This window comes from Nocardiopsis sp. iso_25, assembly GCF_056173305.1.
On the sequence record NZ_CM149667.1, the window covers coordinates 3,481,236 to 3,538,906 of the forward strand.

The window sequence follows — 57,671 nt, forward strand, 5'->3', positions numbered from 1 at the left end:
ATGCGCAAGTACCCGAACACGATTCTCTTCCTCCTGGCGTTCATCCTGTTCAACGATGGTGTGCAGGCGGCCATCCGCTACGCGGCCCCCTTCGCCACCCAGGATCTGGGGCTGGACCAGAACGTCCTCATCGTCACCATCCTCATCATCCAGTTCGTGGCCTTCGGGGGCGCCTTCCTGACCGGCCGGGTCGCCCGGGTGCTGGGCAGCAAGAACACCGTGCTGGCCACGCTCGCGGTGTGGAGCTCGCTCGTGGCGGCGGCATACTTCCTCCCGGTCGGGAACGTGCCGCTGTTCGTGGCCATGGGCGTGGGAATCGGCCTGGTGCTGGGCGGCACCCAGTCGCTGGCCCGGTCTCTGTACTCGCAGCTCATCCCCCGTGGGCGCGAGGCGGAATACTTCAGCCTGTACCAGATCTCGGACAAGGGATCGAGCTTCCTGGGATCGCTGACCGTAACCGTGGCCGTCTCGCTCACCGGCGGCTACCGGATGGCGATCCTGTCGCTGATCGTGTTCTTCGTCATCGGCGGTCTGCTGCTGTGGCGCACGCGCATGCGCGAGGGAATCCTGGCGGTGGGCAACGAGGTGCCGCGCAACCTGTAGATCGTTGGGCCGCTGGAGTGCGGGGCCGTAGGGCGGCTGGGCTGCGGGACTGCGGGGCCGTAGGGCGGCTGGGCTGCGGGGCCGGAGGGTCGCTGACGGGCGGACGTGTTCCGAGTCGGTGGTCATAGGTGCTGAGGGGTCGTGGATGTTGTTTCCTGCGGGCGGCTACGTTTTCCACAGGTGGGGATTGGGGCTGGTCGTGGGTGGTGCGGTGATGATTTCCTGGAAATAGGGGGGATCCCACCCAGGGGGCGTTTTGGCATGCCCTGAAACGCTCTTCGTTCAATAACGGTAATGGATCAAGGGGCAGGGAGGGGCCGCCATCAGGTCTCTCCCCTACGCTATTCCTGCTGGGGGTTTCTGGCGGCAACGAAAGCGCGCCAGCTGCCGCGAAAGGGTACGGGCAGCGGGAAACGGCGGGCGCCGGGTGGGAGCGTGGGCGACCGACGAAAAGCGGCACCAAAGGCGGGAGCGGCTACAGGCGGGCGACCAACGCCCGGGGTGTGGGGGTGGTCGGGCTCTGCTGCGTCAGCACCAACGGCCAGCAGGCCCTCCGGTCTCGGGCAACGATCCTGGCTCCTGCGGTCGGGGTGGGTGACGATCGCGCCAACGACAAGCGGGCATTTTAGAGGCACCTTTTTCGGACACCTTTTGGGCCGCCCCCATTGCAGACTATGAGGCAAAAGCATCCTCCAGAAAGAAAGTCGGCAATTGATGCCGAGAATAGTGGAGAAAGGGCGATCGGCGGCCTATAATAAGAAGTATGGAGATGATGACCGCAGCGCCCGAGACGGCCCCCGGGGAATGTTCCCCGGCCGTGGCCGCGCTGGCCGGTGCGCGCGAGATCATCGACCAGACGTTGAACACCGACGTGCCGCCCGGAGCGGACGAGAGCGCCGCTGAGGAGATCGCGGCGCTGTGGGCCCAACTGGACCAGATCCGCTACCAGGCGTTGGCGCGGATGGCGCGCCTGTACGCGCGGGGTGCGGTGGCCCGCTACAGCGGCTACTCCACCTTGGACAAGTGGTTGGTGCACCACGGCAAACTGCCCACCTCCCAGGCCAAGGACTTGGCGCGGCTGGCCCAGCACGTGCACGAGGAGACCCTGCCCGCCACAGTGGAAGCGGTGGAGACGGGCGCGGTGGGGTTGGGTGAGGCGGTGGTGATCGCCAAAGTCACCGACAAAGCCGTCCAGACCCGCGACACCGAGCATTTCCCCGATCAGGCGCAGTACCGGCAGGGCTTCGAAGCGGCTCTGGTGGCGGCCAAGCAGGAGCGGCCTGCGTTGTCGGTCAACCAACTTCAGTCAGTGGCCCGCCAGGTCGCGCATCGTTTGGACCCCCACCGCCTGGACCGCGACCACGAGGCCGCTCACGCCTCGCGTGGCCTGGTCGTGCATGACACGTTCCAGGGCAGCTACCAGCTCCAGGCGTGGGGCGGCAGTGGGGATGCGTTGATCGTGCGCGCGGCCATCGACACCTTCACCACCCCACCCTCGGACGAGGACACCCGGTCGCGGTCGCAGCGGGAGCATGACGCGCTCATCGCGGCGCTGCGCTTTGCCACCACCCACACCGGATGCGCCAACGCCCCCGCTCCACTGGCGCAGATCCGCATCGTCGTGCCGGTGCAGACCTACCTGGACACCCAGGGCCAGGAAGTTCCGGCGCTGGACGAGCGCGGACGGGTGGTACCGGTCGGTCTGGTGCACGAGTTGGCCGCCGACTCTGAGGTGGTGCGGATGCTCACCGCCCCGCCCACCGGGCAGGTCCTGGATGTGGGCCACAGCCGCCGCCTGGCCTCAGCCCGCCAGCGCACCGCCGCCTTCCACGGGCACACCACCTGCGCCCACCCGCAAGGGTGCGAAGTTCCGGTGGCCCTCTGCCAGGCCGATCATGTGCAGTCGTTCTCTCGGGGCGGGCGCACGGTGGTGGCGAACCTGCAACCGCTGTGCGGGCCGCATAACCGGGCCAAGTACCAACGCGAACTGCGCACACACCAGCGGCGAGGACAGGATCATCCGCCCGACAGAATTCTGGTTCCACCGCCCCGGGAATGACCCCGGCCGGGCCGGGCCCCGGCATGCTCACACCCGCCAAGCGGCCCGGGCCCTGCCGCCAGCCGTCGTCGCTGCCACCGTCGCCCACCCCCGCCACAGGGGCCGGTCACGCTGCCCCAGGCCCGCCACTCCCGCCGCCTTTGGTGCCAACGCAGCAAAGCCCCACCACCCCCGAACGCCAAGCGTTCGTCGCCCTCCCGCACCACTTCGCGGCAGCAGGCGCCGCCACCTCCGGCCACCACCCGCGACCAGGGCGTTGAGCGGAGCCCCCAACCGCCCGCCGCCTTTGGTGCCGACGCAGCAGAGCCCCACCACCCCCGAACGCCAACCGTTGATTGCCCTCCCGCACCACTTCGCGGCAGCAAGCGCCGCAGGAGCGAGCGACCATCCCCGAACCCCGACCGTTGACCGCCTTCCCACAGCAGAGCCCACAGCAACGCCCATGACAGCGCCGTGGCCGCGCCCATGGCAGCTCCACGGGTTCCCAGACAAGGACCCGGCGCCGGGCGAGATGTGTTCCTCCCCAGCTCGCGTCACGGTCTGTCGCCCTCCCCGGCCATACTGGGGCCGATGATCGGCGAGGACGTGGGAGGTGCGGTGCGGGTTCTGCACGGCGTGTGGACCGGGGACGCGCTGGCGGTGTGGGCCGAGTCCGCTCCCTCCACCCCGCCTCCGGAAGAGACCGCCGCCTCCGCCCCGCCCCCGGCAGAGCGCGCCCACGGCCGGGCGCGCCCGCACCCGTTCGCCTTGGAGGCCCACGAACTGCGCGCGCTCCTGGCGGACGCGGGGATCAGGGCGGACACGGGAACCGAAGCAGGCGCGGTCACGCACGGAACCCTGGACCTGTCCCTGCCCGGGGACACCTCCGCCCCCTTCTCCTCCACCGTCGCACCCGGCACCGCACCGGCCGCCTTCCACCCCTGGCGGGTGCCCGCCCTGCGCCTGGACGCCGCCTCCGCCGAAGCCCTCCTGGCCGCACCCGCACGCGACGTCCCCGACACCGCTTCCGGACCCTCGCTGGCCCACCTGCGCGCGGTCCGCGACTTCGCCGAACTCCTGGTCACCTCCGGGTGCGTGCTGCCCGACCTGGTGGGCGACCCCGCCCGGGCCCGCTGGCGGCCCGCACCGCTGGACTGGGCGGAGGAGCACCTGTCCGCGCTCACCGGCGCCCTGCCGCCCTCCGCCCGCGCCCACCTCCCCGGGGAGCCGCCCGACGCTGTCGCCCGGGCCTGCGTGCTCGCACCCCTGGAACTGCTCACCGACGCGGCGGCACGCCGCCTGGCACATCCCCGCCGCGCGCACCGGGCCCGGACCAGCCCGGTAGGCCAGGGCAGGAGCAGCCCGGTAGACCAGGACCGGACCAACCCGGAACAGACCTCCGACGACGGGGCGGCCCCCGGCCAGCGGCTGGCCGCCGCGCTCACCGGCGACCCGGGCGGGATCGACACCGAGACCGCCGCCCGGCTGCGCGGGCCCCTGCGCGAGTGGCGCTCGCGGGTGCGCGGCGCGGGGCGGGCGGCGCTGCTGTTCCTGCTGCGCGAACCCGACCGCGCGGGGCCGTGGGCGCTGGAGTTCTGGGTGCGCTCGGTCAGCGACCCCGGCCTTCGCCTGCCCCTGGAACAGGTGTGGCAGGGCGAGGGCGCCGCCTGGCTGCCCGCCGACGTGGGCGCCACCGCCCTGGCCGACCTGCGCCGGGCCGCGCGACACCACCCGCCGCTGCGCCGCGCGCTGCGCGACCTGGCCCCGGCCCGGCTGCTGATGGGCACCGAGGACGCCGAGCGGTTCGCCGCCGAGGGGGCCGCCCGGCTGAGCGGTGCCGGGTTCGGGGTGGTCCTGCCCGAGTGGCGCGGCAGGCCCGCGCTGGGCCTGCGGGTGGCGGTCGAGGAGGCGCCCCGCAAACGCAGGGGCGGCGGGGTGGGCCCCTCCGAGCTGGTCAACGTGTCCTTCGAGGCCCTGCTCCAGGGGCGCGACGGCGAGGGGTCCGTACCGCTCGGCGAGGACGAGCTGGCCGAACTCGCCGAGCTGGCCCGCCTCAAGCGTTCGCTGGTGCGCGTGCGCGGCCGGTGGCTGGAGGTGGACCCCGAACGGATCAGCGCCACCCTGGACCTGGTCAAACGGCGCGGCGGCCACTGGATGCGCACCGACGAGGCGCTGCGCACGGCCATCGGGGTGGAGGGCACCACCCCCCTGCCGGTGACCGACGCGGTCGCCTCCGGTCCGCTGGGCGCGCTGCTGGACGGGGGCGCCAAGGCCGAGCCGCGCCCGATGGGCACGCCGTCCGGCTTCCGGGGCTCGCTGCGCCCCTACCAGGACCGGGGCGCGTCGTGGCTGCGCTTCCTGGGCGAACTTGGGCTGGGCGCGGTCCTGGCCGACGACATGGGCCTGGGCAAGACCGTGCAGCTGCTGGCCCTGCTCACCGACGAGCGGCTGCGCGAACCCGCGCCGGGGCCGACCCTGCTGGTGTGCCCGGTCTCGCTCGTGGGCAACTGGCGCCGCGAGGCCGAGCGGTTCGCGCCCTCGCTGCGGGTGCACGTCCAGCACGGCCCGGACCGGCCCTCGGGCAACGCCCTGGCCCGTCTGGTGGGCTCGTGCGACCTGGTCGTCACCACCTACGGCGTGGTCACCCGTGACAGCGAGGAGCTGGCGGGCATGCCCTGGCACCGGGTGGTGTGCGACGAGGCGCAGGCGCTCAAGAACCACGGCACCCGGCAGGCCCGGGCGGTGCGGTCGCTGCCCGCGGCCACGCGGATCGCGCTCACCGGCACCCCGGTGGAGAACAACCTGGGCGAGCTGTGGTCGGTGATGGAGTTCGCCAACCCAGGGCTGCTGGGCACGGCGGCGGCCTTCGAGCGGGCGGTCGAGGGCGAGGAGGGACCCGACACCGGGCTGGTGCGCCGAATGACCGGTCCGTTCGTGCTGCGCCGCCTCAAGACCGACCGGTCGATCATCTCCGACCTGCCCGAGAAGCTGGAGATGCGCACCTGGTGCACGCTCACCCCGGAGCAGGCCTCGCTGTACAAGGCGGTGGTGGACGAGATGGGCGAGCGGCTGGCCGAGGCGACCGAGAAGGAGCGCAAGGGGCTGGTGCTGGCGACGATGTCGCGGCTCAAGCAGATCTGCAACCACCCGGCGCAGTTCCTGGGGGACGGCTCGGCGCTGTCGGGGCGCTCGGGCAAGCTGGAGCGGGTGGAGGCGATCCTGGCCTCGGCCGCGGCCGAGGGCGACAAGGCCCTGTGCTTCACCCAGTACGCGCGATTCGGCGAGCGCCTGGCCCCCTACCTGCGTTCGCGTCTGGGGGTGCCGGTGCTGTGGCTGCACGGGGGCACGCCGCGGGCGGAGAGGGAGGAGATGACGCAGCGCTTCCAGGAGATGGAGGGCCCCGCGGTGTTCCTGCTCTCGCTCAAGGCCGCCGGGACGGGGCTGAACCTGACCGCGGCCAACCACGTGGTGCACGTGGACCGCTGGTGGAACCCGGCGGTGGAGAACCAGGCCACCGACCGGGCGTTCCGGATCGGCCAGCGGCGGGACGTGCAGGTGCGCAAGATGGTGTGCGTGGGCACGGTCGAGGAGCGGGTGGACGAGATGATCGAGCGCAAGAGCTCGCTGGCTGACGGCGCCGTGGCCACCGGTGAGGCGTGGCTGACCGGGTTGTCGGTGCGGGACCTGCGCGAGGTCGTGCGGCTTTCCCCGGAGGCGGTGGCCGAGTGAGCGCGTGGTCGCCGCTGTTCGCGCGGGCCCTGGGGGAGCCGGGCCCGGCCGCCGCGAGCGCGCGGGTGGAGCGGCTGTCGGTGCGTCCGGGCGAGGTCACGGGGCGGGTGCGCGGCCCGGGCGCGCACGAGGTGAGCCTGATCCGCACGGTGCCGCCGGAGGCCGAGTGGGAGCGCCTGTGCGCCGCGCTGGCCTCCCAGCCGGTGTTCCGCGCCCGGGTCCTGGCCGGTGAGCTGCCGGTGGCGGCGGCCCGGGTGTTCTCGCTGCTGGGGTGGGATCTGGTGCCGAGCGGGTGGGACGCGCTGGTAGCGACCTGCTCCTGTGACCGGTGGGACGCCAGGTGCGCGCACCTGGTGGCGGCGGTGGCGGAGCTGGGCGCCGAGGCCGACCGCGACCCGTTCGTGCTGACCCGGTGGCTGGGCAGGGAGCGGCGCGCGCTCGTGGCGCAGGTCAAAGCGTTTTCCACGGCCACCGCAAAAGGATTTTCGGGCGAAGAGCCGACAATCGGGGAAAATGACGGAGAAGCGGCATTGGATACCGCCGCCGAACCGACTCCCCCGGCGGGCGCGGCGGATCCCGGCTCGGCCGCCGCGTTCTGGTCCGCACCTCCGCTCCCCGACCGGCCGAGCCCTCCGGAGGGCTCCGGTGAGCGTGTCAGGGCCGCGGCTCCCGGGCTCGTGGCCGATGATCTGCCCGGTTTCGGACAACCGCGAGCAGGAACCGGAACGTGAGCGTATAGGACACCGAATACGCACTTCGAACTTTGTTGTGGAAAACTCCACAAGGCCGTGCGATCACGGTTACCATTCGGCCAGAGAACTCTCCTCGTCACTTCATCGGATGGGTATCCTTCATGGCCGATCACTTCCCCCCCAACATCGACATGGAAACCCCCAGCATCGCACGTATGTACGACTACCTCCTGGGGGGAAAGGACAACTTCGAGGCCGACCGCAAGGCCTGCGAGGCGATCGCGGACGGCGTCCCCGAACTGGTCGCCTTCGCCAACGACAACCGCGCCTACCTCTCGCGCGCAGTGGAGTACGTGGCGGCCCGGGGGGTGGAGCAGTTCCTCGACCTGGGGGCAGGACTGCCCACCGCCAACAACACGCACCACGCGGCCCAGCAGGCCAACCCGCGGGCCCGGGTGGTCTACGTCGACCACGACCCCATCGTGCTCGCGCACGGCCGGGCGCTGATCAGCGACAGCGGGCAGACCTCGTTCCTGCTGGCCGACATCCGCGAGACCGACGAGATCCTGAACTCCCCGGAGACCACCAGGCTCATCGACACCGACCTGCCCGTGTGCGTGATGCTGGTCTCGCTGCTGCACTGCATCCCCGACGGCAGCGACCCCTTCGGTATGGTGCGCGCCCTCATGGACCGCCTGGCCCCGGGGTCGTGCCTGATCTTCTCCCACATCGTCTCCGACGATCCGGCCTCCGCCGCGTGGATGACCGACAAGATCCTGTCCTTCGGCACCCCTTGGGGGCGGGTGCGCAGCCCCGAGGAGGCCTCGGCGGTCTTCGACGGTCTGGAGCTGGCCAGCCCCTGGCTCGACGGGCGCGACGGGGGCCCGCGCGCCGTGGACTGCGCCACCTGGCGCCACCCGGACACCGACCCCGTCTCCCGCCCCGCCGACCCCAGGGTCAAGCTGTGGGAACTGGCGGGCGTGGCCTTCAAGCGCTGACCCGGCGGTCGGGCGCGACCAGGCCCGTGCCCGACCGGGTGCGTCCGGGTGGAGGACCCCGGTGGGCGTCGGGCCGCGGACCCCGGGCCGGATGCGCGGGGGCGCTGGTCAGCGCACGACCCTGACCAGCGCCCCTCACCACTACCCGTCCTGTTCGGCGAAGACCTCCCGGGCGATGCCGAAGGCCCGGTTCGCGGCGGGCAACCCGTAGTAGACGGCGGCCTGGAGGAACACCTCGCCGATCTCTCGGGCTCCAGCCCGTTGCGCAGGGCGGCACGCACGTGCATGGCCGGCTCGTCCCCGTGCCCGTGCGCGACCAGGGCGGTGGGCACCGTGCAGCTGCGGGTGCGGTGGTCCAGGCCCGGGCGGGTCCAGATCTCCTCCGGGCGTAGCGGGTGATGAGGTCCTGGAACGGTTCGGTGAAGCCGGTCGTGCGCGCCCGGGCCCGGTCCGCTTACTCCTCGCCCGGCACGGCGCGGCGCGGCCTGGTCCCCGCACCGTGGCGGTCGGCGGGCGCGAAGTGCTGGGTGAGCAGGGTGTTGACCTCGGCGCTGCGCTGCCAGGACAGCAGGTGCGCGGCCTCCTCCAGGACCACCAGGCGGGCGCCGGGGACGCGTTCGGCGATCAGCTCGGCGTTCCCGGCGGGCGGCGTGGAGGGGTCGTCGGCCCCGGCGACGACCAGCGTGGGCGCGCTGATCCGGTGCAGGTCCTCGCGCACGTCGTGGGTCCCGATGGCCTCGCAGCAGCCCGCGTACCCCTCCGGCGCGGTGGCGGCGACCTGGTCCCGAAGCACGGCGACCTCGGCCGGGCGGTCCTCGGCGAAGGCCGGGGTGAACCAGCGCTCCACCACCGAGTCCGCCACGGCCCCGGTGCCCTCGGCGCGCACCAGCGCGGCGCGGTCCCGCCAGTTGCGGGCCGGGCCCATGTGGGGGGAGGTGGCCAGCAGGGCCAGGCGGTCGACGCGTTCGGGGTGGTGGACGGCCAGCCACTGGCCGACCATGCCGCCGATGGACAGCCCCGCGTAGTGGGTGCGTTCGAGGCCCAGCCGGTCCATCAGCGCGATGACGTCGCCGCCCAGGTCGGCCATGCTGTAGGGCCCCTGGGGGACGGGCGAGCCGCCGTGTCCGCGGTGGTCGAAGCGGATCACCCGGAAGGCGGTCGAGAGGGCCTCGACCTGCGGGTCCCACATCCGCGTGGTGGTGCCCAGGGAGCCGCCGAGCAGCAGGGGCGGCGCGTCGGCCGGCCCGCTCTCGGTGTGGTGCAGGTCAACGCTCATCGAATCCTCGTGTTCCTTCGTCTTCGTCGGTGGTTCCCGCGCGGCCGGTGTCCGCCGTGGGACCGTCGCCTCCCCCGCGGTCGTCACCCGCCGCGCGATCGATCCGCGCGGCCGGTGCCGTCCTCGGGGCCGGTGTCGGCCGCCTCGACGGTCCTACCCGGTCCGGCGCCGGTGACCCGGTCGGTGGGCACCGGGGCCGAGCCCGGGTACCCGGCCGGGTCGAGCAGCGCACGGATCCGCTCGCCGCCGCGGACCCCGTCGAGGCGTCGGGTGGGGGCCCTGCCAGTTCCCGGCCGGAGTCCACGGCATCCCGGCAGGCGGTGGGCCTCCGCTCGGCCGAGTTCGCGGGCCAGGTCGGTGTTGACGCGCTCGGGCAGGGCCAAGCCGCCGGTGGCGTCGAGGATGGCGCGCATGCGGGCGGCGTCCTCGTCCAGGGACACGACCATGGAGCGCTCCCGCCCGGAAAGCGAATGGATGTTCTCAGAGCGAACATCTTGGCTGCGACGGTGACGCCGCTCCCGAACGCGGTCAAGGCACGCGTGAGGACCGCACGGTGCGTGCGGTGGAGGGGTTCCGCGAGAGGTCGGCCGCCCGCCGACACGCCACGAGGGCCCTGGGCCAGGACTGGGTGGAGCGGGAACGGAGACAGGCGGCGCGGAGCCCGGCCAGAGGGGGCCGGTCAGAGGGGAGTCCGGTCAGTTCACCGGTTCGCCGCGTCGCCAGCTCTCGTGCTTCGCGCGCATCTCCTCGGTGTCGTTGAGGCGGGGGAAGGGCTCGTCGGGAACGTCGGCGCCCAGGAAGGCGCACAGGCGCTCCCACCCCTCCCCCGCCCGGTACACCAGCAGCCGGTCGGCCGGGACCTCCGCGACCACGCGGGCCGTGTGCCGCTCGAAGGCCTCCACCGCGGTCGCCTCGTCGGGGATCTCGCCGGGCGGCACACCGAAGTGCGCGAGCCACATGCGCTGAAGAAGGGGGTGGATCTTGTCCATCTGGGGCGGCACCCCCGCCGCACGGGGATCGCTTGCGGCCTCCCGCACCATCTCGAAGATGGTCGCGCGCATGCTCTCGTACCACCGGTGCGGGTCGCGGACGGTGAGCAGGACCCTCGCGTCCGGAAAGGCGTCGACGAGCTCGCGCCAGAAGAACGACAGCGGCCAGTCCACGCCCGAGCGCCAGCCCTCCAGCAGGCGGGTCCAGTCCACCTCCCCGGCCGGCGTCTCCGTGATCTCGGCCCAGCGGCCCGCGAGTCCGGCGGAGGCCATCACCTCGGACATGTGGTGGCAGGGGCCGAAGCCGAGCCGTTCCAGCGCCGCCTTCACCGACGTCGTTCCGGTGCGCGGGAAGCCCGCTCCGATCACGTCCACCTTTGTCCCCCTCGGTCGTCCCAGGGCTTGGCGCCCGGAGCAGGGCCGCCCCTGATCACTCTCCGTTTTAGCACGAACACACTGGGCATGAGGGGCTGTCTCCGATATCCGGACGGCGGCGGCCCGGCGATGCCCCGTGAACGGGCCCCGCCGCTCCGTCAGACGGGTGTGAGAACCTTTGCGGGGGCCGCGGCCAGCCGCCCCCGCAACCGAACCGGGAAGAGCAGATGCCGACCGAAGAAGAAGAGGCCCGCGGCGCCCACTTCGTGCAGTCCCTGGAACGCGGCCTGACGGTCATCCGCGCCTTCTCCGCCGAGCGGCGCTCCATGACGCTCAGCGAGGTCGCGCGCGAGACCGACCTGACCCGCGCCGCCGCACGCCGTTTCCTGCTCACGCTGGTGGACCTGGGCTACGTGCGCACCGACGGCAGGCTGTTCTCGCTCACACCCCGCGTGCTGGAGCTGGGTTACGCCTACGTGGCCTCCGCCGGGTTGCCCGACGTGGCCCAACCCCACCTGGAGGACCTGTCCGCCCGGGTGCACGAGTCCGCCTCGGTGTCGGTGCTGGAGGGAGACGACGTGCTCTACGTGGCGCGTGTTGCGACCTCGCGGATCATGGCGGTGGCCATCCGGGTGGGCACCCGCTTCCCGGCCTCGGCCACCTCGATGGGCCGGGTGCTGCTTGCCGGGCAGGACGACCGGAACCTGGACGCCTACCTCGCGCGGGTGGAGCTGGCCCCGCTGACCCGGTTCACCGTCACCGACCCGGCCGAGCTGCGCGCCGAGCTGGAGCGGGTGCGCGAGCAGGGGTACGCCATCGTCGACCAGGAACTGGAGGAGGGCCTGCGCTCGCTGGCCGCGCCCGTCCGCGACGGGTCGGGCCGGGTGATCGCGGCCGCCAACGTGTCCGCCCACGCCAACCGGGCCTCGATCGAGGACGTGCGCCGCGACCTGCTGCCCGCGCTGCTGGAGACCACCGCGCGCATCGAGGCCGACCTCGCGTCGGTGGCGCGCCGCGACGCGGGCTCCTGAGCCTCCACACTCCGGTTGCGGGCCGCCCTGCGACGCGGGAGCACCCGGCGAGGACCTGGCCGGTGGCGCCCGAATCGCACCCGCCGCGACGCGGGAGGCTTCGGCGAAGGCCTGGTGGCGCCCCGAACGTCCCCGCCGCGGCGCGGGCTCCGACTTCACCGGGGCGCGGTCGTGGGCCGGGCCTCATGACCGGGCCCCGGGGTGGACGGTCGGCCGGGCCGCGTGTCAGGGGCGGGCCGCCCGGGCGCGGTGGCGCCGGACGGCGTCGCGGTTGCCGCAGGCGGGTGAGCAGTAGCGCTGGCGTCCGCCGCGCGAGAAGTCGGCGTAGACGCGGTCGCAGCCGTGCGCCGCGCACCGGCCGAGCCGGTCCATGCCCCGGCCGGTCAGGTGCAGGGCGGTGCCGACGGAGACCAGCGCGGCCACCTGACGGTGGGCGGGCAGCAGGTCGGGGCGGTAGTGCAGGTGCCACCCGGTGCCCGCGTGGTCGGTCAGGCGCGGGGCGGCGGAGAACTCGATGAGCAGCGGGTTGAGCCGCTGCGCGCGGGCGGGCGCGTCGGCGGCGTCGACCACCCGCGTCCAGCGCTCCAGGAACTCGCAGACGGCGGCCACGTCGCCCTCGCCCACGGAGCGTTCGAGGAGGAAACCCACCTCCGCACAGCGGCGCTCCAGGTCCGCCGCACCGGTCAGCGGCCGGTTGACCAAGTCCACGGCCAGGGTCACCGGGTCCTGTCCGTAAGGGTTGAGATGCATAATGCCATTACACCAGACTGGCCCGATGCACACACGGCACGAACACCACTGGACCACCGAGTCGGACCACACCACCAGCGAGGGCGTCGTCGCCTACCAGCGCTGCGCGTGCGGGGGGCGCAGGGTGATCCTGACCCGGGCCTTCGGGCTGCTCCAGGACGACCTGGCCTCGGTCGGTCCCGGGCGGGGGTGAGTCGGTGCGGTGGCGTGGGCTCAGCCCTCCTCGGAGCCGAGGAGGGCCCGCAGCACCGCCACCGCCCGCTCCTCCGCCTCCTCGGGGACGAACACGTGGTCGTGGTGGAAGCCGGACACCACGTCGCACGGCAGACCGGCTCCGGTCAGCGCGGCGGCCACCGCCGCCACCAGCGCCGCCGCCCGCGCTCCGGCGGGGGCCTCCAGCGTGATCCAGGCGGCCGCGCCGTCGTAGGGCAGCCCGGCCGCGTCGGCCTCCTCGCGCGGGCACACCACGGTCAGGGCCTCGTCCTCGGCCACCGTGACCACCGGACGCACCCCCTCGGGCAGGGACGCGCGGTCCGGCACGGTGGTGAAGACGTAACCGCCCGGCCGCGTTCGGACCCGCGTTCCCGACAGCAACCGCTCCAGCTCCCCCGCCACCCGCTTCCCCCTCCCCCGCGCACCCGTGGCGCCTTGCGGGCGCGCGCCGCCTCCTGAGATCCTGCCCGCAACACCGCCGGGGACGCCAATCCGCGCGCACGGGGACCGTGCGGCGGCCCCCAACCTGGAATTCTGAGCACACGGCCCCAGCGCCGTCCGGAAGGGACACCGTGACCGATCTGCACGCCACACCACACATCGCCCGGGAGTCGGGAACCTTCGCCATCGGCGGCGACCTGCCGGTGCACCGCCTGGGCTTCGGGGCGATGCGCATCGTCGGCGAGGGGGTGTGGGGTCCGCCCCGCGACCGCGACGAGGCGCTGTCGGTGCTGCGGCGCGCGGTCGAGCTGGGCGTGAACTTCATCGACACCGCGGACTCCTACGGCCCCCAGATCAGCGAGCAGCTGATCCGCGAGGCGCTCTACCCCTACACCGACGACCTGGTCATCGGCACCAAGGCGGGTTTCGCGCGCACCGGACCGGGTGAGTGGCACAGACTGGGCCGCCCCGAGTACCTCAAGCAGCAGGTGGAGCTGAGTCTGCGCAACCTGGGGCTGGAGCGGATCGACCTGCTCCAGTTGCACCGGATCGACCCCGAGGTGCCGCTGGCCGACCAGCTCGGCGCCCTGGTAGAGCTGCGCGAACAGGGCAAGGTCCGCCACATCGGGCTGAGCGAGGTGACGGTGGACGAGCTGTCCGCCGCCCGCGCGATCACGCCGGTGGCGTCGGTGCAGAACCAGTACGCGCCGTCGTTCCGCCAGTCCGAGGACGTGCTGGAACAGTGTGAGAAGGACGGGACGGCCTTCCTGCCCTGGGCGCCGGTCGGGCGCGGCGAGCTGGCGGGGCCGGGTTCCCCGCTGACCGCGATGGCGGCGGAACACGGGGTGACCCCGGTGCAGCTGTCCCTGGCCTGGCTCCTGCACCGCTCGCCGGTCATGCTGCCGATCCCGGGCACGTCGCGGGTGGCGCACCTGGAGGAGAACACCGCCGCCGCCGCGGTGCGGCTGACCGAGGCCGAGACCGAGCGCGTCAGCCAGTACCTGGGCACCTGATCCGGGCTGCGCCGGGTCCGTGTCGCGGACCCCGGGTGCGCGGCGGCGGGCGGCGGGCAAAAGCACCGTTGGCGGACTTCCTCCCCCACCGGTGCCGCACGGAGTCGGGATCGGGCTCCGACGCGCCCCGTGGTTGCTTGCGACGGGTCCCACCTGCTGAGATTCTTCCCGGGACACCGCCGGAGGGCCGGTCTCGCGCGTCGCCGCCCGGGTTCCGCCCCGGCTCCGCATGTTCGGCCCAGCGCCGTCCGGAAGGAACCCTCGTGACCGACGTACACACCACACCGCACAGCGCCCGGGAGTCGGGAACCCTCGTGATCGGCGGCGACCTGCCGGTGCACCGCCTGGGCTACGGCTCGATGCAGCTCGTCGGCCGGGGGGCGTGGGGCCCGCCGCGCGACCGCGACGAGGCCCTGGCCGTGCTGCGGCGCGCGGTCGAGCTGGGCGTGAACTTCATCGACACCGCCGACTGCTACGGCCCCCAGATCAGCGAGCAGCTGATCCGCGAGGCACTGCACCCCTACACCGACGACCTGGTCATCACCACCAAGGTCGGCTTCGCGCTCACCGGGCCGGGTGAGTGGCACCCCCTCGGCCGCCCCGAGTACCTCAGGCAGCAGGCGGAACTGAGCCTGCGCAACCTCGGCGTGGAGCGGATCGACCTGCTCCAGCTGCACCGGATCGACGCCCGGGTGCCGCTGGCCGACCAACTGGGCGCCCTGGTGGAGCTGCGCGAACAGGGCAAGGTCCGCCACATCGGACTGACCGGGGTGACCCTGGAGCAGCTCTCGGCGGCCCGCGCGATCACGCCTGTGGCGTCGGTGCAGAACTGGTACGGCCCGATCGCGCGCAAGTGCGAGGACGTGCTGGAACAGTGCGAGAGGGACGGGACGGCCTTCCTGCCCTGGGCGCCGTTGGGGCGCGGCGAACTGGCGGGGCCGGACTCGCCGCTGGCCCCGCTGGCCGCCGAGCACGGGGTCACCCCGGCGCAGCTGGCGCTGGCGTGGCTGCTGCACCACTCGCCGGTCATGCTGCCGATCCCGGGCACGTCGCGGGTGGCGCACCTGGAGGAGAACACCGCCGCCGCCGCGATCAGGCTGTCGGAGTCCGAGACCGAGCGCATCGCCAAGTTCCTGAACGGCTGAGCCCGTGAACGCGCGCGGCCCCGCCGGGAGACCGGCGGGGCCGCGCGCGTTCGGGGCGTCCGCTGCCGCACGGGGGCCGACGGCGGGCCGTTCGTCCCGTTCAGCTGGGGCGCATGCGGAACACCTGGAGGCGCATGTCGTAGTACTTCTCGGTCTCGCCGACCCACTCCATGCCCAGTCTGCGCGCCACGGCCATCGCCCGCTCGTTGTTGGGGCGCGCGACGGCGAAGACCTCCTCGATGCCCTGTTTGAACGCCCACGAGATGACGGCCTGGCTGGCCTCGGTGGCGTACCCCTGGCCCCACACGTCGGGGCGCAGCACCCAGGACAGTTCGAAGTCCTCCTCGAAGGGCGGCAGGAGCTTGAGCGAGAGCCCTCCCACGAGCTGGCCGTCCTCCTCGCGGACGATGGCCCAGCGCCCCGCGGGCGGGATCAGGTTGGGCGCCGCCTCGATCCAGGCGTGCAGAACCAGGCGCATCGCGTCGGCGTCGTGCACCCGATGCCATTCCGGCGTCAGCCAGTGCGCGACCTCGTCGGCCCCGTAGATGCGCAGGGCCTCCTCGGCGTCGTCCAGCTGCCACTCCCGGATGAGGAGTCGGTCGGTCGGCAACTCAAGGCTCATGTCACCACCGTAACCCGCGACAAACCACCACGACAGGGGGGAAGGGCAACAGACTCGGCGCCCGGCCGCAGGAGCGCGCCCGTGGCCGCCGCCCCGGCCGCGGCCACGGGCACCGGGCCCCGCGGACAGGCCGCGAACCGGTCCGTCACGACCCCTTTACACCGCGTATCGCGGCCGTTAGGGTGTCCAGCACATCTGGGAGCGCTCCCAGGCATGCGGTCTCTCAGGGAACCCGTCGGCCCGCCCGCGGAGCCGCCCCGACCCCCTCGGACCGGACGCGGGGCACACCACCGGGGAACAAGGCACTACAAAAGACCCGGACTAGTGCAAAAGGATTCGCGACGCCCGACTCCCGTTGCGATACTGACCAGTCCGGACCGGACCCCGCCGCCCGCGCGGCGGGGTCCGCTCACGTGTCAGCACCCCGCAGCCCAGGAGCCGCCCCATGAAGTTCGTCCGCGACCCCCACCACGACGGATCCCCCGACCACGTCAGCGTCGGGGAGGGCCGGGCGAGGCTGCGCGTGCGCGTGCCCGGGGACGCGGACGCGGTCTACGCCCGCGTGGTGGAGGACGGCGAGGCCGTCACCTTCCGTGCCGAGAGGACGCACGCATCGGACGGCACCGTCTGGTTCGAGGCGGACGTGCCGCTGCGCCCGGTGGTGACCAACTACCGGTTCGCGATCGTGCGCGGCACCGAGTACACCTGGCTCAACCAGGAGGGCGTCCACGGGCACGAGGTGACCGACGCGGCGGACTTCCGGCTGATCGACGGTCCCCCGCCGCCCGCGTGGGTTCCGGGCACGAGTGTCTACCAGATCTTCCCGGACCGCTTCGCCCGCGACGACGACTCCGTCGAACCCCCGGCCGAGCACCCCGACTGGGCGCTGCCCCGCTCCTGGGACGACGAGCCCTCCGCCTTCGGGCTGACCGCGACCCGCGAGTACTTCGGCGGCACGCTCGACGGGGTCCGCCGCCGCCTGGACCACCTGGCCGCGCTGGGCGTGGAGGTGGTCTACCTGACGCCCGTCTTCCCGGCGCGCTCCACGCACCGCTACGACGCCGCCACCTTCTCCGAGGTGGATCCGCTGCTGGGCGGCGACCGGGCGCTGCGGGAGCTGGCGCGGGCCGCGCACGAACGCGGCATGCGGGTGATGGGCGACCTGACCACCAACCACACCGGGGACGCCCACGAGTGGTTCCTGGCCGCGCGGGCCGACGCGGACTCCGCCGAGGCGGGGTTCTACCACTTCACCGACCACCCGGACGGCTACGTGGGCTGGCTGGGGGTGCCCAGCCTGCCCAAGCTGGACTACTCCTCGGCCGAGCTGCGGCGCCGGGTCCACGGCGCCGACGACTCGGTGCTCGTGGGCTGGCTGACCGGGCCGGACGCGCTGGACGGCTGGCGTATCGACGTGGCCAACATGACCGGGCGCAACGGCGCGCAGGACCTCAACCGCGAGGTCTCCGGCGAGATCGCGGCACGGATGCGCGAGGTGGACGAGCGGCGGGGCGGCGACGGTTCGTGGCTGCTGGCCGAGCACTTCCACGACGCGGGTCCCGACACCCACCACGACGGGTGGCACGGGGTGATGAACTACGCCGGGTTCACCCGGCCGGTGTGGACGTGGCTGAACACCGGGCCCGAGCACGTGCGCTACCTGCGCACGGACTCGCCGCTGCCGCGCGGCGGCGCCGAACAGGCGGTGCGGGCGATGCGGGCGACCAACGCCGGGCTGCCGTGGCGGGTGCTGACGCACAGCGTGAACGCGCTGAGCACGCACGACTCGACGCGCTTTCGGACCGTGGTGGGCGGCGACGCCGACCGGCACGAGGTCGGGGTGGCGGCGCAGGTGACGCTGCCCGGCGTGCCGTTCGTGTTCGCGGGCGACGAGATCGGCATGGAGGGCGTGGACGGGGAGAACGCGCGCAGGCCCATGCCCTGGCACCGGCCCGAGGTGTGGGACACGGGGACGATGGAGGCGCACGCCCGGCTGCTGGCCCTGCGCCGGGAGCTGCCCGCGCTCCAGACCGGCGGCCTGCGCTGGTTGGACGCGGGGCCGCACCACATGACGTTCCTGCGCTCGCTCGGCGGCCGGACGGTGCTGGTGCACCTGGCCGACGGCCCGCACGAGGGGCTGTCGGCGGCCCTGGCCGACCTGGACGTCTCGGGCCTGGAGGTGCTCGCCCGGGGCGGCGGGGCGCGGGCGGTCGTGGAGGGCGCGGAGCGGGTGGAGCTGGCGGCGGACGGGCCCGGCTACGTCATCGCGGCCGGGAGCTGACGCCCCGGGCCGGGGCGGCATGACGGGTTTCCGCGCCGCCCCGGCAGGAACGGAGGTGACTAGACGTCCTGGGGCAGGGCGGCCCGGACGTCCTTGACGATGCGGGTGACCACGTCGCCGGTCCGGCCGACGAAGTAGAAGTGCTCGCCGGGCAGGATGTGGCGCTCCACCGGCCCCGAGGCGCGGTCGTCCCAGGCGGCGAGGCGCTCGGGCGTGACGCCGGGGTCGTCCCGGCCGCCGAAGACCGACAGCGGCGTCCGCAGCGGCGGGGCGTCCGGATCCGGGCGCCAGGTGTCGACGAGTTCGAGGTCGGCGCGGATCAGCGGCTCCACGATCTTCCACTGCTCGGGGTCGTCCAGGGAACCGGCGGCGGTCCCGCCCATGCGGGCGATGCCCCGGCGCAGCTGTTCGGAGGGCAGCAGGTGCCGGGGCGCGTCGTGCTCGGGGCCCGGGGCCGGGCTCCACGCGGACACCCCGAGCCAGGCGGGCTCGGCGGGGCCGTCGGCGGCCAGCCGGGCGGTCAGTTCGTGGGCCAGGAGCGCGCCCATGCTGTGGCCGAAGAAGCCGAAGGGTCGGTCCAGTTCGGGGGCCAGGCGCGCGAGCAGGTGGCGGGCGAGTCCTCCGGCGTCGCGGAAGGGCTTCTCCTCCGCCGCCCGGCCGCGTCCTGGCGCCTCGACCAGGCACACCTCCCAGTCGGCCGGGAAGTGGCGCACCCAGGGCCGGTAGCCCAGGGAGGACCCGCCCGCGTGGTGCAGCAGGAAGATCCGGAAGCCTGCCCGGGGAACGGGTCGGGGCCGGATGAGGACGCCCTCGTGCACTGCCTGTTTCCTCGCTGTCCGTATCCGGGTGCGGCCGTTCGGCCACCGCAACAGAGCAAAACTACCAGTCGGTAGTACCAGCCGGTAACAACAGTCCCGTTCCGGGTGCGCGCGCCCCGGGCTGGAACACGACCCGCTACCCGCGGAACGCGCCGGAACACCCGGCCCCCGCCGGGGAGCCGCCTCCGCCCCGCGGCGGCCGGAAAAACCACTCGCCGGGCCGCGGGGGCCACCGGCACACTGGGGGCTTCCCCCGAGGAGGCCCCGATGCGCGCGCGTGCGCTGCCCCCGACCCTGCGCCACCGGGGATTCCGCCTCCTCCTCACGGGCAGGGGCGCCGACGAACTCGGCTCGGCGATGCTGCCCGTGGCCGTGGTCGGCCTGGTGCTGGCCGGACACGGGCCGCTGCTCCTGGGCCTGGTCCTGGGCGCGCGCGGCGTGGCGGGCTCCCTGTGCACCCTGCTGTCGGGCGCACTGGTGAGCAGGGTCCGCAAGTCCACCGCCCTGGCCGCGGGCGACCTGGCCCAGTGCGCGGTCATGCTCGGCTTCGCGCTGGGCCCCGACTCAGCCGCCTGGTTCGTGTGTCTGGCGGCGGCCAGCGGCGCGGCCGGTTCGGTCAGCGAACCCGCCGCCGGATCGATCGTGCCGCTGCTGGTCCCCGGCGACCGGCTGCGCGAGGCCAACGCCCTGCGCAACGTCGTGGGACGCGCCATGGGCGTGACCGGCCCCGCCGTGGCCGGGGTGCTGCTCGCCGCCCTGGAGGCGCGGGCGGTGTTCGCCGTGGTCGCCGCCGCCTTCGCGGTGGGCTGCGCCGTGCTGCCGCTGGTGCGCGAGGCGGCGCCGTCCGCCGAGCGCTCCGGGGCCACGATGGGCGCGAACCTCCGGGCGGGGCTGCGCGAGGTGGTGCGGCGGCCCTGGGTGGTGGCGGTCATCGCGGTAGCCACCGTGCAGGCACCGGCCACCCTCGCACCCGGGTTCACCCTGCTGCCGATCGTGGTCGCCGACTCCTACGCCGAACCCGTCTACGGGCTGGCGCTGTCGTGCATGTCGGCGGGCCAGCTCCTGGGCGGGGTCGTCGCCGCCCGCTGGAGCCCGGCGCGCCCCGGCCTGGTCTCCCTGGCGGGTGTGCTCGTCTACCCGCTGGTCCTGCTGGGCCTGGCCGCGACCGTGCCCGCCTGGCTGCTGCTGACCGGCTACGCCGCCACCGGCACGGGCTTCATGCTCCTGGGCGTGTACTGGTACACCGCCCTGCAACGGGCGATCCCCCAGGACCTGCTCAGCGTGGTGATCAGCGTCGACGAGGTGGGCAGCTTCGCGCTGGAACCGGTCGGGTACGCGCTGGCCGGAGCCCTGGCACAGACCGTGGGGCCGCGCCCCGTGCTGGTCGGCGCTGCGGCGGTCGGGCTGGTGACCACGCTCGTGCCGCTGGCCGTTCCCGGCGTCTCCCGCCTCGCCGACCCGGACCGGCCGGCGACCGTGTGCTGACCGCGGCCGCTCAGACCGAGCGGTCGACGCGGCCCCGCAGCAGCCCCAGGGCCGCCGCAGCGGAACGCCGCACCCCCGCGGCCAGCCCGGTCAGCCGACGGCGCCACACGGGCACGCCGAGGTCCTCACCCGGTTCCACGGCGGTTCCGGTCGTCCCGGCCGCACCGTCCGTCCCGGCGTCCTCGGCCCGGGCGGCGCGCTCGCGCAACCGGTCCCTGACCTGTTCGGGGGTGTAGGCACGGCGCTGCCGCTGGTCCCGCGCGATCACCGCGCCGGTCGCCGCGACGCCCACGAAAGCGGCCACTCCAAGGGCCTTCCACCAACGCATGTTCCCTAGGCTAGCGGTGTGGCAGACACGAGCATGTCCCTGAACGAGGCGCTGGAGCTCACCCGGACCGGTGACGTCTGGGTCTTCCGCGGCACGAGCGCGGCCGACCGCGCCATCCAGATCACCACCAACAGCCCGGTCAACCACGTCGGCATGTCCATCGTGGTCGAGGACCTGCCGCCGCTGATGTGGCACGCCGAACTCGGCCGGTCCCTGCCCGACGTGTGGACCGGCAGGCACCAGCGCGGCGTACAGCTGCACGACCTGCGCGACGCCGTCCTGGTGTGGGGCCGCAAGTACGGCCAGCGCGGCTGGCTGCGCCAGCTCGACCCCCTGGCGGACGGCGCGATGGAGGACGCCGCCCTGCGCACGGTCGCCCGGCTCAACGGCACCCCCTTCCCCTCCACCACCCAGATGGCCGCCCGCTGGGCGCGCGGACGCCTGCCCCTGCGCAAGCTTCCCTTCGGGCGGGGCGCGCGCGAGCGCGCGCTGGAGACGGCCTACTGCGCCGAGGTGATCGCCCTGACCTACGAGGCCATGGGGCTGCTGCCCCCGGGGCGCCTGCCCGGGTACTACGACCCGGGGCGGTTCTGGAGCGGTGACGACCTGGAACTGGAGGGCGGTGCGTCCCTCGGCGGGGAGATCCGCGTGGACCTGCCCGCCGAGTGACCACGGGCACCTGGCGTGGGGCCGCCCCCCGTCAGGCGAGGTGGAAGACCTCGGTCAGCGGCACCATGCCCTCGTCGGGGCGGCCGGGCAGGCCCTCGAAGAACGGCGCCATCTCGGCCTGCCAGCGGGCGTTGACCCCGGTCCGGGCCATCGCGGCGCGGGCGGCCTCGAAGTCCTCGGTCTCCAGGTAACCCACGACCATGCCCTCCTCGGTGCAGAACAGCGAGTAGTTGTGCCAGCCGGTGGCGCTGAGGGCCTCGCGCATCTCCGGCCACACCTCGGCGTGCCGTTCGCGGTACTCGGCGAGGCGTTCCCGGCGGACCTTGAGGATGAAGCAGACGCGCTGCACGGGCGTCCTTCCTGTGGGACGGATACGGATAAGGCACGACAGACCATGACGGTTCTACGCAAAGCGTTACGTATTGCGGCACGTCGGGCCGGGCGGAGTCGCCCCGGCCCGGTTTCCGTGTGCCGGGCGCCCCCGGAGACGGGCTCAGAAGTCGAAGTCGTCCACGTTCCCGGCGTCGAAGACCTGCGGCGGGCCGAGCACGATCTCCCCCTCGGTCTCGAACGTGAACTCGCCCAGGCGTCCGGCTGTGAAGGTCTCGCCCTCGGCGCCGGTGATCTGCCCGGCCTTGAGCGCCGCGCCGGTGTACCCGGCCAGGTAGCCCAGGTCGAGCGGGTTCCACAGGGCGAACCGGCTCACGGTGCCGTCGTCCACGAACTCGCGCATCTGGTTGGGCGTGCCCAGGCCGGTCACGGCCACCTCGCCCCGGTACTCGGAGTCGCTGACGTAGCGGGCCGCCGCGGCGATGCCCACGGTGGTCGGCGAGACCACGCCGTCCAGGTCGGGGTGGGACTGCATGAGGCCCTGCATCTCCTGGAAGGACTCCAGGTCGTCGTCGTTGCCGTAGACGGTCTCGACCAGCTCCAGGCCGGCGTACTCCTCCTCGGCCAGCACCTCCTCCATCGCCGCGATCCAGGCGTTCTGGTTGGTGGCGTTGGGAGTGGCCGAGAGCACCGCGAAGGTGCCCTCGCCAACCAGGTCCTCGGCGATCATCTCGACCAGGGTGCGGCCGATGAGCTCGGTGGAGGACTGGTTGACGAACACGTCGGTGCAGTTGGCGTTCGAGTCGTAGCCGACGATGGCCGCGCCGTTGTCACGGGCCTCGTTGAGCGCGGGGCAGACCGCGTCGGGGTCGTTGGCGGCGATCACGATGACGTCGCTGCCCGCCTGGCTGGCCGCGTTGACGTACTCCACCTGGGAGTCGGCCGTGGCCTCGGTGCCCCCGCGCTCGGTGGCCGTGCCGCCGACCTCCTCGACGGCCTCGGTGCCGCCCTGGTTGACGATCTCGAAGAAGGGGTTGTTGAGCTGCTTGGGCAGGAAGTCGATCTTCAGGCCCTCGGGGATCTGCGCGTCGGGGTCGGCGGTGCCGGTCGGCCCGGCCCGGTTCTCCTCCTGGGCGTCCTCGATGGTGGTGCCCCCGCCGCAGGCGGCGGTCGTCAGCACCGCGAACGCGGACGCGGCCAGGAGCAGGTGGCGTGGGCGGCCCTGGGTCATGAGTGTTCTCCCTTGGTGGGGGCGGACGCGGCGGACGGTGCCGCGGCCGGGGGTGAGGAGGGGCTGGGTCCGGGTGCGCGTCCGGCGCGCAGCCGGGCCACGAGGTTGGGGGTGACGACGGAGGCGATGAGGATGAGGCCGGTGACGATCTGGAGGACCTCGCTGCTGATGCCGAACAGCTGGAGGGCGTTGCGGATCGCGCCCAGCAGCACGACGCCGCTCAGCACGCCCAGGATCGAACCGACCCCGCCGAAGATGGACACACCGCCGAGCAGGACCGCGGCCACGACCTGGAGTTCGAGGCCGAGGGCGGTGTCGGCGCGGGAGGTGCCGTACTGCAGGGTCCAGAAGACCCCGGCCCCGGAGGCCACCGCGCCGCTGAGCGTAAACAGCCAGAACTTGGTCCAGCGCACCGGCACCCCGGCGAAGCGGGCGGCCTCGTCGTTGTTGCCGATGTCGAACAGCGAGCGGCCGACGGCGGTGGCGTGCAGCAGCATCCCGAACAGCACGGCCAGGACCAGGACCGCCACGGCGATCCACGGCAGGCCCTCCACGCCCAGGAAGGGCGCCCGGGCACCGCTGACCCAGCTCTGGGGGTAGCTGGCCACGGCGCGGTCGCCGAGCAGCACGTAGGCCAGCCCCCGGTACAGGGCCATGGTGCCGATGGTCACAGCCAGGGACGGCAGCCCGCACACCGTGACCAGGAACCCGTTGAGGGCGCCCAGCAGCGCGCCCACGGCCAGACAGATCCACAGGGCCGTCTCGATGGCGACCCCGGCCTCCCACAGCACGCCCAGGGTGGCGCTGGTCAGCGCCAGGGTGCTGGCCACCGACAGGTCGATCTCGCCGGTGATGACGATGAGCGTCATCGGCAGGGCCATCAGGGCGATGGCGGCCACGCTCAGCACCAGGAAGTCGATGTTGCGCGCGGTGGCGAACATGTCCACGAACAGTCCGGCGGCCAGCAGGGCGACCACGAGCGCGCCCACCACGGGCGCCTCGCGGGCAGAGAGCAGCGACCGGATCCGGCCGGGGCCGCCGGGTCCCCGCGCCGGGGAGCCCTCGGGCACACGGTCGGGGGCGGGGGCGGTGACGGTGCGTTCAGGCGCCACGGGCACCTCCTCCTCGAAGCCTGCGCGCGGTACGCACCGCGAGCAGCCGGTCCAGGCCGATGGCGGCCAGGATGAGCGCGCCCACCACCGCCTGGTGCCAGAACTGGTCGACCTGCCAGATGGGCAGGGCGGCGGTGATGGTGGTGAGCAGGACGGCGCCGAGCGCGGCCCCGTAGACGGTGCCCACGCCTCCGGCGATGGCCACGCCGCCGACCACGGCCGCGGCGACGACCTGGAGTTCCATGCCGGTGCCCACGGTGGAGTCGACGGTGCCGTAGCGGGCGGCGAAGAGCACCCCGGCCAGCCCGGCCAGGGCCCCGTTGGCGGCGAAGGCCCAGGTGACGCGGCGCGAGGCGGGGATGCCGGAGAGCCGTGCGGCGTCGGCGTCGGAGCCGATCGCGTACAGCTCGCGGCCCGAGCGGTAGCTGGCGAGGTAGAAGCCCACGACGGCGACCACGGCGATGGCGACCGCGGCGGGCAGGGGCACCCCCAGGACGCTGAAGCGGCCCAGGAGCAGGAAGGAGTCGGGCATGTCGTGGGCGTTGACCTGCTCGCCCCCGGCCCACCAGTGGTTGAGGCCGCGGTGGGCGTACAGGGTGCCCAGGGTGACGACCAGGGCGGGAACCCGCACGGTGGTGACCAGCAGTCCGTTGAGCAGCCCCGCGACCAGGCCGATACCGATCCCGGCGAGCATCGCGACGGGCACGGGCAGGCCCGGGAAGGACACGAACAGCAGGCCGGTGCCGAAGGCCGACAGGCCCATGACCGAGCCGACCGAGAGGTCGACGTTCCTGGTGATGAGGACCAGGGCCTGGCCGACGGCGAGGACGGACAGGACGGTGGCGCCCAGGAACAGGTCGCGCACGCCCTGGCTGGACAGGAAGCCGGGGTTGTGGAGCCAGGTGGCGGCCACGAGGACCACCACGGCCAGGAGCACGCCGAGTTCGCGGAACTGGAGCCTGCGGCGCGCGGCGGGAACGGGGGCGGGGGCGGGGGCAGTACCGACCGTGTTCGTCATGCGGCCTCGCTCGGTCGCTGTCCGGTGGCCGCGTACATGACCGACTCCTCGTCGGCCTCCCCGCGGTCCAGGTGGGCGGTGACCCGGCCCTCGTGCATGACCAGGACCCGGTCGGCCATGCCCAGCACTTCGGGGAGTTCGCTGGAGACCATGACGACGGCCAGTCCCCGGCCCGCGAGGGTGGACAGCAGGCGGTGGACCTCGGCCTTGGTGCCCACGTCGATGCCGCGCGTGGGCTCGTCCACGAAGAGCACGCGGGGTTCGGTGGACAGCCACTTGGCCAGGACGACTTTCTGCTGGTTGCCGCCGGAGAGGGTGGAGACGGGGTCGGTGAGGCGGCCGAACCTCAGGTTCAGGCGCTCGCCCCACTCGCGGGCGGAGTCGCGTTCGGCGCGGGGGCGCAACAGGCCCAGGCGGCTGAGCGGTCGGCGGCGGGTGGCGGTGGCGTTGCGCTCGATGGAGGACTCCATGACCAGGCCCTGCTGGCGGCGGTCCTCGGGGACCAGGGCCAGTCCGGCGGCCATGGCGGCCCGGGGCCGCCCCGGCGCCAGCGGCCTGCCCTCCACCCGCACGGTGCCCGCGTCGTAGCGGTCCACGCCGAACACGGCGCGGACGACCTCGCTGCGTCCGGCGCCGACCAGTCCGGCCAGGGCGACGATCTCCCCGGCGCGCACCGAGAAGGACACGTCGGCGAACACGCCGTGGCGGGTCAGGCCGTCGACCTCCAGCAGGACCTCGCCGCGCTCGGCCTCCTCCTTGGGGTAGAGGCTGCTGACCTCGCGGCCGACCATGCGGCGCACGACGGTGTCCACGTCCAGGTCGCCGGTGGGGTCGCAGGAGACGAACGCGCCGTCGCGGACCACGGTGACGCGGTCGCACAGGGCGAAGACCTCGTCGAAGCGGTGGGAGATGAACAGCAGCGCCGCGCCGGAGTCGCGCAGGGTGCGGGCGACGGTGAACAGGCGTTCGGCCTCCATCCCGGAGAGGGCGGCGGTGGGCTCGTCCATGACCAGGACCCTCGCCCGGCGGGTGAGGGCCTTGGCGATCTCCACGAGCTGCTGGTCGGCGATGGACAGCCCCCGGGCGGGGCGGTCGGGGTCCATGTCCACGCCCAAGCGCGCGAAGACCTCCCGGGTGTCGCGGCGCATGCGGCCGCGGTCGATGGTGCGCAGGCGGGTGCGGGGCTGGCGGCCGACGAAGATGTTCTCGGCCACCGACAGGTCGGGGAACAGCGTGGGTTCCTGGTGGATGACCGCGACCCCGGCGCGCTGGGCGTCCACGGGCGCGGCGAACTCCGCGGGGCGGCCGTCCACGAGCACCTGCCCGCCGTCCGGCCGGTGCACCCCCGCGATGGTCTTGACCAGGGTGGACTTGCCCGCCCCGTTCTCGCCCACCAGTGCGTGGATCTCTCCGGAGCGCAGTTCCAGGGACAGCCCCCGCAGGGCCCGGACGCTTCCGAAGGACTTGGTGACGTCGACCAGGGCGAGGGGTGGGGGGACCTCTGCTGGGTCCACGTGCGCCCTCCTTCTCTTTGCCATGCCCGGCAAAAACGTTTTAATATGAAGTGGATGTTAAGTGCCCCACATCACACCGTCAAGAGGATCACCCGAGAATTCGCAGGTCTCACCCCGATAACGGCTTCCGTGTCGGTAAGCCCTTTCCAGCAAGCCATGCGGCTCGGAACACCCCACTCCGGACACGGAATTGACACGTTTCAATCGGGGTGTGAGTACGATGCTTCGCACCGCCCTCCGCACACGCACGGGAGAAGCCCCTTGTCCACCAGGTCCCCCAACGCACGCCGCGGCGTGGGTATCACCGAGGTCGCCCGGCGCGCCGGGGTCTCGCCCGGAACCGTGTCCAACGTGCTCAACCGCCCCGAGCGCGTCGCCGAGGCCACCCGCCTGCGGGTCGAGGCGGCCATCACCGAGCTCGACTACGTGCGCAACTCCTCCGGCAGCAGCCTGCGCTCGGGACGCAGCGAGTCCGTGGGCCTACTCGTGCTGGACGTGACCAATCCGTTCTTCACCGAGGTCGCACGGGGCGTGGAGGACGAGGCGGCCGGATCCGGACTCGCCGTGGTGCTGCTCAACTCCGCCGAGAAGCGCGAGCGCCAGCAGCGCAACGTGCGCCTGCTGGCCGAGCAGCGCGCGGCCGGGGCCGTGGTGATGCCCGTGGACGACGACCTGTCGGACCTTCTGTGGTTGAGCCGCCAGGGGACCTTCTGGGTGGCCCTGGACCGGGGCGACGTCGCCGAGGACGTGGGGTGCAGCGTCAGCGTGGACAACCACGCGGGCGGGATGGCGGCCGGGAGGCACCTCATCGGGCTGGGACACGAGACGGTGACCTTCCTGACCGGGCCGTTCGCCATCGAGCAGGTGCGCAGGCGGCACGAGGGGCTGCGCGACGCCTTCACCGAGGCCGGGCTGGACCCGGACACCCGCGTACGGGTGGTCGAGCAACCGCTGCTCAACCCCGAGCAGGGCGAGCGGGCGGTGGACGCGATCCTGAGCGGGGGGCCGCGGCAGCGCCCCCAGGCCGTGTTCTGCGCCAACGACCAACTGGCGCTCGGCGTGATGAAGGGCCTGGGCCAGCGGGGCCTGCGGGTGCCCGAGGACATGTCGGTGGTGGGCTACGACAACGTGGACTTCGCCGACCTGGTGCACCCGGGGCTGACCACGGTGGCCCAGCCCAAGTACGAACTGGGCCGGGCGGCGATGCGCCTGCTGGAGTCGGAGCTGAACCACGGCGAGCACGTCCACGAGCGGGTGCTGTTCACCCCGGAACTGGTGGTGCGGGGTTCGACGGCGGTGTACCGCCCCTGAACTGCGGTTGGCGTAGAGCACACAGCGGCGACGCCGCAGGGGGTTGAGCCCTCCGCAAAGCCGAACCACCCGCCCGCAGAGCCCAGGCTGGCGGCATGCCGTAGGGGGTTGGGGTGGCATGTGTGGTGGTCGTTCACCCGTGGGGGTTGGCGTAGAGCGTGTAGGTGACGGCAGCCAGGCACCCGTAGGGCGTGCGCGTTCCAGTTCAGCCCCTGGGGGGTGGGTGGTCGTGGTGGGCACTGGCTCCGAGGTTCAGTGTTGGGGGCGGGGACCGACTGAGAGCAAGTTCGCCTAGCGAACTTGCCGAAGGAGATCCCTGCGCGCCGGTCACTTCAGGTGTCTGGTGGGCGTCACGGAGGGGTTCGGGAGGTCGCCGGGGGGAACGCCCACCGGGAATCTCCCCCAGCCATCCGTGAACGGGGGTACACGGTTCAGACCGAGAGCGGCCATGAAGCCCCGCGCGTGACCGCGCGTCGTAGGGGGTCCGCAAGTTGTAGAGCGTCGCTGCGTCAGCAACCAGGCACCCGTAGAGCCCGGGCTGACGCTGGGTACAACGGGGTTGACGTAGAGCGTCCCTGCGTCAGCAACCACGCACCCGTAGAGCCCGGGCTGACGCGCACCCCAGACAAGCCACAGCAAAAGCCCTGCTCAGGGTTGTAGCGGCCCGGCGGGAGGGGTAGTCGGCCCACATGGGCAAGGACACGGGCAAGGGCAAGGACGCAGACGACTACCGCAGGGACTACACCGACCCGAAGTTACGGGAGAGGCTCAAGGAGCGGATCAAGGCCTCGGACAAGGGCGGGGCCGCCGGGAAGTGGTCGGCGCGCAAGAGCCAACTGCTCACCCAGGAGTACGAACGCGAGGGCGGCGGCTACCGGCACCCGGACCGCAGGAGCGGCGAACAGCGCGACCTGCGGAAGTGGACCGAGGAGGAGTGGCAGACGGCCTCCGGCAATGCGCGGGCGCGCGACAGCGGTTCCAAGGAACCCGGAGGCACCGACCGCTACCTTCCGCGCCACGCCTGGGAGCAGCTCAGTCCCCAAGAGCGGCGGCAGGCGCGGCGCACCAAGCGCCGGGACGACGAGCGAGGGGAGGGACGTTCGCCGAACCCTCCGGCCGCGAAGTCGGCCCGCAGGTCTGTCGAACTGGACCGGCTGCCCGCCGCCGAGGCCGCCAAGAAGGCGCGGGGAATGTCCTCGAAGCAGGCCCGCAGCGCAGCCGAGCACGAGCGCGGGCACAAGGCCCGCAAGACCGTGTTACGCGTGCTCGACAGGCGCGCCGAGGGCTGACCGCGCAGGTGCGGACACAGGCGGAGGCACAGCCGCTCCGGGGGCTGGCCGGGAAACGGACAACGGGGAGACGGGGGCGGGGACATGGACGAGAAGCAGCAGCGGCAGGTCCGGCAGGAGTTCGGCGAGGCGGTCAACATGACGCCCAAGGAACTGGAACGGTGGCTGGAGACCGAGGAGTCGAAGTCCGTGGGCGAGGGCGACGGGGAGTCCAAGGGCCACCGCTCGGGGCGGCGGATCGTGGACATCCTGCACGCTTCGCAGGGTGATCTGAAGGAGCAGGACTACGAGCACATGCGCAAGGTCACCGGTTACGTGCACCGGCACCTGGCGCAGAAACCGTCCGGGGACCCGAGCGAGACCCCGTGGCGGTACTCGCTGATGAACTGGGGGCACGATCCGCTCAAGGGCTGACGCGCTGAGCTGCGCGGTCTGTGGACGCGAGACCCCCGTTCCAGGCGGAACGGGGGTCTTTCGCTGTCTCGGGGAGAACGCTGTCGCTAGCGGGGGGACGCCAGCAGGGAGAGGAGGGAGGTCCACTCACGGCGGTCGAAGCTGAGATGGCCCAGCTCCCGGTTCTGGGTGTCGCGCACGAGGGTGTCTCGGCCTTCGCTGACCTCCACGCAGTTCCCGCCCGACGTGCTGTAGCTGGACTTGTGGAAGTCGCGTCGCTCGCTCACCGTAGTTCCTCCAGAACTTTTCGAGACTGGGTCGCAGGCAGAGCGCTACCCAGTGCTTGTTTCACCAGACCATGCAAGCGGTCGTACACCTTCGTGTCCTCATACAAGGTAGCGCCGTCCACATGGTCGCTCACAGCCGCTTTCCCACCGTCACGAAGGTGGAACAGCAGCAGCATGGACGTCACCCCGAGCAGGATGGAATCTTCTGGGACCAGGTGGAAACGCATCTTGCCCATTTCAGCGACGGACAAAAGGTGCGAAACCTGTTCCTTTCGAACCCGGGCAGGGACGCAGGTCACCGCCGTCACAGGAAACACTGCAATGGTCCGAGGGTTGTTGAGCTTCCGCAACTGCTCATACCTGCCACACCTCAGCGCCACCAAGCGCTCAAGGTCACCCGGCTCACGTCCCATCAGCGACTCCTCGAACACCAGTCGCGCGTAACTCGGAGACTGCAACAACCCAGGCACCAGCAAGGGGGATATCAGGTCTATCGTCTCGGCGGCCTCCTCCAGCCGCGAGACGCTGTGCATCCACTGCGGAAGCCCTTCCGCCTTCGCGAACTCCCACACACTGACAAGCCGCCCCTGCAACTCCAGGGCTTTGTCCACTTTCTCCACTTCGCTCCGGAGTGGGACCACGTGGTTGTTCTCCCAGCGGGAGATGGTCGATGGGCTCAGGTTCACCAGCGCCGCAAGCTTGCGGAGGGTGTAGCCAGAGTTATTGCGCTCTTCGGCCAGATATGCACCGAAATCGTGTTGCACCATGACCCAAAGCTATCCTCGGCGTTCCTCTTGGGACCATCCCTTTGTAGATACAACTCACTCACTGGAGGAACAGATATCCCCCGTCGGATGCTGAGGGCATGAACGAAACACGGAAATCCTCCGACGACATGTTCGCCGCCGCCGTCACCGCCTTCCAGAGCCAGCGGGGCCTGGCCTTCACCGTCGAGTGGCGGCGCTTCCCCTGGACCCACGGCCCCGACGTCGAACGCGCCCTCGTCGGCCCCTCCTACCTGGGCAACGTGGTCATCGGCCTCAAGGACGACTTCTCCTGGAGCTACCAGGACCGGCACGGCACCTGGAAGTACGTACAGCGCGACCGGCTCGACCTCCTCGTGGACTCCGTGGTCGAGGACAGGGCCGGGTTCCAGCCTCCGCTGCCGAACCGTTCCGCCTACCGCCAGGTTCGCGGAACACGGTGAGCCCAGAAGACAAAAACGGCGATACCGGCACCAATCCTGGAGAAACCTTCACTCTCCATTTTCCACCCGAGAAATGACGCCTCGGATATCCACACCTCTCGCCCCACCCACCACATGCCTCCGGCCGATCACGCACAAGCTCTGGCGAGCGGAATCAGCACTCCCAGAGCACGGCCAGCACCTCGAAAACCCCAACGAAAAAGGAAACCGACATGGCGATCGCGCCGCAGACCCCTTCCCCCGCACCCCCTGTGAGCGCTGCCATACGTATCCCCCACATTCCGCGCCCGCGCCCGGCCCCTGACGACACTCCGCACTGTCCACTCCCCCGCAACCCGCCCCGCGAACCCGCTGAGGCATGGGCCACCGGGCACATCCCGGTCATGCTCACACGGCTGTCAGACTGACGGCCTACCGCCAGGCTGCTGAAAGACTGAACCCCATGCAGGCCAACCAGTTCTCGCTCACCCGGGTGCACCTGAAGCACTACAGAAGCATCGCCAAAGTCGATGTCAGGCTGGGCCAACTACTCTTCCTGGTGGGCCCCAACGGCTCCGGCAAGAGCAACTTCCTCGACGCTCTCAGGCTGGTCTCCGAAGCCCTCCAGACCTCGCTCGACCAGGCACTGCGCAGCCGGGGCGGCGTGGCCGAGGTACGGCGGCGCTCGACCGGGCACCCGACCCACTTCGCGATCGACCTGGAGTTCCGAGGCCCCACCTACTCGGGCACGTACGCCTTCGAGGTCGCCGCGGTTCGAGGAGGCGCGTTCAAGATCTCCCGGGAGGAGTGCCACGTGTACTCCACCGGGGAAGCGGAATCCTGGAAGGGTTTCTTCAAGGTCAGGAACGGCGAACTGGAGAAGGCCTCCGAGCCCGTCATGCCCCCGGTCAACGACCAGCGCCTCTACCTGGTCTCGGCCGCCGGGATCGACATCTTCGAGCGGGTGTACGCGGGCCTCTCCGGCATCAGCGTCTTCAGCCTGAACCCGGACGCCATGCGCGAGCCGCAGACCCCCGACTCCGGTGAGTTCCTGCGCCGGGACGGGTCCAACGTCGCCAGTGTGCTGCACCGCCTGCAACGCAGTCCCCAGGGCGCGAGCGACAAGGAACGCGTCGAGGACTACCTGCGGATGATCGTTCCCGGTATGCACGGAGTGTCGCGGGCGGACCTCGGCAACTGGGAAACGCTGGAGTTCACACAGGACGTGCCAGGAGCAGAGAACCCCTGCCGGTTTCCGGCCCAGTCGGTCTCGGACGGCACCCTGCGCGCCCTGGGCGTCCTCGTCTGCCTCTTCTCCGACACCGGGGACACCCTCAGCACGGTCGGCATCGAGGAACCCGAGAGCGCCCTGCACCCTGCCGCGGCCGGAGTCCTGCTGGACGCGCTCCGGGACGCGAGCACCCGCCGTCAGGTGGTCGTCACCAGCCACAGCCCCGACCTGCTGGACCGGGATGACTTCGAGCCCTCCGAGCTGTACGCGGTCCGCTCCGTGTCCGGTGAGACCAACCTAGGCCCCCTCGACGATGCCGGTACCCATGCGATGCGGGAGCACCTCTACACCCCCGGTGAGCTGCTCAGAACCGACCAGCTTCTCCCCGCGCCCGTCCAGGAGCGCCTGTCCTGGGAATAGGAGTGATGTCCCCCATCACCATCGCCCCGATCGTGGAGGGGCACGGCGAGCACAGGGCGGTACGGGACCTGCTCACCCGGGTCGCGACCGAGTACGCGGGCACGTGGATCGACGTCGCGCAGCCCTTCCGCCTGGACTCGGCGAAAATGCGCAAAACGGACGAGCTGGCCAGGGCGGTGATGCTCCAGTCCAGGCGCGTTCCCGACCGGGGCGGCGTCCTCGTCCTCAGGGACGGTGACGACAAGGACATCACCTGCCCCGTCGAACTAGCGCGCTCGATCGCTCCCGATCCCGCACTCGCCCGATGCCCGGTCGAGGTGGTGATCGCCTGTCCCGAGTACGAGGCGTGGTTCCTGGCCGCCGCCGAGTCCCTGCGCGGGCACTCCGCGATGGGCGCTGACGCCGTGGCGCCGGACGCCCCCGAGGCCAAGCGCGACGCCAAGGCCCAGTTGAACGCCCTCATGACCGAGCCCTACCGCGAGACGCTCCACCGGGTGAAGTTCACCGCGACCATGGACATGCGGGCCGTGGAAGAACGGAGCCGCTCCTTCCGGCGTCTGGTCCACGCCGTCCAACTCCTCGTCGGATAAGGATCCGGCTCCTCGTCGGATAAGGAATTGCCCCCGGGGACCGGAGCCCTGTTGGCTGGACGCGTGACCGAACTGCGCACCGAACGCCTCACCCTCCGCCGGTGGCGGGACTCCGACCTCGCCCCCTGGGCCGCGATGAACGCCGACCCCGAGGTCCGCGAGCACCTGGGCGACCCGCTCACCCGCGAGCAGAGCGACGCCTCCGTCGCACGCTTCGAGGCCGCGTTCGACCGGCGCGGCTACGGGTGGTGGGCGGTGGAGGTGCGGGCCACCGGCGAGTTCGTCGGCTTCGCGGGCCTGGACGACGTGGACGAGGGCATGCCGTTCACCGGGGTGGAGATCGGCTGGCGGCTCGCCCGCCCAGCTTGGGGCCACGGCTACGCCACCGAGGCCGCGCGAACGGTCCTGGCCCACGGCTTCGACGTCCTCGCGCTCCACGAGGTCCTCGCCGTGACCACGGCCGCCAACCTGCGTTCGCGTGCGGTGATGCGCCGGATCGGGATGACCCGGAACCCGGCCGAGGACTTCGACGACCCCACCGTGCCCGAGGGTCCGCTGCGCCCGAACGTGCTGTACCGCATCGCCCGCGATGCGGGAAGCTGACGTTCTCCGTCCGCCGCCGAGGTGGGCAGTCGTCCCGGGACGACTACGGTGACGGGCGTCAGGAGGGGTACGCCGCTGCCATGCGCAGCAGTTTGACGGGGTCGGCCCCGGGGTTGAGCCCGGCCACGACCTCCTCGGTCAGCGGCCCTCCCTCGAACACCGCGCGCACCGCGTCGAGGTCCAGAGAACGTTCGTAGTAGTCCTGGAACTCCTCGTGGAAGTACCGTGCGGGGTCGGCGGCGTACAGACCACCCAGCAGCCAACCCGACCCGTCCTCCCGGTCCCCGGCGACCCCGGTGCGCCAGGAGGCGTCCGCGGGCAGACGCCACAGCAGAGCGCTCACCGACAGCGTGTCGCCTCCGTTGAAATCGGTGTCCGCCATAAGGAACGCGAGTTCTCCGGGCACGGCGTCGACCGTCCCCGGCCAGTGCTCCTCGTCGTTGGCGTAGGGGCTCATCTCCGACTCGTGGTCGAAGCAGCGGATGAGACCGGCCGTGTCCGAGAGCGCGATGGCGTACTCGTCCCCTCCCCCGCTGCTCATCGTGGCCAGGTCCCATCCCGGCCGCCAGCCGGGCGTGAAATCGTACTTGCGGTAGAGGCCGTCGGGGTTGACGAGGAACTCCAGCAGCGCCGTCCTGTGGGACCGGTCGCGCACGGTGGCCGGTTCGGGCAGGCGGAGGGCGGTCTCGGGTGCGTTCATGAGGTGCATCGAAGCACACGCCTGTGACAGCGCCCGCCCCGGGGAACCGCCCCCGCAGGCCCGACGGCCCGGCCGTGCTCCTCCGGGCCGCCGCGGCACGCCGCAGAACCGCCAGCGTTCGACGGACTAGCGTTCAACGGATTCCGGTCCCGCGGGCCCCCGCCCCGCGGGCTCCGCCTCCGTCCCGCCCGACCCGGGAACCCCTCCCACCACGCCCCGGCGCCGGGCCAGGAGCACGAACACCCCGGCCGTGGCGACCAGCGACAGGGCCGCGACACCCCAGGACGTGGCGTCCCAGGCCGCCGTGAGGTGACCGGCCAGGGCGTCCGACCCTCCCACGTCCCCGGCGGTCGCCCGGGCGGCGGCTTCGGACGATCCCGTGCGGGCGGCGACGATGCTGGTCAACGCCGCTCCGAAGACCGCGATGACCAGGGCTTCGGCGCCACCGCGGAGCGTGTTGAGGAAACCCGCCGCCATGCCAGCCTTCCGGGGTTCGATGACGCCCATCGCCTGGCCGTCGGTGATGCCGAACGACAATCCCATGCCGGTACCGATCAGCACCAGGGGGAGGGCCAGTCCCAGCGCGGTGATCTGCGGGTGGAGCACGGTGAGCAGCGCGTTGCCCCCGGCAACGAGCAGCAGCGCGACAACGATCATCCCGCGTGCCGACACGCCCCCGGCGACCATCCACCCGCCCAGGGACGGGGCCACCAGCACCGGCGCCGTGAGCATGAGCATCATCAGACCGGCGGTCTGGGCGGACATCCCCTGCACCCCCTGGAGGTAGGTCGGCAGGAAGACCAGCACCCCCAGGAAACCGATCGAGGTGGTCAGCGTCGCCAGGCACCAGGCCATGAACCGTCCGTCGCGGACCAGGCTCAGGTCGAGCACCGGCCGGGCCACCCGGCTCTCGACGACGAGGAAGAGCACGAGGAGCACCGCACCGGCCGCCAGCGAGCCCACCACCGCCGGGGTCCCCCAGCCCGCCTCGGGCGCCTCGATGACCGCGTACATCACCAGCGTCAGGCTGACCACGAAGGTCACCGAGCCGACCCAGTCGACGCGCGGGCGCTCGGAGGCCCGCGACTCGGCGACGAACGCCGATCCGACCAGGATGAGCAGGCCGACCGCGGCGTAGACCAGGAACGCCGTGCGCCAGCCCACGGCGCCGACCAGCAGACCCGACAGGGTCGGGCCGATCGCGATGCCCACCCCCGCCATGGTGCCCATGGCGGCGAAGGCCCGGGTCCGCGCGGCACCGTCGAAGCCCATCGCCAGCAGGGCGCCGCCGCTGGCCATGATCGCCGCGCCGCCGACACCGGTGAGCAGGCGTGCCGCGTCCAGCAGGAGGATGTCACCGACCAGGGCGCTGGCCAGGTTGCCCGCGAGGAAGACGACCGCGCCGACGGCGAACAGCAGCCTTCGCCCGAACAGGTCGGCCAGGGAACCGCAGACCAGGGTGAACGCGGCGAAGGTGAGGTTGTACCCGGCCACCACCCAGTGCAGCGCGGCGCCTGAGGCCTCCAGGTCCACCCCGATGTTCGGGACGGCCACGGCCGTCCCCGAGATCGACATGGCCACGACCAGAACGCCCAGCATGACGCTGGCGAGCAGCACCCCGGGGCGTGGCACCGCCTGCGAACCCGAACTCCGCTGCCGATTACGCGTCGTACGCACGCGCATCTCCTTCGTGTCGTGAGTGGTGGCCCCCATTCTGAAACCTCAACTTTTATTGAGGTCAAGGGGTTCGCGCGGAGCCGGGGAACGGGAACGCGGTCCTCGGCGCGCCCCTCCCCCGGGCCCCCGGAACAGCCGCTCCGGCGCTGGAGCACGGCCCGCGGGACGGAGCGGGGTCACCGCCACCGCGGCGCCCGCCGGCGCCTAACCTGGACGACGTGGTCAAACGAGACACCCGGCCGGGCTTGGCGACTCGACTCCGTCCCGCCGAAACCCCGCGGCGCGAGGCGATCGACAGCCGCAGGCTCCCCTCCTACGCCGCCGGCGAGATCGAGGTGCCCTTCGTCGTCATGGGCAGCGCCGAGATCATCCCCCGGGACACGTTCTGGGAGGAGCACTCGCACCCCACGCACGAACTGCTCTGGAACCAGCGGGGCGCCTCCTCCGCCACCGTCGGCACGCGGGTCTGGACGATCACCCCCACGGTCGGCCTGTGGCTCCCGGCCGGGACGCGCCACTCCGGGTGGACCCCCGCGGGGACCTGGCACCGGGCCGCGCAGTTCGGCGTCCACGCGGTGCCCTCGATCTCCGACGAACCCGTGGCCATGGAGGTCACCCCGCTCCTGCGGCTCCTGCTCGACCGGCTCGACGCCGAGGGGCTCACCGCGGACGAGCGCTCGCGGACCGAGGCGATGGTGCTGGACATCCTCGCCCCGGCCCGGCGCGAGCTGATCCTGCACATCCCCGAGTCGCCGCTGCTGGCCCCCATCGTCGCCGCCGTGCGCGAGGACCCCGCCGACACCACCACCCTGGCCGTGTGGGCGGCGCGGCTGGGCGTGAGTACCCGTACCGTCACCCGGGCGTTCCGCGCCGAGACGGGCCTGGGGTTCAGCCAGTGGCTGGCCACAGCCCGCGTGCAGCACGCGGTGACGATGCTCGCGCGGGGGGACGAGATCGACGAGGTGGCGGTGTGTGTGGGCTACCACTCGGCGAGCGCGTTCGGCGCGGCCTTCCGACGGGTCACGGGTCTGAGTCCGGGCCGCTTCCGCGCCCTGTGAGCCCTGCGGGGACAGCGTTTCAGCTCCCGCGACAGGATCGGCAACACAGGCCCCACCCAGCTCTCCAGACTCCCCCGCCACACCCCGCTTGTCCGAATCGCTATAAAAGATGTCGCATCTACGCGATTGCGAACCCACCAAGGACACCCTAAATTCGGTTAGGCAAACCTAATCTCTCGGCATCGCCGCGGTCGGGTCGGCGTCGCGCACCCCTGGACCCCTGTCCCCACGCGACCCGCCCCGACCGGTCCCCTCCCGGACGCACACCCCCGTGTGCGCGCCGGGGCGGTGCGGGAGCCGGACCATGGCACCGCCATGGCTGAGGCCCGAGGGCCGCAAGAGGCCCCACGGCCGCAATGGGAAGGAAACCATGCCCCGCGTTTCAAGGCTGGCCGCGCTCTCCGGCGCCGCGCTGCTCACCGTCGCGCTCGCCGCCTGCTCCTCCGACAGCTCCTCCGACTCCTCCGGCGGGGAGGACGGCGGTTCCGGGGACTGGACCCCCGTCACCATCGAGCACGCGCTCGGCACGACGACCATCGAGTCCAAGCCCGAGCGGGTCGCGACGGTGAACTGGGCCAACCACGAGGTCCCGCTGGCCCTGGGGGTCGTGCCGGTCGGCATGGCCTCCGCCGACTTCGGCGACGACAACGGCGACGGCGTGCTGCCCTGGGTCGAGGAGAAGCTCACCGAGCTGGACGCGGAGACCCCGGTCCTGTTCGACGAGACGGACGGCATCGACTTCGAGGCCGTCGCCGACACCGCGCCGGACGTGATCCTGGCCGCCTACTCCGGGCTCACCCAGGAGGACTACGACACGCTCAGCGAGATCGCCCCCGTCGTCGCCTACCCCGAGACCGCCTGGGGAACGCCGTGGCGGGAGATGATCGAGCTCAACAGCCAGGCCCTGGGCATGGCGGCCGAGGGCGAGGAGCTGATCGCCGGCCTGGAGCAGGAGATCGAGGACTCGGTCGCGGAGTACCCGCAGTTCGAGGGCCGGTCCGCGATGTTCCTGACCCACGTGGACACCACGGACCTGAGCGAGGTCAGCTTCTACACCACGCACGACACGCGCGCCCTGTTCTTCGAGGACCTGGGTCTGGAGACCCCGGAGAGCATCGCGACCGCCTCCGCCGAGACCGACCAGTTCTCCCTGAGCCAGAGCGCCGAGCAGGCGGACGCGTTCAACGACGTGGACATCATCGTCACCTACGGCGGCGAGGAGCTGGTGCAGACCCTGGAGGGCGACCCGCTGCTGTCGCAGATGCCCGCCGTGGAGAACGGCTCCGTCGTCAACCTCCCCGGTGACGACCCGCTGGGCACGGCCGCGAACCCGACCCCGCTGTCGATCTCGTGGGTCCTGGACGACTACCTGTCGCTCCTCGCCGAGGCCGCTGACGAGGCTCAGTAGTGGCGACGGACACCTCGACCGCCGTCTCGGGCGCCGCCGTCGTGCGGCGCCCGAGGCGCGGCAAGGCCCTGTGGCTGCTGGTGGTGCTGGGCGCACTGGTCGCGCTCATGTTCGCCTCGGTCGTGGTCGGCTCGCGCGACGTGCCCTGGACGGCCGTCGTGGCGGCCTTCGGCGGCGCGACCGAGAACTTCGACCAGGCCGCGGTGGCCAAGCGCATCCCCCGCACGCTGCTGGCCGTGCTCGCCGGAGCCGCCCTGGGCGTGGCGGGGGCGGTCATGCAGGGCGTGACCCGCAACCCGCTGGCCGACCCGGGCATCCTGGGCGTGACCATGGGCGCCTCGCTCGCCGTCGTCGCGGGCATCGCCTACTTCGGCCTGGCCTCCGCGACCAGCTTCGTGTGGGTGGCGATCGTCGGCGCGGGGCTGACCACGGTGTTCGTCTACACCATCGGCTCCCTGGGGCGGGGCGGTGCCACACCGCTCAAACTCGCCCTGGCCGGGGCGGCGACCACCGCGGCGCTGGCCTCCTTCATCAGGGCCGTCATGCTCCCGCGCGCCGACATCGCCGAGGGGGCCAGGTCCTGGCAGATCGGCGGCGTGGGCGGCGGGACCTTCGACAGCGTCTCGCAGGTGCTGCCCTTCCTCCTGGCCGGGTTCGTCGTGTGCCTGCTGTCGGCGCGCGCGCTCAACCTCCTGGCCCTGGGCGACGAGCTGGCCGCGGGCCTGGGCGAGCGCGTCGCCCTCGCGCGGGGCGCGGCCTTCGTCGGCGCGGTCGTGCTGTGCGGCGCGAGCACCGCCGTGACCGGCCCGATCAGCTTCGTCGGCCTCGTCGTCCCCCACGTGTGCCGCCTGCTCGTGGGCGTGGACCACCGGTGGCTGATCCCGTTCTCGGCGCTCACCGGCGCCGCCCTGCTGACCACGGCGGACGTGGTCGGCCGCATCGTGGCGCGCCCCGCGGAGATCGACGTGGGGATCGTGACCGCGCTGATCGGCGCCCCGTTCTTCATCTACATCGTCCGCCGTCAGAAGGTGCGTGCCCTTTGAGCGCCTCCACCGTCGAGACCGTCGCCCGCGGCCGGGTGCGCCGCGCCTACCGGCGGCGCGTCGTGATCGCCGCCCTGGCCGTGGCGATCGTCCTCGTGTTCGCCCTGTCCCTGATGGTCGGGCAGACCTTCTACCCGCCCGGCGACGTCGTGCGGGTGGTCCTGGGCCAGGACGTGCCCGGCGCCTCGTTCACCGTGGGGCGGCTCCGGCTGCCGCGGGCCGTGCTCGCGGTGGCGGCGGGGCTGTGCTTCGGGCTCGCGGGCGTGACGTTCCAGACCATGCTGCGCAACCCCCTGGCCAGCCCGGACATCATCGGCATCAGCGCGGGAGCCAGCGCGGCGGCCGTGTTCGCGATCGTGGTGCTCTCGCTCGGCGAGGCCGGGGTGTCGGCCTTCGCGATCGGGGCGGGCCTGCTCGTGGCGCTGGCCGTGTACGCGCTGTCCTTCAAGGACGGGGTCGCCGGGACGCGCCTGATCCTGGTCGGCATCGGCATCGCGGCCATGCTCACCAGCGTCACCGACTACATCCTGGACCAGGCCGCCCAGTGGGACCTGCAGGAGGCGATGCGGTGGCTGACCGGCAGCCTCAACGGCGCCAGCTGGGACCAGACCGTCCCGGTGCTGGTCGCGCTGGTAGTCCTCTCCCCCGTGCTCCTGTCCCAGTCGGGCAACCTGTCCGCGCTCCAGCTGGGCGACGACACCGCCTCGGCCCTGGGCGTGCGCGTGGACCTGACCCGGCTCGTCGCGATCGTCGGGGCGGTGGGGCTCATCGCCTTCGCGACCGCGGCGGCGGGGCCGGTGGCCTTCGTGTCCTTCCTGTCGGGGCCGATCGCGGCGCGCCTGGTGGGGCCGAACGGCTCGCTACTGGTGCCCTCGGCGCTGGTGGGGGCGCTGCTGATCCTGGTCGCCGACCTGTGCGCTCAGTACGCCTTCGGGACCCGCTACCCGGTCGGGGTCGTCACCGGCGTGCTCGGCGCCCCCTACCTCGTCTACCTGATCGTCCGCACCAACCGCGTGGGAGGCTCGCTTTGACCACGGCCCATTCGCTGCTCGTCGAGGACCTGACGCTCGGCTACAAGGACCGCGTCGTCATCGAGTCGCTGGACCTGACCATCCCGCCCGGCAGGATCACCGCGATCGTGGGCGCCAACGCGTGCGGCAAGTCCACCCTGCTGCGCTCGATGTCGCGGCTGCTCGCGCCCCGGGTCGGGCACGTGCTGCTGGACGGCAAGGAGGTGCACCGCCTGCCGTCCAAGGAGCTGGCGCGCACGCTCGGGCTGCTGCCGCAGTCGCCGATCGCCCCGGAGGGCATCACCGTGAGCGACCTCGTCGGGCGGGGCCGCCACCCCCACCAGCGGATGCTCTCGCGGTGGAGCCGGGAGGACGACGAGGCCGTGGCCGAGGCGCTGGAGGCGACGCGGACGGTGGACCTGGCCGACAGGCCCGTGGACGAGCTCTCCGGCGGGCAGCGCCAGCGCGTGTGGATCGCGATGGCCCTGGCCCAGCGCACGGACCTGCTGCTGCTGGACGAGCCGACCACGTTCCTGGACGTCAGCCACCAGGTCGAGGTGCTGGACCTGCTGACCGACCTCAACCGCTCGCTGGGGACGACGATCGTGCTGGTCCTGCACGACCTCAACCTGGCCGCGCGCTACGCCGACCACCTCATCGCGCTCGCGTCCGGTCGGCTGCACGCGGCGGGCGCGCCCGAGGAGGTGCTCACCCCCGAGACGGTGCACGCCGTGTTCGGCCTGCGCAGCGAGGTGATCACCGACCCCACGTCGGGCAGGCCCCTCATGCTGCCCCTGGGCCGCCACCACAGCGCCCGGGCCGAACGCGGGGAGGAGCAGCTCACGGAGTGACCTGCCCCGTCGCGCAACCGGTGTCGCCCGCCGGGACCTCCTCGGTCCCGGGCCCGCGAACCCCGCGCGGTCCCGCCGAGCGCCGCCGCGCCCCTGCCCGGGGCGCGGCGGCGTACTCGTGCCCCGGGCCGCCGTCCGCCGCGGCCGGGCCCGCCCCGGACGCCGACCGCGCCGCGTGGACGCGAGGGCGTACCGGCGGGCGTCGGCACCGGCACGAGGCTCCACCGGTGTCTCCTCTCGGAACTCCCCCCGTACACCGGGTGAACACCGGCGTCCGGGGCGTGCTGCGGAGCGTGCCCACGACCTCGGGAAAAGCACCCGCCGGGCCCACCTGCGAACCCGGGTCTATTGGATGACCGGACTCCACCTATTGCGACCTGCACCGACAACTTCTGCTTGACGATCGACATAAGCCCGACGTACGGTTCGAGGCAGCAGGTGAGGCAGGTCACAAGGGTTGGGCTATGTGGCGTCTTCGGACCGTCGGCATGGACTCTCCCGGTTACGAAGAGCTGCCCCTCCCGCACCAAGTGAAGCCCGGCGGCGGCGACCCGTCGGGCCTCCTCCTCCGAGACGTGGACGGAACGCTGACGGGCCCCGCGGCCCCGATTCCCGGCCACCGCGTCGTCCGCCTCCGGCAGGGCCAGCGAGGAAAGGAGCCGGTATGGGCTGAGAGCGATGAGGCGGCACCCCCGCTTCCCGCACCTGATAGCAGGAATTCCCCGTCAGCCCACCGGTCGCAGCCACACGGCCCCACCGGGCCGCACGACCACCGGGCCGCCCCTGCCGTCGGCGCCGGCACGCCGCACGGACTCATCGATTCACTCCCACCCCCCAGGTGAGGTTCCGTATGAAGAAGAGACCCCTGCTGACACTCGGCGCGCTCGCGTCGGGTGTCGCCATGGCGCTCACGCTGACCGCACCGGTCGCGTACGCCGACGAGACCGGCGAGGACGCGTTCAACACGCTGATCTTCTCCAAGACCACCGGCTTCCGGCACGACTCGATCCCCCACGGCGTCGCGCTCATCGAGGCGCTGGGCGAGGAACACGGCTTCCAGACCGCGCACACCGAGGACTCCTCGGTGTTCAACGACGAGGAGCTGGCCGCCTACGACGCGGTGATCTGGCTCTCCACCACCGGCGACGTGCTCAATGAGGAGGAGCAGGGCGCCTTCGAGCACTACATCCAGGACGGCGGCGGCTTCGTCGGCGTCCACTCCGCCTCCGACACCCACTACGACTGGGAGTGGTACGGCGACCTGGTCGGCGGCTACTTCGCCAGCCACCCGCCGGGCACGCAGGACGCCCAGGTGGTGGTCAACGACAGGGTGCACCCCTCCACCGAGCACCTGCCGGCCAGCTGGGAGCGCCACGACGAGTGGTACGACTTCGACCTGTCCCCGCGCGGTGACGTGCACGTCCTGGCCGGACTCGACGAGGACTCCTACGCCGACCAGGTCGACCCCGGGGGCCAGATGGGGTGGGACCACCCGATCGCCTGGTGTCAGGCCTACGACGGCGGCCGGTCCTGGTACACCGGCGGCGGCCACACCGTCGAGTCCTACTCCGAACCGGAGTTCACCCAGCACCTGCTCGGCGGACTGCGGTGGGCGGCCGGGACCGCCGAGGGCGACTGCGGCGCCACGCAGTGGGACAACTTCGAGAAGGTCACCCTCGCGCAGGGCGAGGACTCCGTGGGCGAGCCCATGGGCCTGGCGGTCCTGCCCGACGGCCGCGTGATGCACATCACCCGCGGCGGCGACGTGCGGCTGTGGTCCCCCGACACCCACACCACCGAGCTGATCGCCCAGGTCCCGGTGTACAACCACGACGAGGACGGGCTGCAGGGCGTCGCCCTGGACCCGGACTTCGAGGAGAACGGGTGGGTGTACCTGTACTACGCGCCCGTGATCGAGGGCATCCCCGCGGGTGAGGCGCCCGCGGACGGCTCCCCGGAGGACTTCGAGCCCTACGAGGGCCACAACAACCTCTCCCGCTTCCAGTTCACGGACGGGGAGACCCCCGCCCTGGACCTGGACAGCGAGCAGGTCCTGCTGGAGGTCGGGACCGACCGGGGCATGTGCTGCCACGTCGGCGGCCACATCGACTTCGACTCCGAGGGCAACCTCTACCTGGCCACGGGCGACGACACCAGCGCGTTCGGGTCGGACGGCTTCACGCCCATCGACGAGCGCGAGTCGCGCAACCCCGCCTTCGACGCCCAGCGCAGCTCGGCCAACACCAACGACCTGCGCGGCAAGCTGCTGCGGATCACGCCCACCGACGACGGCGGCTACGAGATCCCCGAGGGCAACCTCTTCCCGCCGGAGGAGTACAGCGGCGAGCAGACCCGGCCCGAGATCTACGCCATGGGCCTGCGCAACCCGTTCCGGTTCACGGTGGACGAGGAGGACGGCACCGTCTACCTGGGCGACTACGGGCCCGACTCCAACGAGCCCGACCCCGAACGGGGACCGCAGAACACGGTCTCCTGGCACGCCATCACCGAGCCCGCCAACATCGGCTGGCCCTACTGCATCGGCAACAACAGCGCGTTCGTCGACTACGACTTCACGACGGGGACCTCCGGCGAGGAGTTCGACTGCTCCGCGCCGGTGAACGACTCCCCGCGCAACACCGGCCTGGCGGAACTGCCCCCCGTCACCCCCGCCTCGATCTGGTACAGCTACGAGGAGTCGGAGGAGTTCCCGCAGCTGGGCACGGGCGGCGGCGCCCCGATGGGCGGCCCCGCCTACCAGTTCGACCCCGAACTGGAGTCGGACACCAAGTGGCCCGAGTACTACGACGGCATCCCGCTGTTCTACGAGTGGGACCGCGACTGGATCAAGCAGGTGCACCTGGGCGACGACGGCCAGGTCCTGGACATCACCGAGACCGTCCCGAACATCAGCCTGGCCAACCCCATGGACATGGAGTTCGGCCCGGACGGCTCCCTGTACGTGCTGGAGTACGGGTCCGGCTACTTCGGCGGGGCCGACGACTCGGCGCTGTCGCGCATCGACTACACCGGCGGCGGGACCACCCCGGTCGCCGACATCAGCGCCTCCACGACCTCGGGACCGGCCCCGCTGGAGGTGGAGTTCTCCGCGGAGGGCTCCAGCCACCCCGGCGGCCTGCCCCTGGAGTACGCGTGGTCGTTCGGCGACGGCCAGACCTCGACCGAGGTCTCGCCCACCCACACCTTCGAGGAGGCGGGCCAGTACACCGTCGTTCTCACCGTGACCGACAGCGAGGGGCGCACGGGCACCGCCACCACGACGGTCACCGCGGGCAACACCGCGCCCGAGGTCTCCTTCCAGACCCCGCGGGACGGCCAGTTCTTCCACTGGGGTGACCAGATCCCCTTCAACGTGGACGTGGCGGACGCCGAGGACGGCTCCGTGGGCGAGGGCGTCGACTGCGGCGACGTCGCGGTCACGGCCTCGCTCGGCCACGACCGGCACGCCCACCCGTGGACCCAGTACGACAGCTGCGAGGACATCAGCATCACCGAGGTCGACGGCGGCCACGGGCACGACATGAACATCTTCTGGGTGCTGGAGGCCGAGTACACCGACTCCGGCGGGGACGGGGCGCCCGGCCTCACCGGAAGCGACGGCGTCACCCTCAAGCCCGCCCGCACCCAGGCGCAGTACTTCACCGACAGCGAGGGGGTCCAGACCGAACCCACCACGGACGCCGAGGGCGGCCTGGTCAACGTCAGCCACATCGGCCACGGCGACTGGACGGCCTACGACACGACCAACCTGGCCGGGGTCGAGCAGATGGAGTTCCGGGTCGCCTCCGCCGGGGCGGGCGGAACCATCGAGGCCCGCGTGAACTCCCCCGACGGCGAACTGATCGGCAGCGTCGACGTGCCCTCCACCGGCGGCTGGCAGGAGTGGACCGACGTGACCATGGACGTCACCGACCCCGGGGAGACCTTCACGCTGTACCTGGTCTACGACGGTGAGGGTCCCGCCGTCGAGGACGGCCTGTTCAACGTCAACTACTTCGAGGCGGTCCTGGACGGCCACGGCGAGCACGGTCCCCAGACCGAGCTGACCAGCCCGCAGGACGGCGCGGTCTTCGAGGAGGGCGAGGACGTCCCCCTCTCCGCCGAGGTCACCGACCACGCCGAGGCCGGTGTGGAGAAGGTGGACTTCCTCGTGGGCGAGGAGGTCGTCGCCACGGTGACCGAGGGCCCCTACACGGCCGCCTGGCAGGGGGCCGCCGCGGGCGAGTACGAGGTCAGCGCCGTGGCCACGGACGGCGACGGCAACACCGGCGCCTCCGAAACCGCCACCATCACGGTCGAGGCGGGCGGCACCGAGCCGCCCGAGTGCGCCCCGGCCGGGGCAGAGGACGGCTACACCCCCCTGTGGGACGGCCAGACCCTCGACGGATGGGCCATGGCGGGCCCGGGCGGGTTCGGCGTCGTCGACGACGGCGAGGGCTGCGCCCTGGAGACCCAGGGCGGCATGGGGCTGCTCTGGCACGAGACGGAGCTGGAGTCCTACCGGCTGAAGCTGGACTTCCTCGCCTCCGAGGAGACGGACAACTCCGGTGTCTTCGTCGGCTTCCCCGAGCCCGGGGACGACCCCTGGGTCGCCGTCGACGAGGGCTACGAGATCCAGATCGACGGCTACGGGGCGCCCGACGGCGACCCGATCCACCAGACCGGCGCCGTCTACGACTTCCAGGCGGCCGACTCCCACCCCGCGCGGGTCGGCGAGTGGAACGAGATGGAGATCGAGGTGGCCGACCCCATGATCCGCGTGTGGATCAACGGGGAGCTGGTGAACGAGTTCGAGAGCACCGACCCGGCGCGTGACCTGTCCTCGGGCCACATCGGGTTGCAGAACCACGGCGACGCCGACCGGGTGCTCTTCCGCGACGTCCTGGTCCAGGAGCTGGACGCGGTCGAACCGGTCACGTTCGCCGAGGTCCAGGAGCGCGTCGACGCCCTGGAGGCAGACGGCGCGCTGACCGTGTCCGAGGCGCGTCGGCTGACCCCGCAGCTGGAGCTGGCCGAACACCACCTGAACGTCGGCCGGACCGGGCAGGCCACGCTCGCCCTGGACCGGTTCGTCGGGGTGGCCGAGGCGGTGGCCGACGAGGCCGCCAGGGAGGAGCTGCTGGAACTGGCCGACAGGCTGCGTCCGCTCATCGACGACGAGTGACGGGACGCCTCCGGCGCGCGCCCGCCCCCTGGTGGGGACGGCGTCCGCCGGGGGTCCCGTGACCAAGGCGGGGCCGGTCGCGGCCGGCCCCGCCGCCCCCCGCGGTGGCGCCCCGCCGGAAAGGAGCGCGACGTCGCGGCGTCCGGCCCCCAGGTACGACGAGAAGAAGGTGTCACGGTGTCCGCCAAGAAGGCCCCCTCCTCCCCCGACCCGTCCAGCGGGACGCAGGCTCCCCCGCCCAGGCTCACCTGGTGGCTGACCGCCGGATCCCTCCTGGTGGTCGCCGCCCTCGTCGGCGTCCTCGTCCTCACCTTCACCGGTGACGACCACACCGCCCCCGACCCGACGCGCGTCGCCGAACTCCAGGCCTCCGCGCAGCAGCGCGACCGCGCGCAGGTCGACCAGCTCGTCGAGCGCACCACCGCCGCGCACGGGCAGCTGGTGCCCGTGGTGGAGAGCCTGGACGCGGCCGTGCCGCCCGACGGCTCCACCCCCGCCGGGGAGGCCCCCGACTCCGGGAAGGTCGACTCCTGGCTGGAGACCGTCCAGGAGGCGGCGGTCCACTTCGAGGACGCCCCCTCCGGCAACAGCGGCCACAACGTCGCGCACGCGGGGCTGTCCAACGCCGTGGACCTGCTGGGGTCGGCGGTCGTCGCCTACTCCAACGCCGAGCGCGCCCAGGACGGACAGCGGGCGGAACTGCTCGAACTGGCCGGAGACCTGCGCACCCAGGCGGTGCGCGGCTGGTCGGTGGCGGCCACCCAGCTGGACATGGTCAGCGTCGAGTCCGGCCACGGCCACGTCCACCTGTACCTGCCCGCGGCGCCCGGCAGCGGCGCCCTGGGACCCGACGGGGCCGAGCCCGGCGAGGGCGGCGCGCCCGCGGAGGGCGGCGCCGACAGCGGCGACCAGTGACCAGTGACCAGTGACCACACGGTTCCGGAACACCCGGAGGCACGCAGAGGGGAGCATGCGTTGACGCGAGTCGGAGTATGGCTGATCGGGGCGCGGGGGTCGGTGGCGACCACCGCCGTCCTGGGAGCCCTGGCGGTGCGGTCCGGGGCGTCGGGGAGTACGGGGTGCGTGACCGAGCGCCCCGAGTTCGCCCCGGCGCGCCTGCCCGGGATCGGCGACCTGGTCTTCGGCGGCCACGACGTCTCCGAGATCCGCCTGTGCAAGAACGCCGAGCGGCTGGCCCGGGCGGGGGTGCTGCCCGCGCACCTGCCGCCGGCCTTCGCCGACGAACTGGACCGGACCGAGCACCGCCTGCGCCGGGGCCTGCACGCCGCCACCGCCGGGGTGGGGCGCCGCGACGTGGACCGCCTGGAGGCGGACCTGCGCGAGTTCGCCGAACGGGAGGCGCTCGAACGCGTCGTGGTGGTGGACCTGTCCAGCACCGAGCCCCGGCCCGAACCGCACGCCGAGCACACCGACGCCGACGCCCTGGAGGCGGCCCTGGACGCCGGGACCGCGCGGATCCCGGCCAGCTCCGCGTACGCCTACGCGGCCCTGCGGGCGGGCTGCGCGTTCGTGGAGTTCACGCCCAACACCGGGCCCCGGCTGCCCGCCCTGGCACGGCTCGCCGAGCGCTCGGGCGTGCCGTGGGCCGGGTGCGACGGCAAGACCGGGGAGACCCTGGTCAAGAGCGCGCTCGCGCCGATGTTCGCCGCCCGGGCGCTGCACGTGCGCTCGTGGTCCTCGCTCAACCTGCTCGGCGGCGGCGACGGCGCCACCCTGGCCGACCCGGCCAACGCCGAGAGCAAGCTCGCGTCCAAGTCGCGGGGTCTGGAGCACATGCTGGGCCACGGCCCGGACGGGCCCCTGCACATCGACTACGTCCCCGACCTGGGCGACGCCAAGGTCGCCTGGGACCACGTCTCGTTCGAGGGGTTCCTGGGGGCGCGGATGACCCTGCAGTTCACCTGGTCGGGCTACGACTCCGCGCTGGCCGCGCCCCTGGTGCTGGACCTGGCGCGGCTGACCGCCCACGCCCACCGGCGGGGCCGGGTGGGCCCGCTGCCGGAGCTGGCGTTCTTCTTCAAGGACCCCGTGGGCAGCAGCGAACACGGCCTGGCCGAACAGTGGCGGGCCCTGACGTCCTGGTGCGCGGCACCGGAGGAGGAGGCCCAGTGAGAGCGCGCGACCTGGCGAGGCTGGTGCGCCTGCCCGCGGCGCTGAGCGTTCCCGGCGACGCCCTGGCCGGTGCCGCGGCGGCGGGGGGCCTGCGCGGGCCCGGGGCCTGGGCGCTGCCCGCGGCCTCGGTCTGCCTGTACTGGGCGGGCATGGCCCTCAACGACTACGCCGACCGGGAGGTGGACGCGGTCGAGCGGCCCGAACGCCCCATCCCCTCGGGGGCGGTGCGCCCCGGCGAGGCCCTGGCGGTCGCCGCGGGGCTGACCGCGACGGGCGTGGGCCTGGCCGCGGCGGCGGGCGGACGCCGGGCGGCGGGGGTGGGCACGGCCCTGGCCGCCACCGTGTGGGGCTACGACCTCCTCCTCAAGAGGACGCCCCTGGCCCCGCTGGGCATGGCGGCGGCCCGGGGGCTGGACGTGCTGCTGGGCGCGGGCGCGCGCCCCGCCGACGCGGCCAGACCCGCGCTGGCGCTGGCCGTCCACACGCTCGGGGTGACCGCCCTGAGCCGGGGCGAGGTGCACGGGACGCGGCCCCGAGTGGCGGCGGGGGCGCTGCTGTGCACCCTGGCCAGCGCCGCGCTCGCCGCCGCGCCCGCCCGGCCCCTGCCCGGGCGTGCGGCGGGCGACGCCGCGGCCAGGGCCCTGTCGGGGGCGCTCGCGGGGGTCTTCGCGCTGGGGGTGGGGTCCGCGCAGGCCAGGGCGCTGGTCGAACCCGAGGCGCACCACGCGCGCGCGGCGACGGGCGCGGGCATCCGGGGGATGATCCCGCTCCAGGCGGCCCTGCTGTCCGGGTACGGCGCGCCGGACGCGGCGTGCGCGCTCGCCGTCGGCGCGCCCGTGGCGGCGCGGGCGTCCAAGGCGGTGTCGTTCACATGAGGTTCGGATACGGCACCAACGGCTTCTGGGACCACCGGCTGGACGACGCGCTGGCCCTGATCGCCGACCTCGGCTACGAGGGGGTGGGGCTGACGCTGGACCACCCGCACCTGGACCCCTTCGCGCCGGACGCCTTCGCGCGCACCGCCCGCATCGGCCGGCGGCTGTCCGAACTGGGGCTGGCGGTGGTCGTGGAGACCGGCGCCCGCTACCTGATGGACCCGCGCCGCAAGCACGAGCCGACCCTGGTCTCCGACGAGGGCGCCGAACTGCGGGTGGACCTGCTGCGCCGCGCGGTGCGCGTCGCCGACGACCTGGGGGCCGAGGCCGTCTCCTTCTGGTCGGGCGTTCTCCCGGCGGGGGTGAGCCGGGAGCAGGGCTGGTCACGGCTGACCTCGGGCGTGGAGCGGGTCCTGGCCACCGCCGACGACCTGGGCGTGGACTGCGCGTTCGAGCCCGAACCCGGCATGTTCGCCGAACGGGTGGCCGACGCGCTGGAGCTGCGCGAGCGGCTCGGCGACCCGCCGCGGCTGCGGGTGACGGTCGACGTCGGGCACGGCGTGTGCAACGAGCCGGACGGCCCCGAGGGCGCGGTCCGGCGGGCCGGGGCCCTGATCGCCAACGTCCAGCTGGACGACATGCGGCCGGGTGTGCACGAGCACCTGGAGTTCGGTGAGGGCGAGATCGACCTGCCCGGGGTCCTGGGCGCCCTGGAGGAGGTCGGCTACCGGGGCCTGGCGTCGGTGGAGCTGCCCCGGCACGGGCACGCCGCCCCCCTGGTGGCCGAGCGGTCGATCCGCGCCCTCAGGCGGGCGCTGGCCGACTCCCGCGCGCGGAGGGCGGAGGTGTGAGCGGGGAGTACGCCTTCCTGGACACGGACGCGGCGCGCGGGGCGCTGGCTGCCCAGGTCGGGCAGGTGCGCGAGCGGCCCGCGCGGATCGCCGTGCTCTTCCCCGCGGCGGCCAGGAGCGTGGCGCGCGGGGCCGGTCCGTCGGGCGACCCCGACGGGGTGGCCGGGCCGACCCTGGAGGACATGGCGCGCGTGGAGCTGCTGTCCGCGCTGGCCGGGGCCCTGGCCCCGCCGGAGCTGGCCCGCGAGGTCCGCGACCTGTACCACCACGGCGACGCGGGCGAGCGGCGCGCCGTCCTGCGCGGCCTGGACGCTCTCGACGCGCTCGGCGGCGGCCGGGAGGAGGTGGCCGGTGCGGCGCGCGAGCTGCTGGCCGACGCGATGCGCGCCAACGACACCCGGCTGGTCGCGGCGGCGGCCGCCAGCGCGGCGACGGCCCTGCTCGACGCCGACTCCTGGCGCCAGGGAATCCTCAAGTGCCTGTTCACCGGCGTGCCCCTGGGGTCGGCGGCCGGGCTGCCCGACCGCGCCGACGAGGAGCTGGCGCGCATGTGCGCCGACCACGCCGAGGAGCGGGTCCTGGCGGGGCGGCCGGTCCCCGACGACGTCCACCTCGTGCTGCGGCACTTCCCCGGGCAGGCCGCCCGCCTGGACACCCACCGAACGGAGGCGTGATGCGTATCTTCGACCCGCACATCCACATGACCTCGCGCACCACCGACGACTACGAGGCGATGTACGCCGCCGGGGTGCGGGCGGTGGTCGAGCCGTCGTTCTGGCTGGGCCAGCCGCGGACCGGCGTGGACTCGTTCCGCGACTACTTCGACGGCCTCGTGGGCTGGGAGCGGTTCCGGGCCGAGCGGTTCGGGATCCGCCACCACTGCACGATCGCGCTCAACCCCAAGGAGGCCAACGACCCCCGCCTGTCGGGGGTGCTGGACCTGCTCCCCCGCTACCTGGCCAAGGACGGCGTGGTGGCGGTCGGCGAGGTGGGCTTCGACTCCGGCACCACCGAGGAGGAGAGGGCCTTCCGCCACCAGCTGGAGCTGGCCGGGGAGTTCGGGCTGCCCGTCCTGGTGCACACCCCTCACCGCGACAAGGCGGCCGGGACCCGCCGCACCCTCCGGCTGGTCGCCGAGTCGGGGATCGCGCCCGAGCGGGTGCTCGTGGACCACCTCAACGAGGCCACCGTGGCCATGGTGCACGAGTCGGGGTGCACGCTGGGCTTCTCCATCTACCCCGACACCAAGATGAGTCCGGAGCGCATGGTGCGCGTCCTGTCGGAGTGGGGCCCGGAGCGGATGGTGGTCAACTCGGCCGCCGACTGGGGCCGCAGCGACCCGCTCGCCACCCTGCGCACCGGCGAGGCCATGCTCGCCGCGGGCTTCACCGGACGCGACGTCGAACGCGTGCTCTGGGACAACCCCGTGGAGTTCTACGGCCGCAGCGGACGCCTGCTGCTGGACGACGTGCACGGGGCCGACCGCACCGCGACCTACTCGGGGAACTCGGTGCTGCGCGGCGAGCGCGCGGGCGGAGGTGCCGCGTGAGGCTGCGCCACCCCGACGGAACGGTCGTCCACCTCGCCTACTGCACCAACGTGCACCCCGCCGAGGATCTGGACGGCGTCCTGCGCCAGATCCGCGTCCACGGCGGCGGCGTGCGCGAGGCCCTGGGCGCGGACCGGCTCGGCCTGGGCCTGTGGCTGCCCGCCCCGCTGGCCCGGGAGCTGGCGGCGGACCCGCGCCTGACCGACCGGCTGCGCGCGGGGCTGGAGGCCGCCGGGCTGGAGACGGTGACCCTCAACGCCTTCCCCTACACCGGGTTCCACGCGCCCGTGGTCAAGCGGGCCGTGTACCGCCCCGACTGGACCGACCGGGCCCGGCTGGACTACACGGTGGACTGCGCCCGGGTGCTGGCGCGGTTGCTGCCCGACGACGCCGCGCGGGGCAGCGTCTCCACCCTCCCCCTGGCCTGGCGAGAACCGTGGGACCCCGGCCGCCTGTCCGCCGCCCGCGCGCACCTGGCCGAACTCTCCGACGCCCTGGAGGACCTGGCGCGGAGGGGACGCCCGGTGCGGGTGGGGCTGGAACCCGAACCCGGGTGCGTCGTCGAGACCACCCGGGACGCGGCCCGCCTGCTCGGGGACCCGCCGCCGCACCTGGGCGTGTGCCTGGACACCTGCCACCTGGCGACGGCCTTCGAGGAGCCGGGGGCGGCCCTGGACCGGCTCTCCGGCGCGGGCCTGCCCGTGGTCAAGACCCAGGCGTCGGCGGCCGTGGAGGTCCCCGACCCCACCGACCCGGCCGCGCGCGAGGCCCTCTCCGCCTTCACCGAGGACCGCTTCCTGCACCAGACGCGCGCACGCGGTGCGGACGGGGCGCGGCAGGGCCGCGACGACCTGGACGAGGCCCTGGGCGGCGCCGACCCCCTGCCCGGCGGCGCGCCCTGGCGCACCCACTTCCACGTGCCCCTGCACGCGCCCGCCACCGCCCCGCTGCGCGGGACCAACGAGCACCTCACCCGCACCCTCGAATGCCTCCTGGGGCCCGGCGGCGCGCGCACCGACCACGTGGAGGTGGAGACCTACACCTGGTCGGTGCTGCCGAAGGAGCGGCGCCCCGCCGACGACAAGGGGCTCGCCGAGGGCATCGCCGCCGAGGTGGCCTGGGCGCGCGACCGGCTGACCGACCTGGGCCTGACCCTGCTCTGACCCCCCTGCGAAACGAAGGGACACCCCCATGCCGACGGAGGAACCGCGCCTGCTCGTGGTCGACGCGGTCGGGCTCACGCCCCGGCTGCTGCGGCACGCGCCCCGGCTGCGCGCCGTGGCCGAGAAGGGCTGGCAGGCCCCGCTGGAGACCGTCCTGCCCGCCGTGACCTGCACCGTCCAGTCCACGTTCCTGACCGGCCGGACCCCCGCCGGGCACGGCGCCGTCGGCAACGGCTGGTACTTCCGGGACCTGGGCGAGGTGTACCTGTGGCGCCAGCACAACCGCCTGGTCCAGGGCGAGAAGGTGTGGGAGACCGCCCGGCGCCACCGGCCGGGTTTTCGCACCGCGAACGTGTGCTGGTGGTACGCCATGGGCGCCACCACCGACTGGACCGTCACGCCCAGGCCGGTCTACCACGCCGACGGGCGCAAGTCCCCCGACTGCTACACCCGGCCGCCCGCCCTCCACGACGAGCTGACCGCGGAGCTGGGGCCCTTCCCGCTCTTCCAGTACTGGGGGCCGACCGCGTCGCTGCGCTCCACCGAGTGGATCGTGGCCGCGACCCGCAGGCTGATGCCGCGGGCCGACCTGACCCTGTGCTACGTCCCCCACCTGGACTACGACCTGCAACGGTACGGACCCGACTCCGAGCAGGCACGCCGGGCGGTGGCCGACATGGACGCGGCCCTGGCGCCCCTGCTGGACGACGCCGAGCGCTCGGGCACGGCCGTGATGGTCCTGAGCGAGTACGGCATCACCCCCGCCGACAGGCCCGTGCACGTCAACCGGGTGCTGCGCGAGGCCGGACTGCTGGAGGTGTACACCCAGCACGGGATGGAGTGCCTGGACCCGTGGGAGTCGCGCGCCTTCGCGGTGGCCGACCACCAGTGCGCCCACGTCTACGTCCGCGACCCCGGCGACGTGCCCGCGGTCGCCCGCCTCCTGGAGGGTGTGGAGGGGGTGGACCTGGTCCTGGACCGCGACGGGCAGGCCGGGCACGGGCTGGACCACGAGCGCTCCGGCGAGCTGGTCCTCGTGGCCGACCCGGGCGCCTGGTTCACCTACTACTACTGGCTGCGCGACGCGGCGGCGCCGGACTTCGCGCGGGGCGTGGACATCCACCGCAAGCCGGGCTACGACCCCGCCGAACTCTTCCTGGACCCCGCCGACCGGCTGGTCAAGGCGCGTGCGGCGGCCAACCTCGCCCGCAAGAAGGTCGGCCTGCGCTACGCCATGAACGTGGTCCCGCTCGACCCGGGCTGTGTGCGCGGCACCCACGGGCGCGCGCACGCCGACCCCGAGGACGGTCCCCTGGTGCTGTGCTCCGACCCCGGCTCCGCCCGGGAGCACGTCGCGGCCACCGAGGTCCGCGACCTCATACTCGGTCTCGCCGGTGTGCCGGCACCGGCGGGGCCGTCCACCTCCTCCGTCTGAGCGGGTCGGAGACGCCGCCGGTGCGGTGCCGGGGCGCCCTGTCCCCGTCGCGCGGGGCGGCACGGAAGGGGCACGGGGCGGGCGCCGCGCGGCGCCCGCCCCGTCGTCACAGGTCCCAGTCGGTGCCGTAGCGCCCGGTCAGCTCGCGCACGTCCTCGGGTGAGAGCACGGAGAACTCGCTCCCCCGCAGCGACACGACGATGCGCGAGGCCTCCTCCAGTTCGACGGCGCCGTCCAGGGCTGCCGCCGGTCCGGCGGCGGCCACGATCGAACCGTGGTTGGCCAGCAGGGCCGCGCGGAACCGCCCGGGCAGGCCGGAGAGGTTGTCGGCGAGCCGGTCGCTGCCCGGCGCCGCGTAGGGCACCAGGGGTGCCTGGCCGACCCGCATGACCAGGTAGGGCGTGACGGGCGGCAGCGCGGAGGCCTCCGACCAGGCGGGCAGGCACGAGGCCGCGCAGGCGTGCGGCGAGTGCAGGTGGACGACGGCGCCCGCGTCCGCGACCCGCCGGTACATCGCCTCGTGGAGCGGGAACTCCTTGGAGGGGGGCGGACCGGCGACGTGCTCCCCCTCCCCGTCCAGGACGGACAGGCCCTCGGGGTCGAGGTCGCGCAGGGAGACCCCCGTGGGGCTCATCAGGGTCAGTTCCCCGGCCCGCACGGACACGTTGCCCGAGGCGCCGGGGCTGAGCCCCAGTTCGACGGCGCGGCGCCCGACCGCGCACAGCTCCCGGGCCGCCTCTCGCGCTTCGCGGTTCACTTGTCCCCCTCCCAGGCGCGGACGAACAGGTCCTCGCGGCCGAAGTTGCCGGACTTGAGCATGAGTTGGACGTCCTCGCCGTCGCTGTGTCCGAGCGTCCACGCGACGCCCGGGTCGATCTCGGGTCCCAGCGCGAGCGAGGCCACGCCCAGGCGCCGCACGACGGCTCCGCTGGTCTCGCCGCCCGCGACCAGGAGAGCGCGCACTCCCGCGGTGACCAGGCGTGCGGCGATCTCGGCCAGCGCCTCCTCGATGAGCGGCGCGTCGGCGGTGTCCACGACGTGTTCGGGCGCGGCGGTCGCGTACACCACGAACGGGGACGCGCCGCCCTCCAGGGCGCGCTCCACGGCCAACGACACCGTCGCACCGAAGTCCCGGCGCAGGTCGGAGGGGAGCAGGTGGTGTCCCCCGCCGTGGGCGAGGGCGTGGCGCACCTGGCCCTGGGTCGCCCGCGAGGCGCTGCCCGAGAGCACGACGCGCGGCCCCGGGGGCGGGGTGAGCGGCAGGCGGCCGGTCCCGTGGGGGCCGGTGAGCCCCTGGGCCAGGGCGCTGCCGCCGGTCAGCAGGCGCAGGTCCCGCGTCGCGTCGGCGAGCGTGCGCAGGTCGGCGTCGGTCAGGGCGTCCACGACCACGAACCGGGCCCCCTGCGCGCTGGCGGACGCGATGGCGCCGCGCACCGCGTCGGCCCCTCGGGCCACCACCGGCCAGGGCACCAGCGCGACGTCGTCCGCGCCGCCGCTGACCTGGGGGGCGAGCAGGCGCGGGAGGCTGGAGTCGGTCATGGGCGTGAGCGGGTGGTGGCGCATCGGGGACTCGTCGAGGGGGTCGTCCCCCACGAAGAGGTGGCCGCGGTAGACCGTGCGCCCGTTGGCGGGGAAGGCGGGTGCGACGACCGTGACGTCCTCGCCGAGGGCGTCGAGGACCGCCTCCGCGACCGGGCCGATGTTGCCGTCCGGGGTGGAGTCGAAGGTGGAGCAGTACTTGAGGTAGAACCGCTCGCACCCCGCGCTCCGCAGCCGGTCGAGGGCGTCCAGCGAGGCCGCGACCGCCGCGTCGGCGGGTGTGGTGCGCGACTTCAGGGCCACGACGACGGCGTCGGCCCCCTCCGCCGCGGCGGCGACGGGGTCGGCGCCGCCGGGGTCCCGCGTGTCCAGGACGACCGTGGTCCGGTGGCCGGACGCGGTGAGGGCGATCGCGACGTCGGTCGCTCCGGTGAGGTCGTCGGCGATCACGCCGAGGGTCGCCATGTGAGGTACTCCCTGTGGTCGGGGCGGGTCGGGCGGGCGGAGGGGTTCCGGCGCGCGGTGCGGCCCGGTGGCCGGGTGCGCCGGAACCCCCTGTGGGACGGGCGGGCCGGAGCGGAGCGCAGGCCCGGAGGAACACCGGTCAGACGACGCCGGTCGCGATCATGACGTTGAGCACGAGGAACCCGGTGACGCCCGAGATGAACGAGGCGACGCCGATCGACCGGATGCCCTGGCCCACCGTCATGTTGGACAGCGTGGTGGTGACCCAGAAGCCGGACGAGTTGGCGTGCTTCATGATCTGGGCGCCGGTCGCGCAGGCCAGGTACACCACGATCGGCGCCAGGCCGAGGTCGTCCATCAGGGGCTGCATGATGGCCGCCGAGGTCATCACGCCCAGGATGTTGGAGCCGGTGATCGTGCAGACCGCCGCGCCGACGAGGAAGGGGATGACGACCGGTGACATGCCGGTGCTCTCGATGCTCGCGGCGACGTTCTCGGCCACGCCGGTCTCCCGGATGATGGTGGCCAGCGCTCCGCCGACGCCGGTCAGGGCCAGGGGCATCGCGGCGATGCGCAGGCCCGCCTCGAACAGGTCGTTGAGGGTGGCCTTGTCCTTCCAGCGCCCGCGGAACAGAGGCAGGGCCAGCAGGCAGGAGAGGAAGAGCGCCATCGTCGGCTCGCCGACGAACAGGACGGCCTCGGTGAACCAGGCGCCCTC

At 73.0% G+C, this 57,671-nt stretch carries 52 protein-coding genes and 1 pseudogene (2 of these 53 cut by a window edge); 33 read left to right on the forward strand and 20 right to left on the reverse strand.

Features of this window, described 5'->3' with window-relative positions; translation table 11 throughout:
- The 5 genes from AC0VX6_RS15120 to AC0VX6_RS15140 form a co-directional block, all read left to right on the forward strand.
- Nucleotides 1–603, forward strand: partial view of an MFS transporter gene (locus AC0VX6_RS15120; protein WP_475464788.1) — the 3' portion only. It extends 807 nt beyond the left edge of the window; only the last 603 of its 1,410 coding nucleotides appear in the window; the start codon falls outside the window, past its left edge; its stop codon occupies nt 601–603.
- Nucleotides 604–1,375: 772 nt separating this feature from the next.
- Entirely contained in the window at nt 1,376–2,662 is a 1,287-nt protein-coding gene (locus AC0VX6_RS15125; protein WP_475469365.1) for an HNH endonuclease signature motif containing protein, read from the forward strand.
- 597 nt (nt 2,663–3,259) lie between these two features.
- Entirely contained in the window at nt 3,260–6,370 is a 3,111-nt protein-coding gene (locus AC0VX6_RS15130; RefSeq protein ID WP_475469367.1) for a DEAD/DEAH box helicase, read from the forward strand.
- Nucleotides 6,367–7,101 (forward strand): SWIM zinc finger family protein, encoded by a 735-nt coding sequence (locus AC0VX6_RS15135; RefSeq protein WP_274973341.1) that lies wholly within the window; start codon nt 6,367–6,369, stop codon nt 7,099–7,101. The genes AC0VX6_RS15130 and AC0VX6_RS15135 overlap by 4 nt, the downstream gene beginning before the upstream one ends.
- Before the next feature lie 122 nt (nt 7,102–7,223).
- Nucleotides 7,224–8,060 (forward strand): SAM-dependent methyltransferase, encoded by an 837-nt coding sequence (locus tag AC0VX6_RS15140; protein ID WP_274973342.1) that lies wholly within the window; start codon nt 7,224–7,226, stop codon nt 8,058–8,060.
- A 141-nt stretch (nt 8,061–8,201) separates the two neighbouring features.
- Here AC0VX6_RS15140 and pcaDC read toward each other — a convergent pair.
- The 3 genes and pseudogenes from pcaDC to AC0VX6_RS15155 all read right to left on the reverse strand — a co-directional run bounded on the left by pcaDC (nt 8,202) and on the right by AC0VX6_RS15155 (nt 10,700).
- Nucleotides 8,202–9,336: pseudogene (gene pcaDC / locus AC0VX6_RS15145) on the reverse strand (bifunctional 3-oxoadipate enol-lactonase/4-carboxymuconolactone decarboxylase PcaDC).
- A gap of 83 nt (nt 9,337–9,419) precedes the next feature.
- A complete protein-coding gene (locus AC0VX6_RS15150; protein ID WP_475464790.1) occupies nt 9,420–9,782 on the reverse strand; it encodes a hypothetical protein in 363 nt (120 codons plus the stop codon).
- 249 nt (nt 9,783–10,031) lie between these two features.
- Nucleotides 10,032–10,700 carry a sulfotransferase family protein gene (locus AC0VX6_RS15155; RefSeq protein WP_475464792.1) on the reverse strand — a complete coding sequence of 223 codons (669 nt, stop codon included), beginning with the start codon at nt 10,698–10,700 and terminating at the stop codon, nt 10,032–10,034.
- A 227-nt stretch (nt 10,701–10,927) separates the two neighbouring features.
- Here AC0VX6_RS15155 and AC0VX6_RS15160 point away from each other — a divergent pair, with 227 nt between their 5' ends.
- On the forward strand, nt 10,928–11,731 hold the full coding sequence (locus AC0VX6_RS15160; RefSeq protein WP_475464793.1) for an IclR family transcriptional regulator domain-containing protein: 804 nt from the start codon (nt 10,928–10,930) through the stop codon (nt 11,729–11,731).
- A gap of 225 nt (nt 11,732–11,956) precedes the next feature.
- Here AC0VX6_RS15160 and AC0VX6_RS15165 read toward each other — a convergent pair whose 3' ends face one another.
- Nucleotides 11,957–12,481, reverse strand: coding sequence for a CGNR zinc finger domain-containing protein (locus AC0VX6_RS15165; protein ID WP_475464794.1), 525 nt, complete (start codon nt 12,479–12,481; stop codon nt 11,957–11,959).
- Between the two features lie 25 nt (nt 12,482–12,506).
- Here AC0VX6_RS15165 and AC0VX6_RS15170 point away from each other — a divergent pair, with 25 nt between their 5' ends.
- Nucleotides 12,507–12,674 carry a hypothetical protein gene (locus AC0VX6_RS15170; RefSeq protein WP_017567180.1) on the forward strand — a complete coding sequence of 56 codons (168 nt, stop codon included), beginning with the start codon at nt 12,507–12,509 and terminating at the stop codon, nt 12,672–12,674.
- Between the two features lie 20 nt (nt 12,675–12,694).
- Here the strand turns inward: AC0VX6_RS15170 and AC0VX6_RS15175 are convergent, their stop codons facing one another.
- A complete protein-coding gene (locus AC0VX6_RS15175) occupies nt 12,695–13,096 on the reverse strand; it encodes an ACT domain-containing protein (protein WP_274973347.1) in 402 nt (133 codons plus the stop codon).
- A gap of 170 nt (nt 13,097–13,266) precedes the next feature.
- Between AC0VX6_RS15175 and AC0VX6_RS15180 the strand changes: the two genes are divergently transcribed.
- Both AC0VX6_RS15180 and AC0VX6_RS15185 read left to right on the forward strand, forming a co-directional pair.
- A complete protein-coding gene (locus AC0VX6_RS15180) occupies nt 13,267–14,148 on the forward strand; it encodes an aldo/keto reductase (RefSeq protein ID WP_475464796.1) in 882 nt (293 codons plus the stop codon).
- Between the two features lie 263 nt (nt 14,149–14,411).
- Nucleotides 14,412–15,293: an aldo/keto reductase gene (locus AC0VX6_RS15185; protein ID WP_475464797.1), complete on the forward strand. Its 882-nt coding sequence runs from the start codon at nt 14,412–14,414 to the stop codon at nt 15,291–15,293.
- A gap of 100 nt (nt 15,294–15,393) precedes the next feature.
- Here the strand turns inward: AC0VX6_RS15185 and AC0VX6_RS15190 are convergent, their stop codons facing one another.
- Nucleotides 15,394–15,915 carry a GNAT family N-acetyltransferase gene (locus AC0VX6_RS15190; protein ID WP_274973350.1) on the reverse strand — a complete coding sequence of 174 codons (522 nt, stop codon included), beginning with the start codon at nt 15,913–15,915 and terminating at the stop codon, nt 15,394–15,396.
- 445 nt (nt 15,916–16,360) lie between these two features.
- On the opposite strand from AC0VX6_RS15190, the gene AC0VX6_RS15195 reads away from it, so the two are divergent.
- Nucleotides 16,361–18,196: a glycoside hydrolase family 13 protein gene (locus AC0VX6_RS15195; RefSeq protein ID WP_274973351.1), complete on the forward strand. Its 1,836-nt coding sequence runs from the start codon at nt 16,361–16,363 to the stop codon at nt 18,194–18,196.
- Between the two features lie 59 nt (nt 18,197–18,255).
- Here the strand turns inward: AC0VX6_RS15195 and AC0VX6_RS15200 are convergent, their stop codons facing one another.
- Nucleotides 18,256–19,014, reverse strand: coding sequence for a thioesterase II family protein (locus AC0VX6_RS15200; protein WP_274973352.1), 759 nt, complete (start codon nt 19,012–19,014; stop codon nt 18,256–18,258).
- A 267-nt stretch (nt 19,015–19,281) separates the two neighbouring features.
- Between AC0VX6_RS15200 and AC0VX6_RS15205 the strand changes: the two genes are divergently transcribed.
- A complete protein-coding gene (locus AC0VX6_RS15205; protein WP_475464800.1) occupies nt 19,282–20,499 on the forward strand; it encodes an MFS transporter in 1,218 nt (405 codons plus the stop codon).
- A 10-nt stretch (nt 20,500–20,509) separates the two neighbouring features.
- On the opposite strand, the gene AC0VX6_RS15210 is transcribed toward AC0VX6_RS15205, so the two are convergent.
- On the reverse strand, nt 20,510–20,803 hold the full coding sequence (locus AC0VX6_RS15210) for a hypothetical protein (protein ID WP_274978158.1): 294 nt from the start codon (nt 20,801–20,803) through the stop codon (nt 20,510–20,512).
- Nucleotides 20,804–20,860: 57 nt separating this feature from the next.
- On the opposite strand from AC0VX6_RS15210, the gene AC0VX6_RS15215 reads away from it, so the two are divergent.
- Nucleotides 20,861–21,496 (forward strand): hypothetical protein, encoded by a 636-nt coding sequence (locus tag AC0VX6_RS15215; RefSeq protein WP_212644419.1) that lies wholly within the window; start codon nt 20,861–20,863, stop codon nt 21,494–21,496.
- A 31-nt stretch (nt 21,497–21,527) separates the two neighbouring features.
- Here AC0VX6_RS15215 and AC0VX6_RS15220 read toward each other — a convergent pair whose 3' ends face one another.
- From AC0VX6_RS15220 to AC0VX6_RS15240, 5 genes are all read right to left on the reverse strand, one after another.
- Entirely contained in the window at nt 21,528–21,845 is a 318-nt protein-coding gene (locus AC0VX6_RS15220; RefSeq protein ID WP_274973354.1) for an L-rhamnose mutarotase, read from the reverse strand.
- A gap of 144 nt (nt 21,846–21,989) precedes the next feature.
- A complete protein-coding gene (gene rhaS / locus AC0VX6_RS15225; protein WP_475464802.1) occupies nt 21,990–23,057 on the reverse strand; it encodes a rhamnose ABC transporter substrate-binding protein in 1,068 nt (355 codons plus the stop codon).
- Nucleotides 23,054–24,175 (reverse strand): ABC transporter permease, encoded by a 1,122-nt coding sequence (locus AC0VX6_RS15230; protein WP_475483693.1) that lies wholly within the window; start codon nt 24,173–24,175, stop codon nt 23,054–23,056. Before AC0VX6_RS15230 ends, rhaS begins: the two co-directional genes overlap by 4 nt.
- Entirely contained in the window at nt 24,159–25,187 is a 1,029-nt protein-coding gene (locus AC0VX6_RS15235) for an ABC transporter permease (protein ID WP_475464804.1), read from the reverse strand. Before AC0VX6_RS15235 ends, AC0VX6_RS15230 begins: the two co-directional genes overlap by 17 nt.
- A complete protein-coding gene (locus AC0VX6_RS15240; RefSeq protein WP_475464806.1) occupies nt 25,184–26,701 on the reverse strand; it encodes a sugar ABC transporter ATP-binding protein in 1,518 nt (505 codons plus the stop codon). Before AC0VX6_RS15240 ends, AC0VX6_RS15235 begins: the two co-directional genes overlap by 4 nt.
- A 261-nt stretch (nt 26,702–26,962) precedes the next feature.
- On the opposite strand from AC0VX6_RS15240, the gene AC0VX6_RS15245 reads away from it, so the two are divergent.
- The 3 genes from AC0VX6_RS15245 to AC0VX6_RS15255 all read left to right on the forward strand — a co-directional run bounded on the left by AC0VX6_RS15245 (nt 26,963) and on the right by AC0VX6_RS15255 (nt 29,715).
- Entirely contained in the window at nt 26,963–28,012 is a 1,050-nt protein-coding gene (locus AC0VX6_RS15245) for a LacI family DNA-binding transcriptional regulator (RefSeq protein WP_274973359.1), read from the forward strand.
- 689 nt (nt 28,013–28,701) lie between these two features.
- Nucleotides 28,702–29,301, forward strand: a complete 600-nt coding sequence (locus tag AC0VX6_RS15250; RefSeq protein ID WP_274973360.1) for a hypothetical protein — start codon at nt 28,702–28,704, stop codon at nt 29,299–29,301.
- Nucleotides 29,302–29,385: 84 nt separating this feature from the next.
- The gene (locus AC0VX6_RS15255) at nt 29,386–29,715 is read left to right on the forward strand and encodes a DUF3140 domain-containing protein (protein WP_475464809.1); all 330 of its coding nucleotides are present in this window, start codon (nt 29,386–29,388) and stop codon (nt 29,713–29,715) included.
- Between the two features lie 86 nt (nt 29,716–29,801).
- Here AC0VX6_RS15255 and AC0VX6_RS15260 read toward each other — a convergent pair whose 3' ends face one another.
- A complete protein-coding gene (locus AC0VX6_RS15260) occupies nt 29,802–29,981 on the reverse strand; it encodes a DUF397 domain-containing protein (RefSeq protein WP_475464810.1) in 180 nt (59 codons plus the stop codon).
- A complete protein-coding gene (locus AC0VX6_RS15265) occupies nt 29,978–30,748 on the reverse strand; it encodes a helix-turn-helix domain-containing protein (RefSeq protein WP_274973363.1) in 771 nt (256 codons plus the stop codon). Before AC0VX6_RS15265 ends, AC0VX6_RS15260 begins: the two co-directional genes overlap by 4 nt.
- 98 nt (nt 30,749–30,846) lie before the next feature.
- On the opposite strand from AC0VX6_RS15265, the gene AC0VX6_RS15270 reads away from it, so the two are divergent.
- From AC0VX6_RS15270 to AC0VX6_RS15285, 4 genes are all read left to right on the forward strand, one after another.
- On the forward strand, nt 30,847–31,188 hold the full coding sequence (locus AC0VX6_RS15270) for a hypothetical protein (protein ID WP_475464812.1): 342 nt from the start codon (nt 30,847–30,849) through the stop codon (nt 31,186–31,188).
- A 442-nt stretch (nt 31,189–31,630) separates the two neighbouring features.
- Nucleotides 31,631–32,818 (forward strand): AAA family ATPase, encoded by a 1,188-nt coding sequence (locus AC0VX6_RS15275; RefSeq protein WP_475464814.1) that lies wholly within the window; start codon nt 31,631–31,633, stop codon nt 32,816–32,818.
- Between the two features lie 5 nt (nt 32,819–32,823).
- Nucleotides 32,824–33,408, forward strand: coding sequence for a DUF4276 family protein (locus AC0VX6_RS15280; protein WP_475464816.1), 585 nt, complete (start codon nt 32,824–32,826; stop codon nt 33,406–33,408).
- 51 nt (nt 33,409–33,459) lie between these two features.
- A complete protein-coding gene (locus AC0VX6_RS15285; RefSeq protein ID WP_274973367.1) occupies nt 33,460–34,011 on the forward strand; it encodes a GNAT family N-acetyltransferase in 552 nt (183 codons plus the stop codon).
- Nucleotides 34,012–34,069: 58 nt separating this feature from the next.
- Here AC0VX6_RS15285 and AC0VX6_RS15290 read toward each other — a convergent pair whose 3' ends face one another.
- Both AC0VX6_RS15290 and AC0VX6_RS15295 read right to left on the reverse strand, forming a co-directional pair.
- Nucleotides 34,070–34,711, reverse strand: a complete 642-nt coding sequence (locus AC0VX6_RS15290) for a hypothetical protein (protein WP_274973368.1) — start codon at nt 34,709–34,711, stop codon at nt 34,070–34,072.
- Nucleotides 34,712–34,837: 126 nt separating this feature from the next.
- Entirely contained in the window at nt 34,838–36,394 is a 1,557-nt protein-coding gene (locus AC0VX6_RS15295) for an MFS transporter (RefSeq protein WP_274973369.1), read from the reverse strand.
- 212 nt (nt 36,395–36,606) lie between these two features.
- On the opposite strand from AC0VX6_RS15295, the gene AC0VX6_RS15300 reads away from it, so the two are divergent.
- From AC0VX6_RS15300 to AC0VX6_RS15365, 14 genes are all read left to right on the forward strand, one after another.
- The gene (locus tag AC0VX6_RS15300) at nt 36,607–37,446 is read left to right on the forward strand and encodes a helix-turn-helix domain-containing protein (RefSeq protein ID WP_274973370.1); all 840 of its coding nucleotides are present in this window, start codon (nt 36,607–36,609) and stop codon (nt 37,444–37,446) included.
- Nucleotides 37,447–37,816: 370 nt separating this feature from the next.
- Nucleotides 37,817–38,854, forward strand: coding sequence for an iron-siderophore ABC transporter substrate-binding protein (locus AC0VX6_RS15305; RefSeq protein WP_274973371.1), 1,038 nt, complete (start codon nt 37,817–37,819; stop codon nt 38,852–38,854).
- Complete coding sequence (locus AC0VX6_RS15310) at nt 38,854–39,897, forward strand: FecCD family ABC transporter permease (protein WP_475464817.1); 1,044 nt, start codon at nt 38,854–38,856, stop codon at nt 39,895–39,897. The genes AC0VX6_RS15305 and AC0VX6_RS15310 overlap by 1 nt, the downstream gene beginning before the upstream one ends.
- Complete coding sequence (locus AC0VX6_RS15315) at nt 39,894–40,928, forward strand: FecCD family ABC transporter permease (protein WP_274973373.1); 1,035 nt, start codon at nt 39,894–39,896, stop codon at nt 40,926–40,928. Before AC0VX6_RS15310 ends, AC0VX6_RS15315 begins: the two co-directional genes overlap by 4 nt.
- Nucleotides 40,925–41,758, forward strand: a complete 834-nt coding sequence (locus AC0VX6_RS15320) for an ABC transporter ATP-binding protein (protein ID WP_274973374.1) — start codon at nt 40,925–40,927, stop codon at nt 41,756–41,758. Before AC0VX6_RS15315 ends, AC0VX6_RS15320 begins: the two co-directional genes overlap by 4 nt.
- A gap of 850 nt (nt 41,759–42,608) precedes the next feature.
- Entirely contained in the window at nt 42,609–46,943 is a 4,335-nt protein-coding gene (locus AC0VX6_RS15325; protein ID WP_475464819.1) for a ThuA domain-containing protein, read from the forward strand.
- A 177-nt stretch (nt 46,944–47,120) separates the two neighbouring features.
- The gene (locus tag AC0VX6_RS15330; protein WP_274973376.1) at nt 47,121–47,858 is read left to right on the forward strand and encodes a hypothetical protein; all 738 of its coding nucleotides are present in this window, start codon (nt 47,121–47,123) and stop codon (nt 47,856–47,858) included.
- Between the two features lie 60 nt (nt 47,859–47,918).
- Complete coding sequence (locus AC0VX6_RS15335) at nt 47,919–49,076, forward strand: inositol-3-phosphate synthase (RefSeq protein ID WP_475464821.1); 1,158 nt, start codon at nt 47,919–47,921, stop codon at nt 49,074–49,076.
- Nucleotides 49,073–49,951, forward strand: a complete 879-nt coding sequence (locus AC0VX6_RS15340; protein ID WP_475464823.1) for an SCO3242 family prenyltransferase — start codon at nt 49,073–49,075, stop codon at nt 49,949–49,951. Before AC0VX6_RS15335 ends, AC0VX6_RS15340 begins: the two co-directional genes overlap by 4 nt.
- Nucleotides 49,948–50,802, forward strand: a complete 855-nt coding sequence (locus AC0VX6_RS15345) for a sugar phosphate isomerase/epimerase family protein (RefSeq protein ID WP_475464824.1) — start codon at nt 49,948–49,950, stop codon at nt 50,800–50,802. Before AC0VX6_RS15340 ends, AC0VX6_RS15345 begins: the two co-directional genes overlap by 4 nt.
- Nucleotides 50,799–51,476, forward strand: coding sequence for an EboA domain-containing protein (locus tag AC0VX6_RS15350; protein ID WP_274973380.1), 678 nt, complete (start codon nt 50,799–50,801; stop codon nt 51,474–51,476). Before AC0VX6_RS15345 ends, AC0VX6_RS15350 begins: the two co-directional genes overlap by 4 nt.
- Nucleotides 51,476–52,351, forward strand: coding sequence for a TatD family hydrolase (locus AC0VX6_RS15355; RefSeq protein WP_274973381.1), 876 nt, complete (start codon nt 51,476–51,478; stop codon nt 52,349–52,351). Before AC0VX6_RS15350 ends, AC0VX6_RS15355 begins: the two co-directional genes overlap by 1 nt.
- Nucleotides 52,348–53,514: a metabolite traffic protein EboE gene (gene eboE, locus AC0VX6_RS15360; protein ID WP_475464827.1), complete on the forward strand. Its 1,167-nt coding sequence runs from the start codon at nt 52,348–52,350 to the stop codon at nt 53,512–53,514. The genes AC0VX6_RS15355 and eboE overlap by 4 nt, the downstream gene beginning before the upstream one ends.
- A 28-nt stretch (nt 53,515–53,542) precedes the next feature.
- Nucleotides 53,543–54,949 (forward strand): alkaline phosphatase family protein, encoded by a 1,407-nt coding sequence (locus tag AC0VX6_RS15365; RefSeq protein ID WP_475464829.1) that lies wholly within the window; start codon nt 53,543–53,545, stop codon nt 54,947–54,949.
- Between the two features lie 106 nt (nt 54,950–55,055).
- Here the strand turns inward: AC0VX6_RS15365 and AC0VX6_RS15370 are convergent, their stop codons facing one another.
- From AC0VX6_RS15370 to AC0VX6_RS15380, 3 genes are all read right to left on the reverse strand, one after another.
- Nucleotides 55,056–55,706, reverse strand: a complete 651-nt coding sequence (locus AC0VX6_RS15370) for a class II aldolase/adducin family protein (protein ID WP_274973385.1) — start codon at nt 55,704–55,706, stop codon at nt 55,056–55,058.
- Nucleotides 55,703–56,953, reverse strand: coding sequence for a 3-oxo-tetronate kinase (otnK, locus tag AC0VX6_RS15375; RefSeq protein WP_274973386.1), 1,251 nt, complete (start codon nt 56,951–56,953; stop codon nt 55,703–55,705). Before otnK ends, AC0VX6_RS15370 begins: the two co-directional genes overlap by 4 nt.
- Nucleotides 56,954–57,092: 139 nt before the next feature.
- Nucleotides 57,093–57,671, reverse strand: the final stretch of a protein-coding gene (locus tag AC0VX6_RS15380; RefSeq protein WP_475464831.1) for a GntP family permease. Its footprint extends 828 nt past the window's final position; only the last 579 of its 1,407 coding nucleotides appear in the window; its start codon lies beyond the right edge, outside the window — the gene reads right to left on this strand; its stop codon occupies nt 57,093–57,095.

Coding starts and splice junctions, on each gene's coding strand:
- AC0VX6_RS15325 (WP_475464819.1), top strand. CDS start 42,609: ATGAAGAAGAGACCCCTGCTGACACTCGGCGCGCTCGCGTCGGGTGTC.
- AC0VX6_RS15150 (WP_475464790.1), bottom strand. CDS start 9,782: ATGGTCGTGTCCCTGGACGAGGACGCCGCCCGCATGCGCGCCATCCTC.
- rhaS (WP_475464802.1), bottom strand. CDS start 23,057: ATGACCCAGGGCCGCCCACGCCACCTGCTCCTGGCCGCGTCCGCGTTC.
- AC0VX6_RS15270 (WP_475464812.1), top strand. CDS start 30,847: ATGAACGAAACACGGAAATCCTCCGACGACATGTTCGCCGCCGCCGTC.
- AC0VX6_RS15345 (WP_475464824.1), top strand. CDS start 49,948: ATGAGGTTCGGATACGGCACCAACGGCTTCTGGGACCACCGGCTGGAC.
- AC0VX6_RS15165 (WP_475464794.1), bottom strand. CDS start 12,481: ATGCATCTCAACCCTTACGGACAGGACCCGGTGACCCTGGCCGTGGAC.
- AC0VX6_RS15305 (WP_274973371.1), top strand. CDS start 37,817: ATGCCCCGCGTTTCAAGGCTGGCCGCGCTCTCCGGCGCCGCGCTGCTC.
- AC0VX6_RS15140 (WP_274973342.1), top strand. CDS start 7,224: ATGGCCGATCACTTCCCCCCCAACATCGACATGGAAACCCCCAGCATC.
- AC0VX6_RS15215 (WP_212644419.1), top strand. CDS start 20,861: ATGTCCCTGAACGAGGCGCTGGAGCTCACCCGGACCGGTGACGTCTGG.
- AC0VX6_RS15250 (WP_274973360.1), top strand. CDS start 28,702: ATGGGCAAGGACACGGGCAAGGGCAAGGACGCAGACGACTACCGCAGG.
- AC0VX6_RS15295 (WP_274973369.1), bottom strand. CDS start 36,394: ATGCGCGTGCGTACGACGCGTAATCGGCAGCGGAGTTCGGGTTCGCAG.
- AC0VX6_RS15235 (WP_475464804.1), bottom strand. CDS start 25,187: ATGACGAACACGGTCGGTACTGCCCCCGCCCCCGCCCCCGTTCCCGCC.
- AC0VX6_RS15170 (WP_017567180.1), top strand. CDS start 12,507: ATGCACACACGGCACGAACACCACTGGACCACCGAGTCGGACCACACC.
- AC0VX6_RS15255 (WP_475464809.1), top strand. CDS start 29,386: ATGGACGAGAAGCAGCAGCGGCAGGTCCGGCAGGAGTTCGGCGAGGCG.
- AC0VX6_RS15275 (WP_475464814.1), top strand. CDS start 31,631: ATGCAGGCCAACCAGTTCTCGCTCACCCGGGTGCACCTGAAGCACTAC.
- AC0VX6_RS15280 (WP_475464816.1), top strand. CDS start 32,824: ATGTCCCCCATCACCATCGCCCCGATCGTGGAGGGGCACGGCGAGCAC.
- AC0VX6_RS15205 (WP_475464800.1), top strand. CDS start 19,282: ATGCGCGCGCGTGCGCTGCCCCCGACCCTGCGCCACCGGGGATTCCGC.
- AC0VX6_RS15125 (WP_475469365.1), top strand. CDS start 1,376: ATGACCGCAGCGCCCGAGACGGCCCCCGGGGAATGTTCCCCGGCCGTG.
- AC0VX6_RS15265 (WP_274973363.1), bottom strand. CDS start 30,748: ATGGTGCAACACGATTTCGGTGCATATCTGGCCGAAGAGCGCAATAAC.
- AC0VX6_RS15365 (WP_475464829.1), top strand. CDS start 53,543: ATGCCGACGGAGGAACCGCGCCTGCTCGTGGTCGACGCGGTCGGGCTC.
- AC0VX6_RS15195 (WP_274973351.1), top strand. CDS start 16,361: ATGAAGTTCGTCCGCGACCCCCACCACGACGGATCCCCCGACCACGTC.
- otnK (WP_274973386.1), bottom strand. CDS start 56,953: ATGGCGACCCTCGGCGTGATCGCCGACGACCTCACCGGAGCGACCGAC.
- AC0VX6_RS15190 (WP_274973350.1), bottom strand. CDS start 15,915: ATGAGCCTTGAGTTGCCGACCGACCGACTCCTCATCCGGGAGTGGCAG.
- AC0VX6_RS15355 (WP_274973381.1), top strand. CDS start 51,476: ATGCGTATCTTCGACCCGCACATCCACATGACCTCGCGCACCACCGAC.
- AC0VX6_RS15160 (WP_475464793.1), top strand. CDS start 10,928: ATGCCGACCGAAGAAGAAGAGGCCCGCGGCGCCCACTTCGTGCAGTCC.
- AC0VX6_RS15290 (WP_274973368.1), bottom strand. CDS start 34,711: ATGAACGCACCCGAGACCGCCCTCCGCCTGCCCGAACCGGCCACCGTG.